This is a genomic window from Phormidium sp. FACHB-592 (assembly GCF_014695795.1).
In the GTDB taxonomy this organism is placed as follows: Bacteria; Cyanobacteriota; Cyanobacteriia; order Leptolyngbyales; family Leptolyngbyaceae; genus Stenomitos.
In genome coordinates this window covers 55198-112868 of the sequence record NZ_JACJOZ010000086.1, presented here as the reverse complement: position 1 = coordinate 112868, position 57671 = coordinate 55198, and the positions used below count along the sequence as shown (strand labels likewise).

The following is a 57671-nucleotide window of genomic DNA, read 5'->3' as shown; positions in this document are numbered from 1 at the left end:
CCGGTTGAGTTAACGGAAGCACTGCTGGAACGCCTACTCATTCCCAAAACCTGTTTTCCGGCACTGCTGACCTGCCGTACCTTCGATGACTTGTTAGAAGCCGATGTTGATGGTGCTGTTCGCGATCGCCTCTTCGATTGCATCACGGCTCCCAATTTTGATCAGGTTCTCAATCAACCCAGTTTTGTCACGGGTAGCCCCGACGCACTGCTGCGCTTCAAAGAAGGGAATTTGCTGGGCTTCCTGCTCAAGCTCAATCCCGAACAAGAGAAATTTGTCACCTGGGCCAGCAATGCTATGGGTCCGACACTGCTCAAAGGCGGTCCTGGTACCGGTAAAAGTACGGTGGCGCTTTACCGTACCCGCGAAATCCTGCAACAACTGCAAGCCAGTGGTGTCAGTCAGCCCCGCATTCTGTTCACTACCTACACAAATGCCCTTGTTACCTTCTCGGAACAACTGCTGCAAGAGCTTTTAGGGCAAGATGCTCAGTTTGTAGAGGTCAAGACAGCTGATACCTTGATTTACTCATTGGTCTGTCACGCCACAGGAGCACCGAACCTTGCTCCTACCAAAGACCTGCTGAAGTTAGTGCAAAAAGCTGTACCCCAAGCGATCGCGACCTTAGAGGGTAAGGCACTACAGCAACAGGCACAACGGCTAATTCTGGAACGACTGCAACCGGAATACCTGCTGGAAGAACTGACTGAGATGATTGATGCCAGAGGACTCGAAACGCTAGAAGCTTACCGCGCCACTCCTCGCACCGGACGCAACCTTCCACTCAACAAGGTGCAGCGGCAAGCTATCTGGCAACTACGACAGCACTGCGATCGCCTGCTGGCAGACCAGGGTATGGAAACTTGGGCACAACTGCGGAACCGTGCGTTAGCCCTACTGCAAGCTGCTCCAGAACCACTGTTGTACGATGCCGTCATCATCGACGAAGCTCAGGATCTGAGCCCGACCATGCTACGATTCCTGATTCAACTGTGTAAGGCACCCAAGCGTCTCTTCATTACTGCCGATGCCAATCAGTCCATCTACGGCAGCAGTTTCCGCTGGAGTGAAATCCATGAGTCACTCAAGTTCGTGGGGCGCACAGGCATCCTCAAAGTGAATCACCGCACCACCCAAGAAATTGGCGAAGCTGCCATTGCCTACCTGCAAGATGGCATGTTGGAAGACAATGACAAGGAGCGATCCTATATCCATACAGGACCACCGCCAGCGGTGCGTGCCATCCCCGATCGTGCCTCTGAAGGCAGTCTACTGGCTCAATTCTGCCGTACCGCCGCCCATGAATTTCGCTTAGGGCTAGGAGCCTGTGCGATCCTGGTGCCAACCGAAAAAGCTGGTAAAAACATCACAGGACAACTAAACTATCTGAGCCTCGACGCGCGGTTTATGACCAGCAAAGACCTGGATCTCAGCTACAAAGGGGTAAAGGTGTTACCACTCAAAGCGGCAAAGGGTTTGGAGTTCCCGATCGTGGCGATCGCTGGCTTTTTGGAAGGTGCCTATCCGACGATTGTCAGAGGTACTGCGCCAGAGGCAGTTACGGAAATTTTGACCCGTGAACGGCGCACGCTTTATGTGGCAATGACGAGAGCCATGCGTGCCCTGCTGGTGCTGGTACCGGCCAAGCAGCCACCGCTTCTGCTCCAAACGTTCGATCCTTGTCTCTGGAACCTTGGCAACGCATGAAAATTATTAAACTCCCAGCCATACTGCCGGGAACTTTAAATCTGGTGGCGGTCAACCAACAGTTACGCGAGCGTACGGCGCAACTGGACTGGAGTGCCGTCGTTTCTGCCTCTGAGCCGCAGCTTTCGGTGTTGCTGGCAGGGCTAGATCTGTCTGATGATGCCGATGTACTCGACTGCGAAGACAGCACCCTATCGGACACGATCGCCGAGAAAGTGGTGCAGGCGCTGCAAGCCGCACCCAAACGGATCAAGACGGTGAAAGCCGTAGCAACGCCTGCTAAGGTAGCGCCTACAGTTTGGCAGCAACCCAGTTTGGTCGAACCCCAATTTGTGGCAACGACCCAGGAGCAGGGCGAAGGACAAGGCAAATTGATCGAGATGCAATTTGTGCCGATGAAGACCCAGGAAGCCCAGCAGCCCGCTGCTGAGGCTGCTGCTAGCCAGGAGCAACCGCTCCCGTCTGATGCCCCACCCGTTTTGAAACCACCCTCTCACTATCAAATCCGAGCCGAGTTGGAACAGGCAGTACTGGCGGATTTGTTAGGTCCAGCAGGCGGGGCATACGAAGAAGTGGATGAGGCACGCGTCAGCGATCGCTACTTGGTCGGCTTATTGGCTCCCCTCCACCGACGGAACCGTTCGGCTCCAACCAATGATCAGGCAGAGCCAACAGACGAACTCGCTACCGCTAAAACTGGCACTGTAGATGAAGGCACCGAACAGCTGGATGAACTGGCTGTTGGTGGCACAGGGACGATTGACGATGGCACCACTGAAACGACTAATCCAGTCAGCGAAACCATGTTCCCGTCTTCGCTGGGCCTGAGCTTTTGTGTGAGCGGTACGGCTCAAGCCATCACCATCAAAGCGGGCTGGGGGCAGTACGAACGTGCCAAAAGTGAAGCGTTAGAAACACCCACTGGCGCGCCAAAAACAGTTTGGCGAAGATATCCTGTCGTGGGACAATCCCCACCGATACCGCTTCAAGCAGGTGGCCTTGAACCTTGGCGCATTGACCCAGACCGCGAGGTCTATGTGCGCGGGCAAATCCGTGCCTGTGATGATGACTGGATCATCAGTTTGTTCCTGGTTAACGAACAGCGAGAACCAGAGCGTTCCCCTGACCAGGCATGGCTGTTTCAGCCTGAATTGAGTGTAGAAGCCGCAGACCTACAGCAGCGCAATATTTTCATCCGCAAAGCGCAGCAACGCTTACTGGGTAAGCTCGACCCGGTGCAGTACGCCGAAGAACAGGCAATGGCCATGCTCTATCGGCATCAGGTTGAATTTGCCGTGGGACTTGGGACGGGTGTTCATGCAGAGTTAGCCGATGGCAGCACCGATCGCGCTGTGCGTCTATGCACAAGGGTTGTGCCCACCTACGAAGTTCCCAAAACGGATGCGCCCACACCCGACGAGATACCGGGACTAGCAGGACTCGTTTTGGACATGCAGGTGTTAGCCGAGGCTCCCCCGATCGCACTGCTGGAGCAACTGAAGCCCCTGGTCACGGCCTATGCCGCCTGGATTGTTGAGCAGGCGGCTCGTGTCGCGGATGCCAGTGCCCAACTGCAAGGCTATGAGACGATCGCCAACGATACGTTGGCAAACTGTACCCGTACGTTAGAGCGCATTCAGGCAGGGCTAGCGTTACTGCAAGCGGACCCACAAGCCCTCGAAGCGTTTCAGTTTGCTAACCGAGCCATGTGGCAGCAACGGGTACATTCACTCTTTGCTGAACAGAAACGACGCGGCGAGGCTGTTGAACTAAACACTGTTGATATGCCCAAAAATCGTTCCTGGCGACCGTTCCAGCTAGCCTTTATCCTGCTGAACTTACCCAGTATTAGTGACCTGCACCACCCGGATCGCAGCCACGAAACCGAAGCGATCGCTGACCTGCTGTGGTTCCCCACTGGGGGTGGTAAGACGGAAGCCTACTTAGGTTTGACTGCTTACACGATCGGGCTACGACGCTTACAAGGCACGATCGCCGGGCGGTCTGGAGAAGCCGGTGTGGCAGTGTTAATGCGTTACACCCTGCGCTTACTGACGCTGCAGCAATTCCAGCGGGCCACAGCCTTGATTTGTGCCTGCGAAGCGATCCGTCGAGAGGATACTGCTAAATGGGGCAATGAGCCCTTTCGGATTGGCTTATGGGTCGGTCAGAAAACAACTCCTAACCGCACAGAGCAAAGCGAAGAATTCCTCAAGCAAAAATTGGGACAATATCAACCGACCAGCAGTGGCTCTCCCCATCAATTAACGAATTGCCCCTGGTGCGGTACCACAATCGATCCCGGTAAGCAGCACATCAAAGTGGAGTCTTTTGCCAAAGGACAGGCACGTACCCTGATTTACTGTGGTGATGCCCTCGGTCGCTGTCTGTTTAGTCAGAAACAATCGCCAACCGAAGGCTTGCCCATTCTGGTGGTCGATGAAGAAATCTACCGTCGTCTACCGACATTGCTGATTGCCACCGTCGATAAGTTTGCCCAGATGCCATGGAATGGTGCTGTGCAAATGTTGTTTGGACAGGTAGACGGCTACTGTCAACGACATGGTTTTGTCTCGCCTGAAATCGAGGATTCGCTCAGCCATCCTGCCAAGTATGGTCAGCCACTGGCTAAAACTCTCCCTTCCAATCCCTTACGTCCCCCAGATTTAATCATTCAAGACGAGCTACACCTGATTAGTGGTCCCCTTGGGACACTGGTGGGTCTCTACGAAACGGCAGTAGACAAACTCTGTTCCTGGACAGTGGACGGTAAAACCGTTCGCCCTAAAGTGATCGCTTCCACAGCGACCATCCGGCAGGCGCGTGACCAGATTCATCATCTGTTCCTGCGTCAGGTACAGGTTTTCCCACCGCAAGGTTTGGATGTCACCGACAACTTCTTCTCCCTCCAACGCGAACCTGGTGAAGACTATCCGGGACGACGCTACTTAGGTATCTGCGCGACAGGGCGCAGGCTAAAGGCAGCCTTGATTCGGGTCTACACAGCCGTGCTAGCTGCCTCACAGGCACTTTACGACAAATATGGCGAAGCGGCTGACCCCTGGATGACGTTAGTGGGCTACTTCAACTCCATGCGAGAGCTCGGTGGTACAAGACGTCTGGTGGATGACGATATTCAGTCGCGCCTGGGCAAGATGGATCAACGCGGACTGGCAAAGCGATCACGCCTAGAGGTGAAAGAACTGACCTCCCGCATTGCTTCTACCGATATCCCCGTTGTGCTTGATGCGCTGGAAGTGCCCTTTAATCCACATCGCGAGAAGAAAATAGACACTCGTAAACCCATTGACGTGCTGCTGGCCACCAACATGATTTCAGTGGGTGTAGATGTACGACGCTTAGGCGCAATGGTGGTAACAGGGCAGCCGAAAACGACGGCAGAGTACATTCAGGCCACGTCTCGTGTCGGACGTGCTTTTCCAGGTCTTGTCTTCACCGTCTATAACTGGGCACGACCACGAGATTTGTCCCACTACGAGCAGTTTGAACACTATCACACGACCTTTTATAAGCATGTCGAAGCACTCTCGGTGACGCCTTTTGCGCCTCGCGCGATTGATCGCGGGTTAGCAGCTTTGTTTGTCTCCCTGGTACGGTTGCAGGGGATCGAACTCAACCAGAATGAAAAAGCGGGGCGGATTGATCGCAATCATCCGTACATCCAAGCCGCCATCGAAACGATCGTGACACGTGCGGCTAATGTCGATGGTCTGAAAACCCGGGATTTGGTCAGGCAAGAACTAGAAGCAAAACTCGATTACTGGCTAGAACAGTCAGACAACTTGCTTGGTGGAGCCGTGTTAGGCTACAAGCCCAAAAAGGACGGCATCACAACTGGTTTATTGACTCAACCGGGACAGGGAGACTGGCAACCTTTCACCTGCTTGAATTCACTGCGGAATGTGGAGCCGACAATTGGGCTGATTCTGGATGATCGCATTCCAGAGGATGATTTCCGCGCCCCCCAACCCATGCCCAGTTCACCCTGATTAAAAAGCTTTCATGGCACAAGCACAACCCCGCAGCAAAGTTGGTGAACTCCGTCCGAGCCAAATTCTCTTTTCGGCTGGCATTGGTGCCGTCATTGATTTGCCGAACCTCTCCACAATGGTGATGGGACTGGATGATTGGGAGCTGACCCATGCGGCTGAACTGGGAGAAGAACGCTTATTGGCAGTTGTACGGCGATCGCTCAGCTACTCGGTCAAGCGGTTACTCTCTCCGCCGGTGCCACCAGAAGCAGAGAGCCTGTCGCCCCTTTTAGACGAGAGCCAGCGTGTCGGCATCCCGGTCTCACCGTTCCCTACGTGGATGCTCTGTCCGCATTGCCGTCTCCTGGCTCCGCTCCAGTCTGGACTCTTTGACCTCAAGACCGATCGCTTTCGCTCGGATCAAAACCGCTACCGCCACACCAACTGTCCCAAAGGTAAACACCCACCCACCGTCATCCCTGCCCGTTTTCTCGTGGCTTGCAGACACGGGCATCTGGATGATTTTCCCTGGCGTTACTTCGTCCATCGCGGTGTCGATTGTCAAAGGGGCACCTTGCGGCTGCATGAGTATGGTGTCTCCGGCTCAGCGGCTGATATTGAGGTCAAATGCGATGGCTGTGGTGCTAATCGTCGCATGTCCGATGCCTTTGGGGAGCTGGGCAAAAAATATCTGCCTCAATGTCGCGGTCGCCATGTCCACCTACGAAATTTTGCTGAGGGCGGTTGTGATCAGCAAATGGTGGGCATTTCCTTGGGAGCCTCGAATAGCTGGTTTCCGATTACCCTCTCTGTCCTCTCCATCCCCACAACGGTCGATCGGCTGGCTCAACTGGTGGAGAAGCACTGGACAGTGCTGTCAAAAGCCGTCAGTCTGGAAGTGCTGGCTGCTTTCCGGCTGATTGGTCAACTGAAAGAGTTTGCGAAGTATACAGACGCCGAACTCTGGGTGCAGATGGAGCAGCGACGTTCGGCTACAGTGGACAACGCGGAGGATGAAGCTAAAGACATCAAAACACCCGAGTGGCAGGTTTTCTCCAAGGCAGATACCAGCCTCAATTCGGCTGATTTTTGGCTTTCGTCTGTGGCAGCGCCGAAAGGCTATGAAGCTTATTTCAACAAAGTAGTGTTAGTCGAACGCCTACGGGAAGTCCGCGCCCTAGTGGGTTTTACCCGCATTGAATCGCCCGGTGACTTTACGGAAACTGGAGAGATGCCGGAAGACTACTGGGCACCACTGAGCCGCCAAGAGCCAAAGTGGGTACCAGCAACCGAAGTGCGCGGCGAAGGTCTTTTTATGCAATTCAACGAACTGGCAATTGCTCAATGGGAGAGCTTACCACAACTGCAAGCCTATAAAAAACAGAGTGTCGCAGCACATCGACGCTGGCGCATCATGCGATCGCTGGATCCTGATGCCAATTACCCTGGCGTTCGCTACTTTCTACTACATTCGTTCGCGCATGCCTTAATGCGACAGTTAGCCATTGAATGTGGCTATAGCGCCGCTAGTTTAAGGGAGCGCATTTACTCCAGGTCTCCGGATGAGGCTAACGGACCCATGGCAGGCATTCTGCTTTATACAGCGGCACCCGATAGTGAAGGCACCTTGGGTGGCTTAGTGAGTTTAGGAGCACCAACGACACTCGGTCGTCATATTGGCCAAGCTTTAGAGCAGATGCGCTTATGTGCCTCGGACCCGCTGTGTGCAGAGCATAGCCCGCTCCAATCCCTGAACTCCTTACATTGGGCTGCCTGCCATGCCTGCCTCTTCAGCCCAGAGACCTCCTGCGAACGGGGCAACAAATACCTTGATCGGACACTCCTGATCCCAACGGTGAAAACTGAATTAGAGTCCCTTGCTTTCTTTAAGCCGGTGGGTTAACCGTGGCTATCCTCTCTGCCAAACTGCTGGAGCAGTTGCGACAGGTTGCTCAGGAAGTGCCAGATTCCACCCTGGACTCCCTACTGCGAGTGCTCATGACTATTGGCTTTAGTGAGTCGTCCACACTAAAGCACAAGCTTCTGCCCCTACTGCCGAGAGCTTCATGGCGACAGTTGCTTAGTGCTTTGATTGATGTGTGGCAGACCGAGGCGCTTCTGTTGGATGGCAACGCGATCGCGGTCGCCCTAGCAACCGCCGCACACTGCCGAAAGAGCCTCCAACATGAACTCGCGGCTGAACTGGTTTGGACCGGACCCAATCCAGAAGCACTACCTCTGCGACGCACCGATCAAGCCTTGTTGCAATTGATTCGTGCTGCACAGCAGGATCTCCTGATTGTCAGTTTTGCCATTTACAACATTCCTGAAATTGTTCAGGCACTCATTGTTGCGCTCGATCGTGGAGTTAACGTTCGCATCATCGCTGAAACCCCTGAAGCTAGCGACGGCAAAATCTCTTTTGGCATGGCAGCTACTTTTGGATCTGAGCTTTTAGAGCGTTCTCGAGTCTATGTTTGGCCTAAAGGGAAACGGCCTGTGGATGAGCAAGGACGCTTTGGCTCTCTGCATGCCAAATGTGCAGTCTGTGATCAGCAACATCTCTTCCTTTCCAGCGCTAATCTCACTGCCTATGCCATGTCACTCAATATCGAAATGGGTGTCCTGATTCATAATCGAAACCTCTCAGAACAGGTGATTCAGCAGATCAACAGCCTTATCTCATCTGGTGTCCTGACTCACTGAGAGCGCAATTCCACCTTCAACATTGCTGTTAGCAAAGGCAGACAACGTCTTAACGACTAGCTCTTTGACTCCATTCAGTGTGTTACTCGAAAGCGCTCCATTACCCTGTGGACGTCCAGCTTCTTTACGGTCGAAGTGTTGTCCCTCAAATTTGTCGTCTGTTGCTTGAGTTAACGTGAGTTCGGGATAAGGAATCGCTAGAAGCCCTGATTTTCCGCGGCTTGCACCACGCTCTCGGTCAAGTTCTTGTCAATAAGTCTCACAGTTGCAAATACTTGCAGTAGCAGGTCTTATTGAGAAAGGGTGACTGGCTGGCTACTTAACTCAAGCTATTCATAGTAGGGGTTTTAGCCTTCGGCTTAACCCGAACTCACGTTGAGTTAGGAAAGACCAAGCAGACTAGGGTGATCAAAAACGTGGCGAGGAGATGGTCGTAGCATTAGGATATGGGTCCTCGCTTGAACATAATTTCCCGCTCCATTTTTCCTGCTACTGACGAAGTATTACACTACTCCTACAAAGGTACTACAAGTATTTAGTGAGCAACGAAGCATTACACTCTTCAGCGGTTGTTACCCTTTTGTCACTCTGCTTGTAGCACACTTACCAATAGTTTCTCGCGCTCCTTACCCTAAGTAGCTGCAAGAAGTTGCGTTTAACCGATATTTCACTCGCCATATGAATAGGGTGTACCACGTTAACGAGAAAAGCTCGTTAACGTGGTACACCTCCAGCTAACAAACGGTTGCAGCCTCATTATTCAAGCGCTCCAATTCGAGAGACTGCTGACCAAGCCAGGCTTTTTCGACCTCACGTTGCTTCAAGGTTTTCTGATGGACCTGCTCCTGTTGCTCTAGCAAAGTTTCGTACATGGAAATTGCTCTTGCAACTACCGCATCCACTCGTTCAAGTCTTTCATGAAAGGCTATACCAATCATTTCACCAATGTTCTCAAACGTTTTACTCAAAGATTCATCAAACTGTTCAAAGCCGTTCTCAAAAACTTTGGCTCTAATATCGGCATCAATACCTAATACGCCACCGACACCAGTGCCGAACAAGCCACCAGCGACTAAGCTACCGACAGTGAGCAAGATGGGACCAGCGAGGATGATTGCTGGTACAAAAACGGCAACGCCTAAGCCAGCTAGTCCCAGGTTTCCAAGAAAACCAAAGTCACCCAAAGCAACATTATCATCCTTGTAAAACACCCAATTTGAAGACTGGGCTTTCTTCAAGACGTCAATGTCTTCAATGCCAGCCTGAATCGCGCTCAACTCTTTTTTGATTTCAGCATCAAGACCGACTAAGGAAGGTTGCAGGATAACTTGCTTCAGCTGCTTTTCGATCCACTCATTTAGTTCCGCTGAAAGGTCATTATTGAACTGCTTGGCATAGTCAGCAATCAACTGATCGCGGCTCCAGAGGGCTGAATGTTCAGAAGACCACTGCTCCGCTTTCTCAGCTAAGCGTTCGTCAAGCCCCTCAACCCATTGATCCCAAGACTCCTCAGTTTTTTCAATGACTGAATCGAATACCTGCTCCGACAAGAGTTGAAGCTTAACGTCCCTTCCACTGGCTTCGCCAATTTGCTCTAAAACTTTTTGACTTTCAGCTTTAGAGAGTGACACTTCACCATCTAAAAGCTTTTCAGCTTGTTGCAATTCGACCAAAATCAGCTCAACCAAATCTGTGATGCTATTGACAGACTGCTTGATTGTGATGGAGCCACGCTCAACCGTGAGAAAGTGCTCGATCGCCTGTGTAAACGCTCTAAAGGATTGTAGATACTCCTCTTGCCGTCTAAGCGCAGCTTTAGCGGAAATGTAGTGAATCCGATTCTTCTCAGGGACGAGCAGATTTTCTGCTGACACAAAGTCCTCAAGCCGTTGGGTCACGTCGTGACGATCGTCTTCGTTGTCCAGCAAGTCCATAAAGTTGACTAGCACAAACAAGTTTTCCGCCGGCAGCTTAGCGTTACCGGTCAACTGCATTCTTACATACTGAATTAATTCTTTTTCTTTCTCTGGCAGCAGGCGTGAAGCATTGGTCAGAAAAAGTGCCGCATCCGTATCTTTCAGCAGTCGTTCCGTGATTGCCGTTCGGTCAGGATGTTCATTCAAACCGGGAGAGTCAAGGATTTCAACCCCACTCTGGCACAAAGCTAAAGCGGGGTGCTCGAAGATGATTTCCTCAAGTTCCGTGGTTGCCAGTGCATCACCGTGATGGGCGACCGCAGCCGCTTTTGGGATAGAGGCTTTTTCCTTATACTGGTCAATCGAGATTTCTTCCTGTCGTCCATCTTTGTAGCGACAAAGCACCTGTTTGCGTTCACCATGCCGCAGGGTGGTAATCGTACCACTGCAAGGAATCGCTCTGACCGGCTGCACTTCTTCACCTAGCAACGCATTGAGTAACGTTGATTTGCCTTGACTGAATTCTCCGACAACGGCTAACCGAAAGCGCTGCGATTGTAGTTTACGCGAGATTTTAGCTACCGCTTCGACAAAATGGTTGGGTAAAAAACCACGCTCAGAACACGCTTGAATGGTGTTATAGAGCTGATTGCACAGGCTATCAAGATGCTTACGAGAAGTCTGGAATGCTTTGAGGCGCTCATAAGACGTCACGTGCGACAGCAGCATTGTCTGTGCTGGAACTGCGGGCAAGATTGAGCGTAACTCGCTTGCCGCCTTCACAAACAGCGTCTCCAATTCATGGAAGCGAGCGGGATCAAGCAGGGATTTAACCGCTGCTAAGGCTGCTAAATCCTGAACAGCTTGCTGTGTAAAGCCAGCCTCCAAAACCTCTACATAGCCAGGCTTTAGTCCCATCAAGAGCGCCACCTGACGCAAATACTGTTTCTCTGCTTCATCGATCGCTCCATCTGCTGCAGACATCTCATAGCCAAAGCCAATGAGCAGTAGCCTTTCAGACTCAGAAAACGAGCTCAGTAAGGTCAGGGTTTGCTCGGCATGCGCATAAACCTTTTGCTCTCGAATGCCTTTACTAAGCAACTGAGTCAGTTGACGTACTTGGCCCTCTGCTGGCATGAAACGAGTTAAAGTCTTTTGCCAGCGCTGCTTTTCCTCTTCAGTCACTCGCTGATCAGCAAACATTACACCCAAAAGCACCGTGATCAGAGCTGACAGGAAAAGCACTGGCGGTGTAACCTCCCGTGCCTCAAGTTTTTTTCCGGTGATCCTGGACAGTAGCTCAATAGCCTTGGGATCAACTGTTTCCAAAATCCCCATGGGTTTTCTAGCCTTAAGCGGTTACTTTCTTGAAATATGCCCAAGCTAGCCAGGGATAACTGTAAAGACCGAGAAAATTACGGATATCTTCACAAACTCCTTGCTTTAGGCTTAAAGCAACTCAGTAATCCCAGGTAATCACCATGCTGTTTGTTTTTCCTCCCCTGATACAAGCTGGACTGGCCTCAGGGCAGTACGAAGTCGTCAAAAATGCAGCGGGCGTAGCTTTGGGTCTTGCCAGAGATAAAGCAACAGGACACTTCGTTGGTCCCGCGATCAATATGGTGGGCCATGGCGGGATTCCTTTTAACCCTGTAGCCGTTCCGTTGCAATTTGCCCAGATGTACCAAACGCATCAAGGGTTTCAAGCGGTACAAGTAGGTCTTCAAGGTATTCAGGCAAGCTTAGGTGTTTTGCAAACCATGGCGGCTTTAACAGGGGTTGGCGTGGCAGCAAATGTGGCTATCTCGGCTGTTAGTCTCTGGCAAATTTTGAAACTGAGAGAAGAGGTTAAATTACAACGGCTGGAGCTACAGGAAGGCTTTCTTGACCTCAAACAGGTCTTAAGCGGTCAAGGCACAGCCATCATCGAGAAAATTGACGAAGCAGTTCAGGATCTAGAGTTTAGGCAGCACCGTCAGGCTCTAGCTCAAGCTTATGGAAGATTCCTGGAAGCAACTAGGCAGATGAAGATCACGATGTTATGTGAAGACTTGAACATTAGAAATGTTGGGTTGGCTAACATACGGCAAACGTTAACGCATGCCCTCGCTGACTACAAAAATCCGCACTTCCTACCAGAAACCAATGCGGTGACACAACTTCGTCGAGCGGAATGTGTTTGGGTGATCGAGCAGACAATCGCTGTTACTTACCAACTGCAAAATCAACCGGAAGCTCTGAGCAACTGTCTCGAACAGCTGCAAGATAGAATCTGTGAGGATCTGCTTGTGGTCGTCGAACTCTGTGATTCAGAAGAGGAGCTAGACATTATTTTCCCTGAAATCACACGTATTCATGAGCAAGACCTGGTTGTACTGCAGTGCTGGCAAGAGCAGGTTGATTGGCAACGATCGCTCTCCCCTTCTGAACAAAAGCTGTTACAAGCAGTTGCCAGCGGTCAGCCCAACGTCACTGAAGTTTCAGCCGCACCGGACCTAGCCATCCCTTCAGAGCAGTTGCTTTACGAGACCCTGAAGCAGAAGTCACACCTTTCAGCTTTATGTGATGCTCTTCTGCTGATGCTGCAGACTGAAATCCGTAGGGACTATGAAACCTACGTTAGTCAGCAAGCTGAGCAGGCAGGGCATAAAGCACTTGTAGGGGCGAATTTACAGCAAATGTCAAATTTGTCTGTGGCAAATCTCTACTGGTACTTTCAGGTCCGCGACGAGTCCGAACAAGAACCGACCGAAGAAAGCATAAGGTAAATATGAGCCACCCCTACTAAAACGTAGGCGCGGCGATCGCCCGTTCCACTTCGTCCTCTCCCACCTCGAGATACCGCTGCAGCGCAGGTCCATTGGTTGAGCGAAATGCATATCGGCTCGACTCAAACAGTGCGACTACCCATCACAACTTATTACGCTGATGCCGCTGCTGAGTGCGCGTTAGAAGGGTTGTTGCCCACCGGCGTACAAATCGCTCGCAGCCTACCCTTTCTCTAACTGGACGAGGAGCCCAACAAGCTTTAAGGGTGTGATTGCCCCTCAATGAATGCCTTCAGTCGCTTGGCTACAAGGCAATGGTAGAGAACATCAGGGGCGATCGCCTCCTGGCCTCTAGCCAGCATCTGTCAGCCTGACAATCTTCTGGCGCTCCTCAGGACTGAATTTACGTAACTCCTCCACAAGCGAAAGCGGCTGCATCCCTGCCTCCGTCATTTCTGGAGCTTCTTCCAAGCGATGAAAGAGGTGCCGATCAATCGCCTCATAGATGGGACGCACCTTTTCCTGCTCCGTACAACGCTCGTAAATGTCCTTCAGCGTTTGGACATTATGACCCATAGCAAAGGCGAGCGATGCCACTTCAGCTTCGGTCAGTTTGACCTGAAACGCCCACGTTGCCCAGAAATTGCGTACCGGTGCGGCGTAATGCGTTTCCCAAGTACTTGGGTTTGGACACATCCAAAACGAACACATCAATAAGCCCTCTGAGCGCTTGCGGTAGGTTTGCTTCAATGCTGATTCTAAGTTCCTGAGCACTTCCGATGCCGTGTCTTTTACGTCCAGCAACCTTCTCGTCTGCGCCAAACCAGACTGCGAGGAAAATGCCCTGTCGCTCTGCGTCTGGGTGAATAGAGTAGCGTTCATGCAGTTGAGCAGAAGCGGCAGTGTATAGCTCGTCATGCCACTGCCCTTTGACCTCTGTAACAAGCAATCGTCTTCTGCCGCTAATCATTTTGGTCGCCGTGAAATCACTCCGCTTTGCGCCCTTTAGCTGATGTTCTAGTGTCACAGAAATCCCTTGCGGCTCAAGCCTCAAATTGAGGCGCTCAGCAATAATTTCCGTAGACTGTACTTCGCCTAGCCGATCACCTTTCTCATAAAAGCGATCTGCAGAGTTAAACTCTCCACCATCAATAGCTTTCTGGAAGTCTTGAAGCTCTTGGATCACAAGTTGACGCAAACCTTCCACAGTAACGACTACGTCGCGGTCCAGTCGATTTACAATTTCCTGTGGTGTCGGCGGCTCGAAATCCCTGAGTGCGTTCTTTCGCACTTGACCGGCATGTATGCTCTTTAAGTCATTGTGGAGGTCAGCGAAACGCGAATCGACAAGAAGTCGTTCGAGGACAGGGATAGCGTCATCGGGATCATCTGAATCAATTGACCAAATCACGTCGGTCAAGAAGCGGTACGCATTCTCTTCTTTGGGACTTTCCGTCCCCCAGTGGCTCGGCAGGTCTACCTTAGGCCATTTTTCAATAAAGGCATCTAGAATGGCTTCTACCTTGCTTGATGTGAGCTTGGGCCAGTAGGAATGAGCACCAAGGTTTGTTCGCCCAGACCGCTCGTAAAGTACAAGCACAGTATCTTTATCTGCTTTGAGCCAAGCCCAGTATGTTTCAAGTGCATCGTCGAGAAAGTACCATGCGCGCACTAACCAGAAAGTGTGTTTTTGTTCGATATCTTCATTTTCAGGTCGGTTAGGCCAGCCAGACATAAACTCTGCACAACGCTCAGCAATGATTTCTTTCAAGTCATCCCGATTGCCACTCTGAGCAGCAATCTCGAAAAGTGTATTTAGGGGCCAAAGCTCCAATTCACGAAAACGTTGAAGCCATTCAATTGATAGGGTGGCACGCAAATGACTGAAGACCTTCTCGCTATCCAATAACCAAACTTCAGAATGAGCACATCCCGACTGTGCTAGTTGTGGCTCAACGTACTGCCGAAGAAAGTTCTCGGCACTTGTTTTATTAGAAAAGATCAGGCGGTCAACTTCGGTCTTCAGTGCATCGCGCTCTGCTTGTGAAACTGCATTGTAGTGCGTGCGAATGTTAGTTCGTAGCGCTTTCAAGAGCCGAAGATTAACGCCTTCCAAGTTGCCTTCAACACGCATGATCTCTAAGCATGCCGCATAGAGAATCATCTCCGAGTGATCATACTTCGAGGTACACTGTAGTTCCGCGAGTTTGAGTAGATCGGGAACGTGCGGAGCTATAAAGTCGAGACAGTTTCTGAGCGCAGTCCGAACAAGCTCTCTGTCGTTAACCTTGTGCTCAATTTTCTTTGGTTGCATTAGCACCAACTCGGCAAAGAGAACTAAACACTTCCAATCGCGGCCACCTTCGACAAGCCCTCGGTTGTCTTGAAAATACTTGATCCTCGTTGCACGGATTTCGTCTTGTTTCCTGCTGCGGCGCTTCATCTTTCGGGTATGGCTGACATGCCACACACGTTTGTCCCGTTTAAATTGTTGCGTTATAGCCCTCATAACCCTATTAGACTTAGCCCACACTCGCATGAATAAGGGTTTTTCCAGTGCTTGTTCACGCATGTGACGCCGCAAGTCGTTCGGGCCTTGCTCTTCTTGCTTTCGATAGTACTGATGCCCAGCCATGCAACTCACCCACAAAGCTGGGTTGTTGGTTGCAAACGCCAGATCGACTATGAATTTGTAGTCATCTCCTCGAAAATTAAGGCCAGTATGGGAATAGGAGAGCCGATCAAACTTATTAATCCGGGTCTCCAAAATCTCGTCTCGATCAGTCAGTTTTCCAAACACATGAGCAAGAATGCCTTGGCGCAGTTCATCATCTTTTTGAAGCACCTGAACCGCTTTGCTTTGGTCTGTGTCTTTTTGCTCGTGGAAGTTCAGGTTCCCGACCCATTGCCAAACCCGTAGTGGATTAAAGGGAGGCGTCGCCAATTCGAAGTAACGGTCCAACATTGACCCTACGATTTTGCTTATACCGTTTCGGCAGTCACATTCATAAGGCCTCTTTCCGCATATGCATGCGAGGTCTTTGGTTAAGTCATCTAAGAGCCATTCAATAGCCGCAAAGTTTAGCCCGTTGATGAACTTCTTCAGAAAATAGCGATCGCCTATTGCGCACTCATCTTGCTCTTGGTGGCCCAGATAAAGCTTTGAACAAATACGAAGAAATTCTGCAAGATAAGCCTGTTCGAATGTTTCCGGACCCAAGGTTTCGATGGTCTCAGCCACAATGCTGAGAGAAGTATTACTGGCCTCAGAAATAAGAATGTCCAAGTCAGAGGGATGGACATCACCGTCCATGTCGAGCAAGTACCTATGCGTCAACAAACGAGTGTTTTCGCTTTCAGTCGGCGTTAGAGTAAGTTGGCGTAACTCATCTCTCAACTGCTCGATTGCTGGTGAGCCTGCTAAAAGTTCAAGGATCAGATCACGCAAGTCCCCGTCACCTCCAGCTTTGAGAAGAGGTTTGAGTTCTTCCACAACATCGTGGGTGAAGAATCCTGCAACGCTGAACCGACGCCAGAAGTCCCCTCTTCGAAAGTAAGGATCTTGTGTCTCAATTTCTTTGAGCCGGTTCATAAGCAGGCGCTTTGAAGAAGGCTCAAGCTGGGAAGGATCGCCGTTCGCCAATACTGCGTAAGGATCAAGTTCAATTGCAGATTCCTCAATAGGCTTGTTGCCTATCGCTGCCATCCAACCCAGCAACCCTCGCAGTTCATCTCGCACTGTGGAGTTTGGAGCAATAATAGGTAGGCACTTGGACAGTGTCAGAGCATCCGCTGGGTCTGCTATCCGCTTGGTGAGATAGTCCGCTGCACAGTATTCAGCAACAATCCTGTGAACCGGGCGATGCTGGTCTACACTATCGCTCGATTTGAAAAGACGAGTTGCCAGGATACCGCTAGCCGCAGTATCGCCGTCAAATAGTGACGCAAGCAATGGATACATCCGATTTTCGGTGGCTTCGCTTGTGCAGACGCCTTCTGCACCGGAAAACAAGAGTTTGGTGAAAACTTCCGACGATATGTTAACTTTTTGAGCCGTCGAAAGCGTCGAATTGATGCTCGCTACATTGGGGTTTGCTTCCTTCGCCAGATGTTCAACCGCTTGTGCAAAGATTGCTCGTTTGTCGGTGAAGTGTCTTTCGCTCTCAATATAGGCGTCAGCAAACAGTTTCAAAAACTGAGGATTTGGAAGAAGCATTTCTAAATCAAATCGAGCAACCTCAGATCGAAACGCGATGAAATCCTCTCCTGGTACATGATGTTCAAAGATTGCCCACTGTTCCGCTTCATCAAACTCGCATAGCCTAACCACCAGAGGTGGGTGTCCGAAAAAGTCTTTGACTGCGTTCGTTGCAGCGTTATCCCACTCGCTGGAGCGGCTTGACAAGTAAACGTGGGTTGGGTTGGCCCCTTTAGCTTGGCCAAGAAGTCTATAGATGCCGGTGGTGTCCACTTTTGACAGCTCATCAAATGCATCAATCACCAGCGGAATACTGTTTTCCCTTACTCCCACGTATGCGAATTTGCTTGCTGTAACGGCTGTTGTGCCCAGTTGTTGGGCAAGACTTCCCATAAGCTCAGTTTTACCACCGCCGGGTTCAGCCAATACAACGACGTAATGAGAAGCGGCGAGCAACTCCGTTTCAGTGTATGTTTTGTCATTATCTGCAAGGCTGCGTGGAAGGTAAAAAGTTGTACTCATGCACGCGTAGTATTCATAAATGAGACCGACTTATCTTGTTTTAGCGGTATGAGCCGGAACACTAATTATATAAGTTTAAGTTACAGCATTGCTTTAGATCGATTCCGCAAGCTTCCTAACGTTCGTGATCAGCGGTTGCTATCAACCTGTGCAACGACCCATAACTGCAACAATGGCTCCTTGACGCCAAGGTACGTAAAGCGACATGACCTACCGAGAAAAGCTCTAAGACCAGCCATTTGCACGGGTTTCCTTTCCCCTTTCTGAGCTTGCGATTTCAAGATGTTTTTTGGGAGTGGGATGCCGACCGAATCCCAGCGCTTTTCAGCGGCTCAACTCCTACTCCCCGACTCGGTTGATAGGCTCTTATGAGATGACGGAACGGCTGGCGACGACCGCCCGGATCACCGCTCTGATCTCGTTGGTGAAGTCATAGTCGAGGCGATACTTAAGGACGCAGTGCACCACCCGCTTGTCGAGGATGTCATCGATCACCTCAGAGCCAGGAGGACAGTTCTATCAATATTTTCCGCTAGATCGTATCTGGGAAGGTCGGAATTAGGACTGAACGTCGGACCTAAGTTATATCGCTTTACGGACCTCTGCGTAAAAGAGCCCAAAGAAGATAAGAAATGGAGTCCCGCATGACAATTTTGAGTGTTTTGGCTAACCAGGGCTGACAATTTCGGCTGGACTGGTCCTATTTCTGTAACGTCCCTTATGTTTCTTGCGGACTTTGAGTATCAATAACATCAAAAGTTATTCCCTCAAGTTTCTGTTTCAAGGTTTCTATGAGCAAGTCTACCCGTTCCTCTACAAATATTTGAAGCGCATTATGCGGCATACTCCCCAACCTTGACCATTCGAGAATCTCGGTTGGAATGAGGTGAGTAGCTAAAACTTGCCCAAAATCATTAGTATCGTAGACCTTCAAATAATCTAAAGGATTACTATCGCTAATTTTCAAGTTCGTAATTTGAGTCAAATAAGCTATGTTCATTAGGCTGTTTGAGTGAACAGCGCTGGATACGCCTCCTTTCTCTACAAAGCTAAGGGGAAAGATATGATGAAGGTTTGGTTGATCAGTGAGGAAGTAATATATAGAGTCAATTACGGAACAATGGGGGGACGACCAGTCCTTCGGCTCTTGATTTGCGTAAAGGGAAAGAATTGCACGCGACAGACGACCTCTAGAACTATATGAGGAATTTCTGAGGCTATTCCTATCTATTAAGAACTTTGCGAATGAATCATCCTTTTGATCCTTTTGCTTCTTGAGAAAACCTATATGTTGCCAGAGATGAGTTGTATTACTAAGCAAGTCATTATTGTGAAAACTATAATACCAGAAGTACCTTTCTAAAAAAGAGTAATTTGGTTCGCTGTTCTGGTAAAAATATACAGCTAATGTGAGATAAAAATACCGATATGGTACAAGACTAGGGCCTCTGATTTTAAGAACTTTATCAAAGAAGTGGATAACCTTACTTATTGCTTTCTTCGCATCATGCCACACTTCCTCAATCTGCTCTGTTCTTATCTCGTTCAAATACCGATCTGTAATATTCTTAATTCCCGATTCTGAAATATTATTAGAAATAATCACAGCAAGTATCTCCAATAGAGCCATTTCACTCAAGTTAGCGAAATGGCTACCTGCTATGGATTTACGGTAATCATCAAAGAGATCACGTAGGTAAAACCCCTTAGGTTTTTCATCTTTACCTTCAGGTCTAAATGTCTTTGCCACAACAATATCAAAAATATTGAGAGGTTTACCCGCTTGATTAATCCTCTCGAATATTTGGCACACTTCTGCTACTTGAATGCCTTTAAGCTCGATAAAGGAAATTCTATAGTTATCAAGAACTTCCTTTATTTTTCTTAATTCAGCTCTATAGGGGTGATCAAAATCGACATAGCCAGCATTATTTAGTTTTCGTTCTAAACTGCCGAAGGACATCCGAATATCCTCGAGCTTGACAATAAGCCCTTCATCATATCTTTTCTTTTTCCCACTATTGGCTAGCAGTTGACCTTCTCTGTCATCGATTTCATCCCAAAATAAAAATCTTTTTTTATAACTTTCATTGTCTGTAATATCTTGATGTTCAATAGTCAGGTCAACATATACTGTAGGATCAAATTTTCCTTTACCTACAATCGTTCCTCCATATAAAGAACTTAAAAGCGATGTGGTTCTTTGCTGCCCATCAAGAATATATTGATATTCGTTACTGGTGTGATTCTCAGGTAATAACGTTCCACCAATTTCTCTATGGCTTTGTAGCTTTACATCTGTCTTCCAAACCAAAATACTTCCTAAAGGATAGAATTTGTAGATGCTATCCCACAGCTTTTTTACGTTTTCACGTTCCCATACAACATTTCTCTGAAACGTAGGGATCTGATATTTTTTGCTAAGGAGATTCTCCAGGTAAGTAGAAATCCCAGAGTGAGTTGGTTGAATTCGATCTGTATAAATCGACACTATATAGTCTCCTAGCCGATAACGTAGCGTATCTGTTGAGTCTCACCTATTAATCCCCTTGTTCCTCGCAGTCCAACATTTACTCAAGAGTGATTGTGAGACGAATTGTCAGAGCAATTAAAATTTGCCATCTAATCCCTAAAAGTATGAGTGGGAGAAAGTTTTGTAAAAATGTAGCCGTCATTAAATAAAACCTTTATGAGAGGAGTCTATATGATCAGGCGAAGAAGTTATGGCATGACTGAAGACTGGAGCTGGGGTTGAGACGACATATGACCCAAAAAGTGCAAGATGGGCTGAAGAACCTTATTTAGATTGAGTTTCAGAGATCTATCGAAGCGAGGCGCAGAAGTTCTGATTCTGCGCCTCAAGCGAAATTGTGCCGACCGGAGGAAGATTCGATGAGGCGATCGCGTTGGTTAGTTGCATCCCGGAGCAAACGTGCAAGTGTGCCAGCGGTCTGGTGAGTTGCTAAGACAGCAACTCACCAACAACAGCCAGCGGAGTCAAGGGATTCAGTGGCGCTGTTGCTGACTGTGATGGTACCGAGAGGCCAAACAGCGTGAACCAAGCTCGAAGGTGCTTGCAGGCTTCACATTGGTTTTGGTGCCATGGATACGGACATGCCAGGGATGGCAGTACACTACTGCTAGTCAAGTTCAGGACGCTGGTCTCTAGCAGTGGCACCGGTGCGGGCCACCTACGGGTCGGAGACCCATTCGTGCAATTTATTTCTATCTGATTTCAAGAGGCTCAAACCCGCATTCCTTCGTTCTGGAAGTACCACTCAATGCTGGAAAGTAGCCCCAAACAGGTGAATCCTGCCCCCCCTTCTAGAGAACCTTTAAAGCTTGTCGTGATACCAAATTGCACGAATGGGTCTCCGACCCGATGTGCGGGCGATCGCTCTCATGTCGGGGCGATCGCCCCACCTAACATCATTCCCGCGATTGCCTTTTCAAAAACATAAAAAAGCGATCGCACTTTGGGAATGAAAAAGTGAGATCGCTGATTACACAACTGGAATGGATAATGCTAGTTCAAAGGCTTGTTGATTCAAGCAAATTTGAACACACCATCTATCTCAAAAGGCTGGCTGATCCAAGTGTTACCTTTATCAACTTCAACATGAAGATGAGATCCCGTACTCCAGCCAGAATTACCTGATAGAGCAATCAATTGACCTGCCTGTACCGCTTGACCTACTACTAACCCAATGCTGGAGTTAAAGTTTTGCTGAAGATGCAAATAGCGCGAGTAATAACCATTGTCATGCTGAATGAGAACATAATTTGCTCGATTAATGTTAGCTTGTCCACCTCCCGTGTCTGGATATTGCTGTTCAATAGCAACAACTACACCAGCACGCATCGCGTAAACTGAGGTACCCTTCATAACATCAAAATCAATCGCATATTGGGTATTGCCATTATGCGAGGTTTGGCCACCTGGATATTGTGAAATTGAACCCGCTCCTTTTACTGGGTCTTGAAAACCTTTCAACGGATTAGACATTGTTGGATTGGAGAAGAGAGGAGGCACCACAAGTCCCTTTTCCCAGCTAAATTTGGCGATCGCATTTCCTACGTTCTCGAAGTACTCAACTCGAATGTTGTGAATGCCACGACCGGGATTGAAATCATATTGGAAGTCACTAGCAGGTTGATTGTTCCACTGATTAACCACCAGCTTATTATCTATCCACAAACGTACACCATCATCTGCACGAACTTTAAAACTGTACTTCCCTTCGTCAAAGTAGAACTTTCCTGACCACCGTGCGGAAAAGTTATCATTCCCAACACCTCCTTCAGGTCCACCAGATCCCCAGTCATAATCAATACGGCTTTCTACACGGCTAAATGTGGGCTGCCCTGCAAGAGAACGATTGTTGTAATACTCCGCCTTCCAAACATTAAGCCCAGATGTCTCTGTAGGCGTTAATCCTTGTCCATCCAACCAATTGCTCCAATGCACCCCATCAACCGACGAACGTGTATAAATCCTCAAATTCAACCCTTCATGAGCTTGATAAAGCTTACCGTTGAAAGTAGCTAATGATGGTGCATCTGGTGTGTCGCCAATTTTATCACTTGCCCAAGAGGTCCAACTAGAGCCATCTGGTGAAGAACGAGTGTACATCTTATTGTCCATTCCACGGATAGACTGAAATAACTTGCCATTCAGGGAAGTCATGGTAACAGCACTCAGTGTACTTTGGCTTTGGAAGGCTAGGTTAGGAAAGGTTAGACCAGAAGACCAGGAAGACCATTGGATGCCATCGAAGGAGGAGCGAGTATAAATTTTGTTGTCCGTTCCCTGATGAGCCTGAAATAGTTTGCCATTGAAACTCGCTAACGCAGGGGCGCTAAGAGTTTGACCACCTCCATTACTATTCCAGCGTGTCCAAGTTACACCATCCGTGGATGAACGGGTATAAATGTTGTTGTCTAGCCCCCGAATAGATTGGTAGAGCCTGTTGTTCTGCGTTGTTAAGGCAACGGCGCTAGGAGTATCACCTTCTCTATTACTTGCCCAGCCTGTCCAGTTCTGACCATCAGTGGATGAACGGGTGTAAATTCTGTTATCCATCCCCCGATGAGACTGGTAAAGCCTACCATTGAGTGCTGTCAAGCTAGGAGCATTCAGAGTTTCTCCACCTCCATTGTTGTTCCAGCCACTCCAATTGACCCCATCAGTAGATGAGCGGGTATAGATTTTGTTGTCCAGTCCTTGATGTGATTGGTAAAACCTTTCATTAAGACTAGCCATCGCAATCTGCGACATCTCAATTTCAGTGGATTTACCACCAATGCTTACCCAGGCACGATCATCTTCAACTTTTAATTCAGCTAATTCATTTGCACTGATTGCAACACCACGAACGAGGCGCGAGAAGATATCGCCTTCGTCACCGGGGGAGTCGGTGGCATTGAGGCGAGAATCAATAAAGTGTCCAATCTCCTCCAGAACAGCGCTGGTGATCGCATTTGGATGGTTGGCATTTTGGGTCAAAAAGCCGCTAGACAGATAAATCTTGTTCGTTTCAGCAGCGAAAGCTCCGTTGGCTCCGGAAATATCTGTGCTTAGGACAATTTCAATCTGGGGCAGTTGGCTGAAGTCTTGATTTACCCAGCTTTTAGCAAAGTCGATCGCCTTCTTGACATCCCAACTAGTGCCAAAGGCAAGGGTCATCTTGGCATTAAATTCTGGAGAACCACCAAACTCTTGAAGCTGATCTACAGCATGTTGCAGCGCAGGTCGCAGTGCTTCAAGGCTACTGTGTCCCCCTAGTTTGAAATAGGGTTGATTCGTTGTATCTAGGACTGTAGATATATTCTTTACAAACTCAAGAGATCTGGATAAATTCAGTTCGCGGCTCGTTTCAGGAGAAGCACTAAACCAATTGATTGACATTGCTTTCAGTTGCTAGAAGGTGTAAGAAGAACGTAAAGAGAAAGGGGATACTGATAACGAGGAAGTCAGCTGAAAGGGGGCATCGCTTGGCTTCCTTTTGGCTTCTGGAAATAAGACGCTGAACTGGAGGCAAGTTTAGAGGATGTTGCAGAGAGGAGGATCAGCAGGATAATCCAAATTTTCGGGCATTCACTCCTGAAACTGTCATAGCCCATGCTTGCTACAAATGCATACTAAAGATGCTCTTTCTACAAACAAAGTTTAAATCAGTCAGTATTTGGTATTTATACCAAGACATAAGTTTCTGATGTGTATAACCTTAGTGGTGCAGAAAACTCATAGCTGTCTCAACATCACCAACAGTGTCGTATGCTTTCTGAGACCGTCTTGGGTGGAAAGAGCACTGACGCAGTGAACACCGTGCAGATGGGGAGGATGCAGTAAATCGTCAGAAGCCTTGATATAAGAGCGGTTTAACAGCAATTAGCTTGTTAAAGATCACGCTAAGACTCAATTGTCTCAAAGTGGACTATACCTTTTTAAGGGTTGTGTAAAAAACCAGAATCTGCCCACAGTCAGCCTTCCAAGACTTTTCGCACCACTAAGCCTTAACGGGATTTCTTTTTCACACTGCTACTTTACCCCTCTTACTCAGGGATCAAAGCAAAGTCTGTCTGCCAACTATTATTATGAGGAACTATTTCAATTTTTATAGGCACTCCTCTAAATGGATTTTCACATCTAGGACTTTGATTAAATTGACTACTTCCAATTCCACAAATTCTACTTTGTACTCTAGTGATGCTCCCAGGAGCTTCACTAGGATTTTCATAGACCCAACTCACATCTGCACCGCTTCCTCCCCTATATTCAATAGCTCTAACGTTTGAATACGTGCCTACCTCGCTTGGATAATGGCAACCCACCCGAACGAATCCTCCTCTTCTAGTATTTGGGCCTGAAGAGCAAGTGCCAGTTGGTTCTCGATCAACATTAACCTGAGCAAAAACAGGAATACAAGCAAAAGTAATTGCAAACGATAAGCCAGGGAGAAGCCAATTCCTTATAAGAAGAATATTCACAGTATTGCTCCTCGATTGATTTAGAGTTCATCAAATGATTTTTTAGGGTTCTAAACTTCTGGCTCAATGAGAAATCTAGGGTTTCAGCCCATAACGAAACGGTAATTTATTGAAAAAGCCTGAGAGCTTTACCCGCCAAAGAATCCAATTATTTGAATGTTTTGAATTCTACAAAAAAGAGAGACTGAAATCCTTACAAGGCATAAGTTCAAGCCTTAACGTTGCTTTCTCTCGTTTGCTAAACATACCTCTGTATAGAGCAGCAACCTCTCCTTATACTTTCACCAGCAAAATTACGTTGAGTAATCCCACATCGGTGTTTGCCCAACAAGTCTACTGTGCAGGCAAAGACAAACTGGCCCAAAACTACTTGTCACGCTCTACTTGTTCCCATGTGGACTCACAGGCTTTATCTGCATCATAGTTTGTAGATTCATACACCTTGCCTGTCCATGTGTCTCTAACTGTATAGGTAGTGGCATTCATCTCACCACCAAACAATCCGGAGAGAGAGCCCAGAGGATTAGTATTGGCTACTTCAGTTTCAACTTCGTACTGACGATCATTGTTAGATTCAACCATGGCTTATCTCCTTAAATCTCATTCAACACACATAGCATCCGCTGCCACAAATCACTAGTTCTACTTACTGGAGCATCATGGGCTTGCCCCAGCTATCGGTCTCTTGCCTGAAATTGCCGTTATGAGCGTTGGACATAGTTAAACCTCCAAATCGATTTGAGTCAATCCAAGATGGATTTGAGGGAATCCTAGCTATTGACCCCTCGCAACATCATGTGAAGCTGCTTGCCTTGACATGAGACCAAAAATACGATAAGAACTATTAGATTTTGAAAGGTATGCCCAAGAAAGAGAGCCAACCAAGACCGCTGAGTTTCCGGCTTTCGCCAGAAGCAGCAGAGCGTATTAATAAGCGTATTAACCTTGGTGAACTAAACATTTTTCAAAATGTTTCCACTGATACAAGCAAGCTTGATCGTCTGTGGCGCATAGCAGACGAAGCAATGAGGATTTTGCAAGAAGATGGACAATCTATAGAAGGCTGCTCTAGTGACGAAGCTGTAAGATACTGGTTGGATAGAAGAACTAGCAAAGAGCTTTCAGTATTCAAAGCTCTGTGCCGAGCAGTAGATGAGAACTGGATTGAAGTTTTTGATCGTTGCTTATACGCAGAAATACTTATTGGTGAGCAGAAAAAAGCGCTTGAAAATTTCATTGGTAGTTTCTTCAACGCATTTATTTCATCACCTGATGAGAAGATGCTTATTCCACCCAAATATGATCAATTTGTAGAAAAAATACTTGGCTCTGATCAAATTGATTTAGATACATTAACATCACTAATTGACACTTTCATTAAAGAGTTTGCGCTTAATGGCAGAAAAATTAGATTTCAAGTAATATCCTCTTCTGAAGCCTGTTCTATCAGCTCTATAGAGATAAGAGGTAAGAACCAAAAGGACAAAATTGAAACATGGAACTTTAGATATACTGAACCTTTCCCAGAGCTTGTTGAAACAGAGGATTGGTGGTGGAAGGGAAATATCAGTATTCAATTTGAGGCTATCAATAAAGGGCATAAATTGAGTGAATCATGTGAGGTATTTATCTCTGAAAGAGGATATATCTGGGCAGAAATTCTATTTGATTTTGACCGCGGTATATGTACCGTAAAGTGAATATGGGATCGCAACAGGATATGTGAAAGATCCTGCAAGATGAGGTTAAAAGGGTGATTTAGAAGGGAGGTTTAAAGTTTTGAATTTCTGGTCTTTTCTTGAGTAAAACTAACAGCAGAATGAGGGTTTGAGACCGATTCTGCAGAATTTTTTATGTACCCTGTCGCAATCCCGAGCAAAGTTGTGCAAAGCGGCGGAAGGTTCAGATGGGGCGATCGCCTTGGCTCGTTGCAATAGGAGCAACGGTGCCACGGCAGCATCGGGGTTGCAGACGTTCAAAACAGGCAAAACCGCCTCTGTACTACCGCTGGCTGCGTCAAAAAAGTCCAAATCTAGGCCAAGCCACTAGTACACCCCTCAAAACCGCTTGCTGTGCGCCACTGATGGCACTGCTTTGACTCAGCGATCGCGGTCATGCTCCGTTAGTCAGTATAACTAATCACCTAGCATGATCAGAGTGTAGGTGCTTGGAGTGAAGCAGCAGCAGGCACAACAGGAGCAGAGCAAACCCCTGACTGGAGACACGTTACAACAGACACAAGTTATTTGATAGGGTGAACTGATGGGCGGAAGGCTATGAGAGGGGTGGGAGTTACAAGTACTTCAAGATAACTGCCAAAAGATTTCGATCAAAGAGATTGCTAAACTACTGCCGAGAAGGACTGAAAGGGGCGTTCACCTCAAGGCATTTAAGCTAGGGTTGCTGCCTGATAAAAATTTTTGGACGGAACAAGAAGACTGGGCTATTAAAGGTAATTATCCGCAGTTGACTGCTGGAGAGATTTCAAAACTGCTGCCCAGTCGAAGCAAAGCAGCAATTCAACAACGAATTTGCCAGCTCGGTGTTCAAGTTGAGCAGTGGGCTTGCAAGCATTCAGCGGATAAAGATTTTTTTACTCAACCCAACCGACTGAACTGTTATTGGGCTGGATTGATTGCAGCCGATGGGTGTGTAAAGCAGTCCCACAACAGCAAAACTAAAACACTGTCAATCAGCTTGATTGCGTCTGACGGGTATCTTCTTCAACAACTGACCTCCGATTGCGCATATACGGGGAGTGTCTCTATTCAAAATAGAGGAAGCAGAAAGCCAAGTAAGATTCTTGACAGAGAAATTAAATCAAGCAGTTCTGCTTCCTTGCAGATTAGCTGCTGCCAAGAGTGGTTTGAAGACTTGGAGAAGCACTGGAATATCATCCCAAGAAAAAGCCTAACCCTGAAACCACCAAGGAATCTAAACCTGGAATGTTCTCTCGCTTATATAAAAGGCTTTTTTGATGGAGATGGTTGTGCTCATCTAAGGAAAGATGGCAATCTCACATTTTTTTTTATGGCACCGCTGAATGCTTGCTCTGGATTAAGAATGTATGTGATGAAATAGCGCCTCAATATGCGAATGATTGGCGGCAGTCGCAAAGAGCTGTATCGGAACTCACTCAGGCCGGAAAGATTTATCACTACAATCTTTCGGGGTATCGCGCTGAACAGCTAGCAAAGCAAATCCTTCAATTTGACTTGCCAGCAATGAAGCGCAAATGGGACAAAATTGAAGCGTGGCTGCAAGCTAAAAAAGACAAAGCTGCTGCAATTAGTCAACCTGTGCAGGTCCATATCTTTGACGAGTCTAAAGTTTATTTAGGAAGACTTTGCAGAAGAGGGCATAGCTACCAAGGAACCGGGCAGAGTCTTAGACGGGTAGGGCATGGTAGTTGCGTTAAGTGCTCCCAAGAAAATTCAGGAGTCAAGCTCCCTATGGTGCCAACATCTTTTTATGTTGAAGAGACTAAAAAATTGGCTCCTGAACTGGAAGGAACCCCTAAACGCTTAGGGTTCTTATGCCCTAAGCACCCTTATCTAGATACTGGATACAGTCTTGTTTATAGAACAGGAAGGCAGTGTGCTAGCTGCCTTAGTGAGAAATCGACTGCAAGACGCAAGGCGATTAGGTTAAATCTGGCCGCAGGAACTTGAGCTATTCTATTAGGCGTTCCTACAGCTTAAAGCTACGGAAACGCCAATTAGCTTGAGCGGCAAACTCTTGCTCCACGACCAAACTGTTACCGATCTTCGTTAATAAATTGTTTAGAGCCACAAACTATGTCTGATAGCAACTATCCAAAAGCCTGGCAGCGGTTTACGGCTCAAAGTCGTCCAACAGACGGTGTAGTCCCTGAAACGCTAGGTGGAAAATTTGGGCCCTTAGCAAGGTGGTCAGCTCGCTTTAGACTGGCAAAAAGCTTCAAGGGGCTAGATTTAGGCGATGCCTACGCAGGTTCAGAGACCCCTCAACTGTATGCAGCAATCACTAGAATTTTCCTCGTTTATTCGGCCTTTGAGACGTACTGCGATATTGTCGGTCTGAAGCCCCATGAAGAAGACCAAGTAAAATCGCTGCAAGAGCCGCTCTCGCAACAGGCAACGCTTCAAACTATTCGTCAAATCGATCCGCAGTATGCCATTGCCAAGTTTCTCTTAGAGCATTTGAAAAATAAAAAACTGAAACAAACAATGGGTGCCTTTATTGACGAACAAGCGATTAATGTCAGTTGTTTCGCTGGAGGTATCCGTCACGTTTTCGCACACGGTATTTTAACCGCTAACGCATCAGGGTTGTCACCTCAACGTTTTGACCAAGTGTCCCAAATCGTCTCAGGTTTCCTATTGGATTGCATGGATCAAGACTTTGACGAGCGCGTACCCTAAAACCAAAAACACTCATGGATTAACTGCACAAAGTTGTTAGTTGAGTGAGCCGTAAAAGTACAGAAGTAGATGCAAGGGCTTGGTCTCCTCGGTCTACAGCAAAAGATCTCACTTTGCACAAAACAGCTGGCGTTGTTTCACTTGTCGTTAACGCTCCTTGCCGAGCACAACCTATGAGCTAAGCCGTAAGCGGGGTTGAGCCGGCATACGACCAAAACAGTACAGCTCAATCTGGGAAGCCTTATCCAGATTGGGGTTAACCTTTGAAACATCACCGATGTCTTTATAACGTCCGTTGCAGCGCAGTGTTAGACAGCACCCACTAATAAACTTTCAACACATCACAATATTTCAATCTTGGCAATGCCGCCCTTGGCGGATCTATTTCAATAATGCCCTTATGTATATTCAACTTACTTCGCTATGAGAAATTAGCTTCCTTTTAACAACTTAGGCAATAAGATATTTGGCTTTCTGCCTTTATCCAAGTTGAATTCTTGCAGTATATCTTTCACCAGTCTATATGCTTCAAAAAGACTAAGTTGACCATTTTCAACAAGCTGAATGAGATCGGATGCATCGTTAGAGCTTATAAGCCCGAGTTTTACAGGTTCTTCCAGGAACAAGATAAATTTAGTTTTATCTGTTTCTGTAGTTTGAGCTTTGGTCTCGTCATAACTCATGTCACGTAACATTTCAGTGAGTTGCTGGATTATCTGCTCACGTTTTCCATGTTGACGAGCTTTAAACCTAACTGCTTGTGTAATTCCATAAGTGGCTATCCCACCTGCCACTGCTACTCCAGCAACTAATCCAACGGGAGCTGCAACTGCTAGACCAAGACCTGTCAAAGTTGTGATGCCCCATCCGATGGGTGCAACGCTTGCTCCAGCAAGAGCAGCAACTGCTCCCGCTCCTGCCATGCCAGCTCCTGCAATACCTAAATCAGCTAGAATTTGATACTTAGCATCTGGGTCGCTCTTGAGCTTAGAAATCAGTTGAAGGATTTCCTCTTTGCTGAGTTTCTTACGGGGTAGCTCCATTGCATTCGCTCCAAAGTGTTTTATTTGTGAAGCCAGAAAGGATTTAAAGACCTATTTTGGTCTTGCTGTATAAGTTCTACAAAACCTCCACAGCTGAAGACATTTTCAGACTCATTAAGCAGAAATTTGGTTGGATTCACCAAATTCAAATTCATCCTTGATGGCATTTACAAGCTGAGCAAAAAGCTCAAAAAAGTCTTTTGCTATTTGCTGTATGCTTTCATTAACCTCCGGATACTTCTTATCAGAAATTTCACCAGCAATACCACCAATCACAGGTGCCAAAATCATTATAGGCACAAAAATTGTTTGACATAGATTGGCTATAAGTAACGCCAGTTTTGAAAGAAGTCCTCCTATCCATGTCCACTTAGCCAATGCTGGTACTAGAGCAAATAGTCCATGTAATGCTATGCCAAGAGCATATGTAGCACTAAGTCCCACTGCAAGACCTACAACTTGCAAAGGATGCTTTGAAACATATTCGAGCAATTTAATGACTATAACTTTCCCGATAACAATTACTTTACCTGCTACCTTAGATGTAACTTTTAAAATTCTATCTAGGATTTCGATAACTTCATCGGGTAGTTCCAAGTTTGTCATCTCAGAGTAAAGTTCGTAACTATTTTTTACCTCAGCATGCTTGTTGAGAATTGTAAGCTTCAATCTAGCTTGAGATGGTGAAAATTCTGAAATTTCCATATGTTTAAATTGGGAGTTTTTGAGAAGAAAGAGAAATGAATTAGTCTACTTACAGGATGCACACTCAGTTGACTGCTTGTATCCAGAATACCCAGGTTGTATCGCTGTCTAACTTTTCGTTAACCGGGCAGCAACGGTTGACGTTGGTTTGAAATTCCTCGTTGATTGCCGCTCCGGTTCAACACTTTGTTATGTTGCATTCGCTGGAGGAAAGGTCAAACCGGAAAATCATCATCTAAGCTTGGTTGTGTTGGTAGTCTCGCACCTTCGGGCAGCGGTAAGTTACTGGTGATGTAGAGATTCACTATGTCTTCACGATCCATGAACAGTATCTGGCTTCTCTTCGATACGTCAAGTTTTTCGCCCAACCAGTTCTTGGCCTGTTTGGTAATTTCGCTGCCTGCAACGATAAATGCATGGTCAACTAATACCCTTCTGTTGGTTTCGGGGTCAAATATCTCATGACCAAGCATCATGAGCAACTGATTATGAATCTCAGCAATATTTGCATTTGATCCCTTGCTGACGCCGCTGGCATCAAGCTTCCCCTTCTTGACTTGCACACCAAAGTACAAGACATGCTGGGTTGGAAGAATAAAACGCATCCAAATATCTTTGCCATATTCGAGAGCCTTGTCTTTGTGACCGGCGGCTGTGATTCGATGGTACCCAAGCTGCCTGAATAGGGGCAGCAAGACTTCTTCAATCAACTCATCTTCGGAACATTTTTCCAAGTATTCAATAAGATCTTGACGCCGTTCAATTTCCCCTGGAGTGAAGGGGCGGTGGGGATTGGCAGCAGCTGAAATTGTCTGAGTACCGTTGTGCCGAATGTAGAGCAGATTGTCGTCACCGTAGAATGCCTCGTATCCTTCGCGCAAAAGCGGTTTGTTGAGGGACTCAAGTGCAAGCTGACGGTCTGGATCATCTGGTTCGGCGTCAGACTTGTGCATTAGGACTCGCAGGACATGCACAAAGCGTTCGGGCAAGGCGTGTGCCACAGGCTGTGGTTCTTGTAGGAGTTCCTCCAAACGAGCAACGGTCCACGCCCACCTTGTGGAGCCGTCGTGAACAAAATCGAGATCGCATTCATCGAAGAATTGCGTGATGTAGCTGCTAGACCGATACGGAAAATGCTTCGTGTCACCGATTACCATTTCAGCAATATCACGTAGGTTCCGTTTCTTAAACCTCATTGTTGCGGAAAGCCTCGTGAATCACCTAATTGTCGTTGTTACGCGTCATTGATCTGCAACATAGCGGCTAAAGTAAGCGGCGGTAGATATGACATAAGCGGCTCATAAAGACTTTATCTTGTCCGCTCCACTGCGTTATATAGGTTGTGCTTGCTACTCCGTCTTCAAATGCCTAGCTGAGCGTATATTAGACTTGCTAGCGTATATTAAACTTTCCGTAGAGCATTTTCCTTAATTTATCACTACCTCGTTTCACAAATTCATCCTCGGATTCATCCTCTAGAGGTTCACCAATTTGATCACTAAATTCAGATAAAAATGTTTTATCTTGAACTAAGCTAGATACTTTTTCTGAAAACTTCTGTTGCTCACTGCTAGAGATAGAAAGTGGTGCTAAAAGCCCCTTAACGGTTGTTGTGAGAGCTAATTGAATTGTTGAAAGTGTTGTATTAGATGCTGGTAGGGCTTTGGTAGGTGATTCTTCCACTTCATCCATAAACTCTTCAAAGCTACTCATAACTTACCTCCTCTTTGCTGCCACCATTTATAAAAAGCACGAAGTATCTCCTGAAAAGCCTTGACAACCGATTCAATGATTAACTTTTTGGTCGGATCATCTATTTTGTCCCAAACCTTGAAGAACCACTGGCGCAGCAATCCAAGCAGTCCTCCACCAAGCCACCAAGGAAAGGCCATCTATATACTCCAGAATCTCGAGTGAGTAAATCACGATAATTTGAAACTCTGAACGCTGCTAAACAGCAGTCAGCGTACCTTGATTAATAAACTATAACTGCTGCATTAACAGCATCAAATTCAATAAATTTATCGTCCTTTAAAGCTAAATCGCCTTTGTATAGCAGAGGTAAAGATAGCGAAGACACTGACTTGTAAATCGCTTCGATTTACATTTGTGCTGGTGAGCGATCTCGATCATGAGGACTGTTGGCGAAACATTGCTTAATACTCTGCAAGTCCTGAAATCCCGTTGTCCTCTTGTTAAAGCTGCTGGGTACAGGGGCATCCTAACTGGAAGCCCAGCGGACTAGAGGAGTATCACTTGGATTTTATTGTCATTGATACAGAGGGAAGCCCCGCACTGCGTGAGCTGGCCGTGCTCGACAGCCAAGGGCAACTCCTCTACGAAGCTTTTGTGGCGGAGCATCCAGCCCATGCTCACAGCTACCGTCCCCTGAAACCGCTGCGAGCGATTGTGCAAGACATCACTCGCCTAGCACGAGACAAGTCGGTCGTTTGCCATTACGCCCAGCACGATCTAGAAGTCCTGCAGGGCAGTTTTCGCCAAGCTCACGTGCCTTGGACCGGATTTAAGACTCTCTGTACCTGGGCACTGGCCAAGCAACACTTGCCGCCCTTTGAGAGTTACTCGTTAGCCCACCTCAGTCAGTGCCTGCAGCTGCAAGTCAACGGCAAGCGCTTCAACGCCGAGCAAGCGCATACCGCTCACTACGATGCGGCCTTTACCCATCAGCTTTACTTAACCATCCTGGAGCACCAACAAAGGAGAGCCTTGCCCACGCCACCACCACACACACCAAACCCCTACAGCAGCAGCCGGGTGGATAACCCCTTTCAAGATCACCTGGACCTGCAGGCGGTGTATCGAGCTGAATTTGCGCTACTGAAAGCGGCCTTAGGTGATGTCAAGGCTGACCCCAATCAACAAAGCAAAGGCGCGGTGATACTGGGAGCCGCTGGCTCCGGTAAAACCCACCTGATCATGCGTCTGGCTAAAGAGCTGCTCCGCACCAATCGCCTGTTGTTTATCCGCCAACCTAACAACGAAACGGCAGTAATGCACCACACCTACTCACGCATCTTAGAGTCGTTAGCGGAACCTGTAGTCGGCAGTGATCGTACTCAATTGGAACTGCTCCTGGCCAACAGCTTCGTCAACATTCTCAGTTCACTGGAGCAAGTGATGGGGACACAGAAAGGGCGGGAAATTCTGGCCGCGTTTCAGGAGAATAGCTTGCAGCTCTACAGCCGCTCCGGCACGGAAGAGACGCAACGGCATCGGGCCCGGTGGGAGTATATTGAACGCCATATTACGGAGTGGTGGGGTCGACACTACACCGCTGCTGGCTATGCTGCCACGATTCTCAAAGGCATCATCAAGTTTTGCAGCTACAGCGACCCCCACAAAAAAGACTTGGTACGGCGCTGGTTAGCCGCTTCAGAACTAGAACCGGCGGCAGCAGAGAGTATTGGTTTAGAGAACTGGCAAGAAGACATGAGCCGGGAAGAGTTTGCCCTGGCTGCCATCACCGTGTTCGGTCGCCTATCCACCCTCGATGAACCGCTCATCATCGTGTTCGATCAGCTCGAGAGCTTGGGACTGCCACACAACGCCCCGATCCTAAGGAGCTTTGGTGCAGCAGTGAAAGAGCTGTTAACGCATGTGCCCCACAGCCTCATCATCCTGAACTTGTTTCCAGAACGGTGGGAGCAGTTCCAAAGCTACTTTGATGGCTCGGTCGTGCATCGCGTGTCCGACTACATTGTCCCACTAGAGCGTCCCAGTGCCGCCCAGCTCGAAGAACTGCTCAGCTTGAGAGCCCAAGCGGTCGGACTGGAGTGGCAGACCCTCTTCACGCCCTCGGCACGCGCCAGCATCCTGAGTCAGCCCTCCATCCGCGCGGTGCTGAAGCAAGCGGGTGCTTACTTCCACGCGCGCGTTCACAACACCCCACCACCGCGACCGACGGACGCAGCCACACCGCTGGCCGAGCGCTCGGTGACCGCACGGCTGCAACAACTGGAGCAAGTCATGGCTCAAATGGTAAGTCTCCTACAGCCCTACTGGAGCAGCCTACCGTCAGGCGAAAGGCCCTCTAGTCATGCAGTAGTGGCACCCCTCTCTCCAAGCTCGCCGGACGCTGAGGGCTTACCACCTGACCTGGACACTACCAGTGCCCCAGTGTCAGTTGCAGCCGTGGTCACGGACTATTTGAGCCAAAAGCGGCTCGTACTAGCGGCGGACTACACGCGACCCACGATCATTCAGGATGCGAATGAAATTGGTAAACTAGCGGCGATCGCCGCGGCGTTTCAGTTGCATCAAGCCTTAGAGTTCGAACCATTAAGTTTCGGCAGAAGCAGGCTACCCGAGCACTTACGGATTCGAACCGCACAACAGGAGTTTGTCATTGGCTTTCTGAACGCCAGTGGTAATACTTTCACGGCGAGAATCAAAAACTTTAACCAGCTTGTGGCGCTGCATCCAGAGATAAAGTTTACCTTGCTCCGGGATGGGCGCGAACCTCAACTTACGGGTGCTGTCGGTTTAGCGGAGATTGAGAAGCTGCAGCATAGTCCGAACGGTCAGTTTCAGGTGATGGCCCCAGACGACCGCATCAGTTTTGACCTCCTCTATAACTGTATTCTTGATATTCAAGAACGGGATTTAGAGGTGGAACTCACGCTGGCGCTGCCGCTCCTGCTAGACTCCTTGAGTGACTACTGGCTCATGGCGGCCTTGCGCGGTCAGCCCTTGCACGCATGAGGCAATACCAGCAGTCTGCCCCCTTTGTTCATCATTAGCTTTGCTGCTTAAAGCGGTTCAATCATGATCACAACACAGTGTTTGCCCTTGGTCTAGTAGGTTGGGTAGCGATCGCTGATTCGTGGTTGATGTTTAAAGATCAGGCAGAAATAATGCGGAGCACTCAGCGCAGCTTGTTTGGTGGCACCCTTCAAGAAAAGCCGGAAGCCCATATGGCCGCCTACCTATCACTTACGCGGAGCGAGCCCCTGACCCTTTGGTGATTCAGGGGTGCCATGACACGCGCTGCCCTGTCAGACAGATGCAGGTACGAGACAAAACTGTGATCCCTGGGCAATAACGAACAGAATCTTCATGATCAAGAAAATAAGCTCCGCTTTGTCTATCAGTTTTACAACGTTAGCCAAAGTAAGCTCGGTGGCTGAAGGGCTGGGAAGACCTACCTCTAGAACGTCAGAGCAATGAGGTTGCGTGTTAGAAGACTCAAACCTGTCTTGAGCACAGCTGCTATCGCCGCTTGTACATATCAATCATGGTGAAGTTTGAGACTTAGGGGAAGCAACTCTAACTGTATTTCAAACGATGAGAATTTAGAGAGAACATTAACCAAAATGAATCCTTGAATATTCCATCTGATAAGGCTTTCAGAAATTGTTCGACCGTTTTTCAAAGAAATTCTGCGTTTATTTGTCTATGTAACAGAAAATTGTTCGACCGTTATTTTATTCAACTGAAAAAGTGAACGCAATATCAGGTATTTCAGCCGTTGAAATTGTTCAACCGTTTTTCAAAACTCCAGCAGCGCGTGCAAATGACGGGTGCCCTTTATCTACCCCAACCGGCAACGAATCCGGGTGGCTTTGACTTTCAAGCCTATCTTAGGCAGGAGGGTTGCTTTGCAGGGATGCGGAGCAAGCAAGCTGAAGTGCTGGAAGATCAATCGCGCTGGGGCTGGTGGCAAATACGGCAACGGGTGGTGCGATCGCAAATGCTCTGGCTCGGTAGTCCTGCTGGAGCCTTGGTCAGCGCGATGGTCTTGGGTAGCCGAGGTGTTGATCTTCCGTTTGACTTGAAAGATCAATTTACTCAGGCAGGATTAGCTCATGCGCTAGCAGCATCCGGCTTCCAGTCTTCATTGATTCTGGGTGTTGTGTTGGCGTTAACCCGTCGCTTTTCGGCAAAGGTGCAGTTTGTTGCAGGCACAACAGCTCTATTGGTTTTCGTCGGACTCACTGGCATACAGCCTGCCGTGCTACGAGCCGCTGTTATGGGCTTTGGTGGGTTAGTGGCATTAGTGATGGAACGCAAAGTGAAGCCGCTGGGAGCGCTATTGGTGGCAGGCGTTCTCTTACTCCTGTTCAACCCCTTGTGGCTCTGGAATCTCGGCTTTCAGCTCAGTTTTTTGGCAACGATGGGGCTGATGGTAACGGTGCCACCGCTGACGAAACGATTGGATTGGATGCCCAGCGCGATCGCGCCCCTCTTTGCCGTTCCGATCGCCGCTTATCTATGGACGTTACCGCTGCAACTTGCTGCTTTTGGTGTTTTGTCGCCCTACAGCATTCTTGTCAACTTAATCACTACGCCGCTGATCTCGATTCTCAGCATTGGCGGCATGATTAGTGCTCTGGCAGCATTGATCTGGTCACCCGCCGGTAGCGCGTTGGCGTGGCTGTTGAAGTATCCAGCCCAAGCACTCATGCTTGTTGTCGATGGGTTCAGCCAGTTGCCAGGCAATACTTATGCGGTAGGCACCATTTCAGCGTTGGCGGCGATCGTACTTTACTGCTTGCTATCCCTGACCTGGCTTCAACCCTGGTGGCGCAGGCAATGGTGGGTGGCGCTACTGCTGGCGATCGGGCTGGTGGTGTTTCCGGCATGGCAGGCAAGTGCCGCAATGTTCCGCCTGACGCTGTTAGCCACTACGGGACAACCTGTGATGGTGCTGCAAGAAGCCGGACGCACGGCACTTATCAATAGTGGGGATGCGTCTACTGCTGGTTTTGCTGTGCTGCCATTTCTACAAAAAGCAGGGGTGAATGAGGTGACGTGGGCGATCGCTACCGATCACCCTTCAAAACGACCAGACGGCTGGGGCAAAGTGGCAGAACGTCTACCCATTAAGCAGTTGTACACCGTCAAGGAAAACCTCATTCAGGACACTGCACTGACGGTAAAACCCACTTTGCTAGCAGCAGGACAGACAGCGCGAATTGGCTCCAATCAGTTCAAACTATTGAGTACAGAGCCGCTGATTGCCTCACTACAACTGCGGCAGCAAACCTGGACACTGTTGGGAAGCCTATCGCCAGAGCAGCAGCAGACACTCCTTCAATCTGGTCGCTTGCCAAAGACGCAGGTGCTTTGGTGGTCTGGTCAACGGCTACAGCCAGACGTTGTGGCAGCACTACGACCACAAGTGGCGATCGCCACTACCCAGCTACACCCCCAAACTGAAGCTCAACTCCGCCAGCTTGGTACTCAGGTTTATGCGCTCGGACGCGATGGAGCACTTCAATGGACACCCATCGATGCCTTTAAGACAACTTTAGAATCGCAAGAAAACTCGCCCTCTGCCCTGTAGAATAGATTACTAGCCGTTAGTTTTTTGCTGTTGACTAACCAACAACCAAAAACTAAGCCCCTTATGGAGAGGTGGCAGAGTGGTCGAATGCGCCTGACTCGAAATCAGGTTTGGGGCAACCCAACGGGAGTTCGAATCTCCCCCTCTCCGTCCCGTCCTATCGACGTTTCAGTCGTTCAACTTGACTCACTCAAACAAGATTCTTTGGGTTGATTTCAGCTAAAAGAGCAGAAATTGGGGAAGTTTGGGGGAAACTGAAGATGCTATAGAGACCAAGATTCAGGCGATCAGTCGCAGGCTAGAGACAATCTCGCTTGGACGAAAGGGCGATAAGCTCTATGTGCTGGGATAAAGGTTCCTTCACGATCGTAAGAAATTACAGTGGTGGCGCGACCATCAGCCAGCCCCGTGCTTTCAAAAACTGCATCGTTGCCAGCCCTTGAGAACGCAGTGTGTCTTCGTCTGCATCCGGTTGCATCAACGAAGGAAACTGAGTGTAGGGCTGCCAGCGCAGGGACGATCGTGGCTTTAACCATAAAATCAGCGGCTCGTCTTGTGATGCATTAGGCGGCGGCATCCAGGTCATGTCACCACCTGCCGCAGCCGCAAGAAACTGTTGCATGATACCCTCGCAGAAATGTTTGGATTATAGCGGTTGACGGCAAGCATTCGACTCTGGCAACTTGCTGATTATTAAAGGAATGCAGTTCCGCCTGTGGTAAATGCTGAGCATTAAGGAGCAACTTTGGACAATTGTCGCCCAGTGCGAATGCTGAAACGCCGACACTATGTAGAATGGCTAAATTAAGCACTACTGAGAGACCGGGTTTCGACTGCGCTCAACCCGCTTACACATAAAACTGAGAGCATCTCGACTTCGCTCGATGCCTCTTGCAAATAACTATGCCCAACTCGTTACGACAAACAAAAAGTCACGTTACATTGGCAAATCAAACGTTCAGATCAACAATTTGAGCCTGAATTTCTGTGCCGTTAAGATGCAGATGAGCTAGTGTAACGGGAAGCTTAAATCTTCGCGGTCCTGCACTACCTGGATTAAGAAAGAGAACACCGTTGTGTTCTTCGACTAGCGGTTTATGGGAATGTCCGCTAATGACCACTTGGATTCCTGCAAGTTGTAAATCGATCGTCAAGTCTTTAAGGATGTGCAACAGGTAAAGTGAAACGCCTGCGATTTCAACAGTTTCATGCTCAGAAATTGCCTCTGCCCATGAACCTTTGTCATTATTGCCCCGTACTGCAATCACAGGTGCAATGGCTCTTAAACCATCCAGCACCTCTGGCTTGCCAATATCCCCTGCATGCAGAATCAGTTCAGAGTCTGCCAAGGCATCTACTGCCTCAGGGCGCAACAGTCCATGAGTATCGGAGATTACGCTAACTTGCATTTCATCTGGTTCAAAGAGGATTATTTGCGTTGGCTGCATGCCTGATGATGGCTAAAGCAGGCACTAATCAGTCATTGGGTCTTGAAGCCCAACACACAAAAAGGTTGGGTTGATTGTTCAACCCAACCTTTAAAGGCTGTACAGAAAATTCTAGCGTTGGTTCAAGACGCTGCTCAACAAAATTCTAGGAAGCCATTGCGACTTCAACCATTTCTTGCAGTTCGCCTTTTTGATAAAGTTCGATCAAAATGTCAGAGCCGCCAACAAACTGACCATCGACATAGACCTGAGGAATGGTGGGCCAGCTGGAGTATTCTTTAATGCCCTGACGAATCTCATCATCAGCCAGCACATCCACTGTCTCGAAAGGTACGCCAAGCGTGTTAAGAATTTGCACAACGTTGTTAGAAAAGCCGCACTGGGGCATTAGCTTATTGCCCTTCATGAAGACCATGATTTTGTTTTGCTTAATGAGCGTTTCGAGCCGCGCTTGAGTTTCGGGAGTCATAAGGTTTTAAGGGGTGAGGTGTGCAAGAGGACTGAAGCTTAAAAAGAGCCGATCGGTGACACAATTCAAACCGCTTGGCTGGCGATCGCCCAATCATGAGGGGTATAAGTCTTGATTGCCATGGCGTGAATTGCCCCGCTAAGTAGATGCTGCTGGACTGCCTTATTCACCAACTGATGCTGCTGTACCAGGCGTTTACCGTCAAATTGCGATGACACAACTGTCACTTCGTAATGTTCGCCATCGCTCGTCAACACCTGAACTTGGGCATCGGGTAGTACAGCTTTGATCATGGTTTCAACCTGATCGGGGCTAATCATTTGCTCTCCTTAACCAATACTGATATGCGTAACTCTAGTCTAACGTTCAGTGCCAAGCTAAGTCTTGTTGGGTTAATGACTCATGAGGTTGAAGACAGGCGCGATCGCAGGCACCCTATTCCACCAACGGTACTGCCAATCAATCTCTATTAACGTGGTGCTGCACTTGGTTGATCAGCACGAGGGCGAGGGAATGGAGCATCTACGAAACCTAGCTCAAGGAGTTGCTGGTAAGCTTTTTGCCCCAGACTGCGAGTAGGCTGTTGACTGCGAATAATTTGCACCAGCAGGGGAACCGCTAGTTCTGGCTGATTTTGCGCCCGATGCACCAGCGCAAGCTGATAGGTGGCTTGGTCACGCATTTCGGCAGATTCCAACGCTTTACGTCGCTGGGTATCGGCAATGCGATTATCAATGCCAGAAAAACTGCCTGCTAATTCCTGGTAGAAGTTAGACAACTGGTTGAAAACCTGACGCGCATCCTGAAGTTTTTTGATGGCAGTGGGATAATTCTGAGCAGAAACGGCTTTGTCGGCATCAGCCATCAGGCGCTTCCCACCCTGCTGACTAAGCAGACCCGCATCTTGATCCGTCGGACGCAGAATGCTTGGGTCGTTAGGGTCGATCGGCTGCGCCCGGTCGGGACTCGCTGGCAAAGCTTGAGCGAAACCGCTTGCAGGCTTTAGCAACACGGCAGCCGCCAAAAGAGAAAGGGAGATTACTCCCGCAGTGCGGAAAAAGCGAGTAGTTCCAAAGAATTCCATGGGCAGCTCTAAATCTAATTGCAGAAACAGAAGAAACACAACTGTATCAAAACTGTGAGTATATTACCATTGCAGGGTGACTCTGCGCCTATGTGGTCTTTTGAGTCATTCGTAGAGCTTTGTCTATGTTAAACAAAGCAGGGATTGCAGTGTGGGCTGTAGTGCAGCGTCGCTACACCCCATCGCCAATACCCTCTTGCAGCTTTTCAATGAGGTGTTTTAATGTCTGACCAAACGCCAGTCAATTCGCCAGGAAATCAGGGTGGAGGGATGCCCGAGTCAAGCTTCAGCCAAGTGTTGCAGCGTGGTGGCGAAGAACTGTTGCTAGAAAAAGTGAACGATCGCTTTACGGTGAATGCAGTAGACAAAGCTGCGATCGCGGGTCTCATCGAGCCGCTGCCTGCCGATGTTAGTCCCGAGCGTGCCCCCGCTAAACTGACAGAGATTCGGGTAGACCCGGCACAGCGCGATGCGGTGATGCAGCAGGTGCGTGATGCCGATGTAGTGAACTATGCTAGCCATGTTTATCAGTTAAAAGATGATCCAGGCTCGCGGCTTTATTTAACCGATCAGATCACGATTCAGTTTGCTGCCTCCGTAACGGCAGAAGCGATCGCGCAAATCACTACAGCGATCGGGTTGCAGCAGGTGAAACCGATCGCGGGTGTGCCGAATACCTTCTTGTTTGAGACGACGGCTAGCGCGCAGGAAAACCCCCTGAAAATTGCCAATCGTTTGATGCAGCGATCGGAGGTGCTGACGGCAGAACCAAATATTGTCGTGCGAACGCAAGCTCTCTATCGTCCTCGTGACCCCATCTATGCTAAACAGTGGCACCTCAACCACAATGGCGGCGCTGATCTGGCACCCAATTCTCACGTTTCGGCTGAACAAGCTTGGGATCTAACGCGAGGCATTCGATCAGTGACGATCGCGATTATGGATGATGCGGTAGATGTATCACATCCAGACTTTCAGGGCATTGGCAAAATTGTAGCTCCCCGCGACTTTAAGGAAAATGACTTTTTGCCGCTGCCCGGTGATCCTGACGACAATCACGGTACTGCTTGTGCTGGTGTTGCCACGGCTGAGGAAAATGGGGTGGGTTCCGTTGGTGTTGCGCCTGGCTGCGCGCTCATGCCCATTCGCACCACCGGCTTTTTGGATGATCAGACGATCGAAGAGATGTTCGGCTGGGCAGTGACCAAAGGCGCATCGGTCATCTCCTGTAGCTGGGGTCCGGCATCCGTCTACTTTCCGCTCTCGCTGCGGCAACGCGCTGCTCTGACTCAGGCTGCCACGACTGGACGCAACGGTAAAGGTTGCGTGATTGTCTTCGCAGCCGGGAACGCTAACCGTCCGACCAATGGCAGTGTTGATGAAAGTGGCTGGCCCAATAATGCGCTGAGTGGTCCAACGTCCTGGCTAGGCGGCTTTACCGTGCATCCAGATGTAATCACGGTTGCTGCTTCGACGAGCCTCAACCGGAAAGCTGCGTATAGCAACTGGGGTGCAGAAGTGTCTGTCTGTGCGCCTAGCAACAACGCACCGCCTGGCGTAGGGCTGCAAGAAACGGGTTACGTCTTCACACCACCGCAGATTAGAGGGGCATTGCCCGGATTGGGCATTGTAACGACCGATCGCGTTGGTGCAACAGGTTATTCCGCTAACGAAAATGCGATCGATTTTGGTGGCACCTCCAGCGCTTGTCCATTGGTAGCAGGAGTGGCAGCGCTAGTGCTGTCAGCAAACCCCGATTTAACAGCCGCAGAGGTCAGGCAGTTACTGCAACAAACAGCAGACAAAATTGTAGACCCCAATCCCGATCCTCAGTTTGGCTTTCGCAAGGGCACCTATGAGGCAAGCGGACGCTGCGACTGGTTTGGTTATGGCAAAGTAAATGCTGCCAAAGCGGTGCAGGCAGCTGTGCAGCGGCAGGCAGCGGCAGCGATCGCGTCCTCTCGCCAAATCCAACAGCAAAATACTACCAGCGTCGCTATTCCCGATAACAATCCTCAGGGACTTACCAGCACAATTCAGATTGCAGAGACTGGCACCGTGCGATCAATTCAAATTAGCGTGGCGATCGACCATACCTTTCTAGGCGATTTACAAATCAGCCTGATCTCACCTGCCAATCAAACCGTTTTACTGCAAAGCCGCAGCCTCGGACGCAGCACTCGCCTCCAAAGCACCTACACGCTGCAAACCACCCCTTTGCTAAGACGTTTCCTCAACCAATCCGCTCAAGGGCGTTGGCAACTGCGCGTTGTCGATGCGGCAGAAAGCGACACAGGCACACTAAATAATTGGACCTTGACATTGGGAGTGTGAGGGCGAGGAGGAGCAGAGGGAGGAGGCGGCGCAGAGGAACGAAGGAGCAAGAGAAGTAAGAGGAGCAGAGAAAGTAAGAGAAGACATTTGAGTTTTGTAGGGCTTTACCCTCTCGAAGAGTCTTTCAATTACTGCCCCTTGCTTCCCTCGCTCCCCCTGCCGCCCCCGCTCTCTATGCTTCCCCTACTCCCTTCCGGCTCGCACTACTCCACCAAACGGTTATCCATCGCAAAGCGGACAAGCTCAGCACGATTGCTGGTATCCGTTTTGCGGAGTAAGCTGCTGACGTATTTTTCGACTGTACGCGGACTCAAGTGCAGATGTTCGCCAATTTGCATATTTGAGTGCCCGTCTGACAAGATTTTCAGCACGTCATGTTCGCGCTGCGTCAGGTTTAGTGCGGCAACAGCGATCGAGAGTGCTGCTACACGTGTTGCCTCTTCTCGATCAGTATGTGACTTGAGCGACGACGAAAAGCGTGCTTCGCTTGCGGCTTCAGTCTCACGGCTTTGTGCAGCATCGCCTCTAGTAAAGCGCCAATCTCGCTCAATCATTTGCAGGCGCTCTAGCAAGTTTCGCACCACTGCACCTAACTCTTGCAGTTCAAAGGGTTTGGAGAGGTAGACATCGCAGCCTGCCTGATAGCCGCGAATACGCTCCTGCGTGTCATTACGCGCTGTTAGAAACACTACGGGCAAAAGTCGCGAAGTTGGACGCTGACGGATACGGCTGACTAACTCGTAGCCGTCCATCTGCGGCATAGTGATATCGGTGACAACGAGGTGCGGCTGGTATTCCTCAACCAGCTTGAGCGCTTCCTGACCATTCTCAGCCGAAACAACCAGGTAACCGATCGTTTGCAGGTAATCACCGATCGATAGCCGCGTCCCTAAGTCATCATCCGCAACCAGGATTGTGAGAGGCATACAAAAGCTGCTGTTAGCGTGTCCAAACCTTGATTACATTTTTAGAAAAGCGCTATAAAACTAAAATATATCGGTTTTAGCTTTATCTGTGGGGCGTAAATAAGCGATCGCGAACAAGAATTTTACAATCACCTGCCTGCGATCGCCTATCCTGCCACGGTTAGAGCTGCTTCAGCTTAAGCTTGCCTTTAAGCTCGACAGATCACTTGGGTTGCCTTCCAGTACAACACCCTGTTGATTAGCAGCCAGGTGGCGCACAATCTTGTAAATTGTCTCAGTTTTGTCAGTAGCACCGAGAACTGTTGCTAAGGCAGGTAGTGACAGTGGCGCACCTTCCTGCTCTAGCGCTTCTACCACTTCCATTTGCAGTTCCAGGATGGCTGCTGCTGCCTTCTTCCCCGCCTCTACCCCTGGCTGGTGGTACGCGTTGATGTTGACAAGAAAGCCGTACAAGCCCACAGCTCTTTCATACAGCGCAATTAAGGCACCAATCGATCGAGGGGACACGTCAGGCAGGGTAACCGTGATGGAATCGCGCTGATTTTCGTAGAGCGCTTGCCGCGTACCTTGCAGTAGCCCAGAGAGATAGTCGCCGGCAGTAACACCAGGTTCCACCTCTACAGACGGTTTCTCGCGGTCTTTCAGCACTTCGATAAAGGTCAGAAAGAAGTTTGGTACGCCTTCACGTAACTGCTGCACGTAGGCGTGTTGGTCGGTCGAGCCTTTATTACCGTAAACGGCGATCCCCTGATATACCGTCTTGCCATCCAGATCTTTTTCTTTGCCAAGCGATTCCATTACCAACTGCTGGAGGTAGCGGCTAAACAGCAACAGGCTGTCTTTGTAAGGCAACACAACCATATCTTTTTCACCCTTGCCGTTGCCTGCAAAGTACCAGGCAATCGCCAACAATGCTGCCGGATTTGCTTTGAGGTCGGGCACACGAGTAGCAGCATCCATCTCTTTTGCGCCTGCTAACATACTGCGAATATCAATGCCTTGCAGTGCCGCGTCAAGCAACCCAACGGCAGAAAGTTCTGATGTGCGTCCTCCTACCCAGTCAAACATGGGGAAGGTTGCCAACCACCCTTCCGATCGCGCCAAGTCATCCATTTTGCTGCCGGGCATCGTAATAGCAACGGCTTGTCTAGCAAAATCCAAGCCCTTGTCGGCAAAGGCTTGCTTCGCTTCCACCATGCCGTTGCGGGTTTCAGGGGTGCCACCTGATTTAGTAATGACAATGACAAGCGTACTATTCAGACGATCGCCCAGCCGCTCAAACACGCGATCGAAGCCAGCGGGATCGGTATTGTCAAAAAAGTGAATTGCCAGCGGCGGCGCTTCGGGTGCTAGTGCAGCAGCAACAAATTCGGGTCCCAGAGCTGATCCACCAATGCCGATCGAGAGAATATCGGTAAATTTAGCTGCCTGCGGTGGACGAATCTCACCGGCGTGAACTTTGTTGGCAAAGGCTTCCAGTTGGTCAAGCGCTTCGGTAATTTCTTGCTTGAGCGCTGGCGTGGGAGCTAGGTCAGGGTCGCGTAGCCAGTAATGACCGACCATGCGATTTTCATCAGAGTTGGCGATCGCGCCACCTTCTAATGCCGCCATATCCTTAAACGCCTGCTCGCATTTTGGCTGCATCGTCGCCACAAATGCATCGTCAAACCGCATCCGGCTGATATCTAAATACAGTCCCAAACCTTCGTGATAATAGAGCCAGTCTTGGTAGCGTTGCCAGAGTGCAGCAGCATCCATAGCGGGGTTCACGCCTCTTAACGTTCATCACTGTTCAGTGTATCGGGGTGTGGGGCTAGGAGCGTGAGGTTTTGGAAAGAAATAAGAAAGGGAGGGAGGAGACAGGAAGGATAAAAGATGAGGGATGAAAGTTTGGGTTGATTCGCTACTAGCAGTCAGCGGTCAGCAGTTAGCTTTTTAGCCTTCTGCCCTTTGCCTTCTGCCTTCTGCCTTTTTCCTCAAGGCTCTGGTTTTGGCAATAGCCGCAAGAATTTGACAACCTGTCCAGTGATTTCGAGGCTGACGAGGTAGTGGTCGAGCGTGAAGCGGTAGAATATTTTGCTGCTGCCAAGGGCACGAAAACCCGGTAGCGAGTGCACTTGTTGAATGCTGGTGAAATCTTTGAATACAAACTGCTGCATTCTTTTCTGGGCAGCAGTCTCCAGGCTTGTTAAATCGAGCAGAAACGATCGCTCATAGCGGATTTCTAACCCTTTAAAGCTGGACATTCTTTGGGATAAAGCTGGTTGGGCAGGCACTTGATTAACGTTCATAAGGGCGATCGCAACACATTACAGCAGTGATAGAAAACGGAGCGCTTCTTCACGAGTGAGCGTATCTCCTGGCTTCAGGGTTTCCTTCGAGGCTTGCGTTGCCCTGAGCATATAACAGTCGCAGTAGAACTCAGACAGCCCAGCCCAGACCTCTAGCAGTTCATCGTCTGCTAACTGCTCAACAAGGCGATGTAATCGATCTTTGAGAAGGCTCATGATGACCCTGACCAATAAGTTCAAACCAGATAGCGATCGTATAAGCTCAGAATGCCCAAACAACGGGCTAGGATCGCAGTTCACTATAGCGGTTGAATCCAGGTAAGCTCCGTATAGAATCGATCGCTACTGGTTCTACTTGCCTGGTAGGATACGATTCAATCGCCCTTTGCTAACATGGCTCATGCTCGATTTCAGTGGCATTCTGCTGTTCTTTACACCCAGTTATCTTGTCTCGTTGATGATCTTCACTGCTACCTTTGCCCTGTTTAGCCTGGGCTTAAATTTGCAGTGGGGCTTTACGGGGCTGATTAATTTTGGTCACATTGCTTTTATGACCGTTGGCGCTTATACCACTGTGTTGTTGAGCATGAAGGGCGTACCGCTTCTTTTGGCAGTGCTGATTGGAGCAGGACTGTCAGCGTTGCTGGGTTTGCTGATTGGGCTGTCTACACTGCGCTTGCGGGAAGATTATCTGGCGATCGTCACGATCGGTGTGTCTGAAGTCATTCGCCTTATTGCGCTGAACGAAGAATGGCTGACGCAAGGCTCACGCGGCGTTTATAGCTATCCCCTACCACTAGAAGCGCTGACCAGACCTACTTTCATTAGCAAGCTTGGCATGATTGGTCTCTGGACGGTCATTTTTGGGCTGGCTGGCTGGCAACTGTGGCACTGGACGTGGCGACGGCTTGATCGCCTGGGGCAAAAAGACACCCGCAATGGCAAACAACCAGGGCGCATCGGCAAACTAACGCTGGGCATCTCTACCGCGCTTCTGGGCTTGATACTGTACTGGGCAGGTGCCGTTTCGCTCTACAACTATTCTTACAAAGCAGGGCTGATGCTGGTACTGGTAAGTGTGCTAGCGCTAGTATATTGGCGGCTAGAAGCGCTGGTGCGATCGCCCTGGGGTCGCGTGCTTAAAGCCATTCGTGAAGATGAGGACGTTGCGAAAGCATTGGGCAAGAATGTGTTTTGGTACAAACTGCAAGCACTGATGCTGGGTGGCGCGATCGCGGGCATTGCCGGAGCCTTTTACGCATGGCAGTTGAACTTCATTAATCCCGATGGCTTTATCCCACTCATTACCTTTCAGGCATGGACGATCGTTGTGCTGGGTGGGGCTGGCAACAATGCTGGCACACTGCTGGGAGCCGCTATCTTTTGGGCATATAACTCAGTGACGCGGTTTCTGCTGCCTGCGATCGCCCCTGCACTCCACGCGATCATTCCCGCCATTCCACCCCAGCTTGATGAAGGCAGAGCCGGAGCCTTCCGAATTATGGTCATTGGCTTGCTGCTCATTGTGCTCATGATGGCGCGACCACAAGGCATTTTAGGCAAAAAGGAGGAACTGTCACTTGGTCGATAAAAACCCCAATGCCGTTGATCCTGCAGAACATTTGAGTCATCCTGACAGTGAAGACCTGGCAGACATTTTGGCAGATGTGGAACCGATTGAGCAATCCGCTAAACTGCAACTGCCGCTTCTGGCAGCAAGTGGGCTAATCAAAAGCTTTGGTGGGCTGGTAGCAGTCGATCAGGTTGCGATCGAAGTGTCCAAAGGCAGCATTACCGGACTGATCGGTCCCAACGGCGCTGGCAAAACAACCCTCTTCAATTTGCTCTCAAATTTCATTCATCCTGACAAAGGGCGCGTGCTCTTTGATGGCGAACCGATTCACCACCTTCAGTCACATCAAATTGCCCAACGCGGCATGATCCGCACCTTTCAGGTTGCACGGGTACTATCACGCCTTTCTGTACTAGAAAATATGCTGCTGGCAGCTCAACACCAAACAGGCGAGAATTTCTGGTTCACCTGGTTTAAACAAAAGCAAATTGCAGCCGAATTACGCCAGCAGCGCGAACAGGCAATGACGATTTTGGACTCGATCGGCCTTGCACATATGGCGCATGAATACGCGGGATCGTTGTCGGGTGGTCAACGCAAGCTGCTAGAAATGGGACGAGCGCTGATGAGCCAACCCAAACTAATCTTGTTAGACGAACCTGCCGCTGGCGTGAACCCAACGCTGATCAACCAAATTTGCGATCGTATCCTCACCTGGAACCGCGACGGGCTGACCTTCCTGATCATTGAACACAATATGGATGTGATTATGTCCCTGTGCGATCGGGTCTGGGTACTTGCTGAAGGACGTAATCTCGCCGTTGGCACTCCTACCGAAATTCAAACCAACGCCCAAGTGCTAGAAGCTTACCTGGGGCAGTAAAGCAATTAGGTCAGCACTTCGTTATACAACTCTATCTGCAATGACCACTCGAAAAATGTCTTTAGGAGACCACGCTACAGGAGCAGGGTAAACGCCTCCAGCTTGGTCTTAAATAGGGCTATGCCTTCATCAATGCATATTAATCAATGACTCACTTCATTAGAACTTGCTGTACCAAACTCTCAATTTGATCCGTACAGGGTGTCTTTTAAATACAAACCTTTCATATAAACCCCTAAAGCATAGCGTTTGTTGAAAGCGACTCCGGTTTGCGTGCCTTCTTATTCTCACCTGGGTAAAGCTAGAGAAAGAATCGATCGCCTGCAACCTTTATGATGTTCTTAGATATTTCCGCATTAGAGCCAGATTGGAGCCGTGAACAATGCCTACGCTGGTGGTCTCCAGGGCAACAGCTCCTCAAGTCAATTCGTCGCTACCAATATTGGCAGAAGCATGGCGGCATTGTGGGTCGCTTATGCACAAAGTGGCATGTCCTAGAGCATCGGTTCTGGAGTGTGGTTACAGCAGCAGATATTCCCCTAAATTGTCAGATTCAAGGAGGACTGTTGCTCCCACATCCAAACGGGATTGTGATTCATCCAGATGCAGTGATTGGTCCAAATTGTCTGATTCTTCAGCAAGTAACCATTGTGAGTGGTGTGACGATCGGTGGACACGTGGATCTTGGTGCTGGCGCTAAAATCATCCGTCCAGTAGCGATCGGCAATCATGCAAAAATTGGCGCTAATGCTGTCCTCTTACGTGATGTGCCAGCGTACTCGGTGGCAGTAGGTGTTCCTGCACAAATCGTCGTCCGTAGAGAATCGTCCAATATCTTGCCGAAACTACATAGTGATGCTGCCTAAGGCGCTTGTGTGAAAGGAGGGGGCAGGTATAAATCCCTATCCCCTAAATCCATGCTGTAGTAGACACTCTGTGGCTTAGAGGATGTTGTAGAAGTCTAGATGTTTGTAGCTTTGGCGACTAAACTTTATGCTTAATGAACGTTTGTCGCTTTCAACATATGGTAAGCAATTAGTAGCTGTGTAAGGGCGAGAGGGTAGCTTCGTAGCGTTTCTCCTGTAGTGCCTGTCACTGTACCCAGTTCAGAATGGATATCACGATTGCAGGCATCAATTAAGTTTGGGATGTCGCTACAGATAAAGCGCTCCAGCTTCGTTACTTGATCACTGGTAGCGTGACCGTCAATTTCTAGCACATCAACGGGTTTGCCCATATCGCGATCGAGTCCCAACCGGATGGCAGAGTCAGAGTGAACAGCATCGGTGCTTACGACCTGAGTTAAGTCGGGGTGTGGGATGTTGGGTCTAAGTACCAGACGAACATTGAGGTGCCCATTGCTACCATCAATCACCTCAGTCGAGGGATAAAAGCTGACCACCAGATCTGCCCATTGTCGTTGGGGACGAATATATGCTTCGGAGTCAGGTTCGCGCTTGACTATTTCTGCCCGCACCTGCTCTTCAGAGTAACCCCGCTTTTGGGTGTCTCGCTTGATCTTCCACTGTATCCGCAGGTCTTCGGGTGGGGCAAGGTAAACCTTGACGTCATAGGCTCCGCGAGTACCCCGCGTCGAGTAGCCTAGCAAGCCTTCTGCCACCACAAATTTATTGGGCTTAATGTATTCTGGTGGGTCAAACGTTCCGGTCTTGTGGTTATAAATAGGTTTGAGAATTGGCTGCCCGGTGCGGAGTTGAGATAGATGCTGCTGCATGATATCCAGATAGTTGCAGTCTGGATGCAAGGCAGTAATGCCAAGTTCAGCACGCTGTTTGCGATCGTAGCGGTGATAATCATCCGTACAAATGACGGTCACATTTTCAGGACCGAGGAATTGAGCAATCCCTTTAGTCAATGTCGTCTTACCAGCAGCACTATCGCCAACGATGCCGAGAATAATGGGGCGATCTGTCATAGTTCCTCCGGAGCGAGCCGTTTGATTACGGTTGTTTACAAATTTGGCTTATTTTAAGGTATGAACTGGGAAGAGACGCGAACACAGCAGCCAAGAGGAGCCAGCGCATTTGCTCGATGGTCAAGCACTCTGTGCAAAGACGTTTGCTTATGGCTGGAGCTGCAAAAAACTTGGCGGTTGCAATGAAAGTACCATCTACGACTAAAAAGACGGGTAGCATTGGTTGCTCTTTGCTTGATCATCAATGCCAGAGGCACAAAACTCAGAACTGCCTGTGTCCCGAACTGCCAATATGAGAACCAAAAACGTAAGTGTCTAAGCTTTCATTTATTATCAGTAAGGCTAAACTTCTAAAGCTTTATTAAGAATTACTCTATTCTTCTTGGCTGCGCCTCTTTCACCTGTTATTCCTTTTCACTTTACGGAACCCTCATGAAACTGTTTGTTTTCCATACGCCTGAGTTAACGCCGACTGCAACAATCGCCGATTGTGCTATCGCAGTTGATGTCTTGCGAGCTACCAGCACGATCGCAACGGCGTTGGGGTCTGGCGCAGAGGCAGTTCAGGCATTCAGCGATTTAGACAAGTTGCTGGCTGTCAGCGAGACATGGGCACCCGACAAACGGATTCGTGCTGGCGAACGGGGCGGCTCACAAGTAGAAGGCTTTGACTTTGGCAATTCACCCCTTGACTGTACACCAGAGCGAGTGAGTGGTCGTCGTCTGTTTATCAGTACCACAAACGGCACACGGGCACTTCAACGTATTGAAGCAGCTCCTACCGTTCTGGCAGCCGCGTTAATCAACCGTCGTGCTGTGGTGCAGCACCTCGTTCAACAGCAGCCCGATGTTGTCTGGATTGTTGGGTCTGGATGGGAAGGCAGCTATTCGCTAGAAGATACAGTATGTGCAGGCGCGATCGCCCATAGCCTGCAAGCCGAACTTGGTATTGCCCTTGAGCAGATTGCTGGGAACGATGAGACGATCGCGGCTGTCAGCCTTTACCGCCAATGGCAAGACAATCTACTGGGACTTTTCCATCACTCAACCCACGGCAAACGGCTCCTAAAGCTGGGCATTACCGAAGACCTAACCTATTGCTCGCAGCAAGACACATTAGACGTACTGCCAATACAACGTGAACTCGGCGTGCTGGTGAAGCAGTAGGCGGCTTGGACTTCACCTTATACCTGTCTTGATGAATGAGCCTTGACATAGTATTGCAGGTAAAGCTCTGGTGCCCTCCTGACCTAGAGTGGTCAGAAGCCAGAGTCTAATCACTCTTTGGACGATCGCTGTCAATATAAATCACCACCTTAACGGGACCATAGCGATCGCGAATCGCCCGCTCTACTCGTTCGGCAATGCTACGAGCAATGCTTAGGCACTCTGGGTGCAGAATCAGCCGCATTTCTACAAAGACCTGACGACCTACTACGCCGCGAGACTGGATACCATAGCAGTGCGTGATCCCTTCTACCTGATGGATGGTTTGGGCTAAAGCTTCGGGAGCGATCGCGATTTGCCGCATGACCGATGGCAACTGCCAATTAAACACGCGCCAACAGTTACAGATTGCCGCCAGCACCAGCAGCATTGCCAGTACTGGGTCAAGCCAAAGGTAGCCACGCGCAACACCGACTAAACCAGCCAGCACTGGCAGCATTAACCACGTATCTTGAAACAGATGACCCGCACTAAAACGTAGGGCGCTGTTCTCCAAAAGCCCCGCTTCGTAGCGCTGAAAACAGGCAAGGCAAAAGTTTGTCGCTATGACCACACCCAAAAGCTGAAGCAACGGCGAGTTTACCCGCACAGGCAACCAGCTAGCTTCCTGCGCGATCGCCTCCAATTGCTGCGCCGATACCACCAGCAAACTCAGACAGGCAAACCCCATCAATGCAGCCAGCAACAGCGCCAGCACCGACTCTACCTTGCCGTGCCCTCCAACCTCTCGACTGGCAGGATAGCGCGACGTGATCGCGATCGTGCTCAGAAGGATACTAAACCCATTCACCAACGTTTGTAGCGATTCAGCCAGCAAGCTCAATGATTGCGTTGCCCAACCAATCCACACCTTTACAACTAAAATCAGTAGCGCCAGCCAAAGCGACGCTAATAAGACCTGACGACTTGCCCGACGACGACCCTGTGCCTCAGCCATAGCTTACAAGCTACTATGAGATTTGCTTTCACATTATCAGCGGTTAATCTGGTAATGAACGAAAACTAACAGGTTAACGCTGGAAAAACTTACTAACTGAGGCAGAAGGCTAAAAGAACTTTTTACTCCTTCACCTCTTTACCCCTCCCGCCCCTTCACCTCTTTACCCCTCCCGCCCCTTCATGCAAAATCGATCGCTCCCCGCAGACATCAAACTTCTTGTGCTGGATATTGATGGCACGATCGCGGGTGTTGAAAACGAGATTCGTCAGCCCGTGATACAAGCAATCCGGGCAGCACAGGCAAAGGGGATCAAAGTGGCGATCGCCACGGGACGTATGTATTGCGCGGCGCTACGCTTCTATGAAGCAGTTGGTTCAACTCTGCCGCTGATGGCATATCAAGGCGCATGGATTCAAGAGCCAGCAACGCAAACGATCCATCGTCACTGGACAGTGCCGAAGTCACTAGTGCTACAGCTTTTAGATTACTTTGAGCAGCCAGAATTACGATCGTTGCTTTCAGTGCATTTCTACATCAACGACCAACTCTACGTGCGCGAACTTACCTCAGAGACAAAGGAGTATGCCAAACGCTCTGGCGTACAGCCAATTCCTGTTGGTGATTTACGCACAGCACTGACAGCCGAGCCAACAAAAGTTTTGGCGCTAAGCGACGACACAGCTTTAATTACTACTCTGTTGGGCAGTTTGCAAAGCCGCTACACACCCGCCGAACTCTATCTAACAAAATCTGTAGCAACGTTCTTTGAAGCAACTAACCCGTTGGTCAGCAAAGGTACGGCGGTTCGCTACCTTGCAGAAGAGTATTTAGGGCTGAAGGCAGAAAATGTGATGGCGATCGGCGACAATTTCAATGATGTGGAGATGATTGAATATGCTGGCATTGGCGTCGCCATGGGTAATGCGCCAGATGCCGTAAAAGCCTTAGCGAACTGGGTTGCCCCTGATGTTGAGAAGGATGGCTCTGCTGCGGCTATTGAGGAATTTCTACTCTAAGGAAACGCTGGAGCGATAACTTTCAAAATGCTGCCGTAGCGATCGTGCAAGCTCTAAATACTGGTGGTTGGACACTGATAGCTAAGAATCGCATTCAAAGCTAACTAGCTTTAAAATCAGAAAGAGCACCGACGACTTGCCGTGTTTCGTCTCGGTGCTCTTGCTGGTTCGCTCCTCACACACTCAAGAATATAGCTGACTGCAACAGGTTTGTCTATTAAAAAGGTAATCAGAAAAACCTATGTCAAATTTGCTCAGTATCGAAATTTTCTGATAACCCGCGCCCAGTCTGCCTTTAGAGCTCTACTACAGGCTGAAGATTTAGCCCGTCTGCTAAGAGTACATACAGAATGCGTTGGGTTGCCAGTAGTAATCCTAGCTGTGACACCACTAAGTTTGGCTCTGTTCCAGTTTTACGCCATAGTGGATGCACACGATGGAATGCCTGCATGGCTTGCGCGATCGCCTGCGCTGATCGCAAGCTTTGTTGCACACGATGCGGCGATTCGTTAGACAAGCAATCCAGTGCCTCCACTAAATAGCCAAGCAGCCTACGATCGACAGGATGGTTCAGGCAAAGTTGGGCAGTAGAGGTCAGCCAAGGTACAGACGGTGGGTTCACAACGCGCCAGGCGAGTGGAGCTACATCAAGCCTGTCCAGCGTGATTAAGCCCTCACTATGAGCAAGCCGCAAGAGTGAGCAGCAACGGGCATAAGCATATTGCACTTCAAAGATTGCCGCTGTTGGCAACAACATCTGCCGCTCTGTTGAAGTAAGACGCACCCATGACTGTTGGGGCAGCGCTTTAGTAAGGAGACGGTCAAGCCACGACGCGATCGCTCGATCACTCAGCTCAAATTGCAGCAAGCCTATAGCGGTAGGTTGCACCACAATGCCTGATAAAGAGTCTTCCTCCGGTATGGGAAGCGGCTGCAACAACGCATCAACTAACTGGGCAGCAATCAGTGCTGCGGGCTGAGACGGAGTAGCCAAACGATGGGCGATCGCACAGACATAAACAAACGGTATTGATTTGCTGGCACGCTTAAACGGTATCGCTCGTACAATTTGATCAAGGCTTGATCGCTCTTCCTGCTCTGTTGTGACGCGATCCACGATTGTTGTTGCTACATCACTTTGGCAATCGCGAAGGTGTTGAGCGACCGCCTGGCGCAGTCTCATTCGTAACAGTGATAACATAGCAGGAAGCTAACGCAATCTTGTGCTAGATGTCTCTCGCTTAACCGTTACTTCGCGTCATTTGTTACGCTGCTTCCGGTCTGAGACAAATATGCTTTGGCAAACACAGTAGGGATAGATTCCGCAGACGTTTTGTTTAAGAATCCTGAGCAGTATCCGAGATCGCTACCTTCCATCTGTATCGGATGTAGCACTATTAGTTTAACTAATAGAACTACTGTGTTGACATAGACTTGTAAGTGAAATGTGAAGGTAGATTGATGATACCTTTTTGTTGCAATGCCCTGAACTCGGCTTTAGTCGTAGAGTCTAGTGTCCTGGTCGTAGGAATGAATCTTACATCTTTCCTACTGCCCTTAGAAAGTCCCACAGCCTCCATAGCCTATGTACTCACTAACATCTAATTCTGAGGCAGCGCGTCCGTTTCTTACCTGGCAACGGATTATTGATTGGTCTCAAGAGCATTACCGCATTCGCACCTTTGCCAAAGATGAGAAGCTGCCAACTAGACCCGGACTTGTCTACTTAGTGCAGCGAGGCGCGGTCCGGTTGGTTGGTAGCGCTCAGGTGAATGCTACTGGCAACAATGCCTCACGCCTGCCGCGGATTAGTCCAGAAGAAGCTTTTTTGGGCTTTGTTGGAGCAGGACAACCCTTTGAAATCGTCGCTCAGTCACCGTTTACGCTGCAAAGCTATGCCCATGTTGACCAGACATCGGTGCTGTGGATGTACTGGCATGATCTAGATAACTGGCCCCACTTTCGTCGTGAAGTGCTGGATGCGTTTCGCTATCAGCATCAACGTAAGCTCCTCTGGCTCAGTACGTTGGGGCAGCGTCGCACAATCGACCGCCTGCTTGGTTTTCTGACCTTGCTGATTGAAGAATATGGTGAACCGAGCGAACAAGGTTACTGCTTGCCGTTTCCGTTAACTCATGCTCAGATTGGTAGCGCGATCGGCTCAACTCGCGTCACTGTTACTCGTCTAATGGGCAAACTTCGCCAACGCGGCATGATCAGTACGCAAGGAGATAACTTGCTCTGCATTCCTACAGATTCAACACTGACTCGTACCTGATCTTTACACTGTTCCTTCTGTATCCATCGCTGCTAGAATTGCCTGCTGACTTGCTGCCTGATACACAGTTTTCAAATAGTCCATTGCTGCTGGTGCCTCTGATGGTGCGATCGCACCTTCTGAAGCCACTTCCGCTTTGAACGGTATGGGACCCAACACATCCAACACTGTCTCGCTCGTTGGTGGTGGCGCAATGACAACCAATGATGACTCTAGCTGCTCTGTGTAATGCCAGAACTGCTCGATCGCCAAGGGTACACCCAGCGCCGTTGTTGGCTCTGCTATGCTGCTATCTGGTGAGTCTTCAGATGTTTCTGCAATTCCATTAGCAGTACTGCCTGCACTCCGAATTTGCCGTAATGCTTCAATAATTTGCTCTTTAGTACGACCGCGTAGCTGAAATAAGACGAACGGATCTTCGCTAAAGCGATCGCCCAGTAAGTAATACACAGCCCCAATGTGCTTACACGGGTTAGCTGGATCAGGGCAGGAGCATTTGCTATGAATATCAAATTTGGTGAACGGAAACAGGCTTAACCCATTAGCTGTAAACACTTCCTCAATGTTTTGCGGCATTTCTCCTGCCAGCAATTTGGCAGAAAAAATTGCTCGTTGTGCCATGGACTCAATAACATACCCCCATTGATCATCCTCAAAGGGATCAAGTGACAGAGATACCTTATAGGGATCGGGTGCTGTGCCCTGGACCCTAGCAGCTACTTTTGATCCCTTAAAGTCGATACTGAGGACGTTGCCCTCACGAGCGTAGGTGCGTGCCCGTGCTAAGCGTCGTACCCAGCCGAAGGACTCCAGCACATCAATCCAGCGCTGTGCCCACCATTCACGGTTTGCTTGAGAGTAAGGATCGGACATGGGAAAGAGGGATAAGGGATAAAGGCTAAGACGAGCAGGCGATCACAATGTCTTTAGAGACTCTCTGGATCGACATTGAGTTCGCGCAGTTTGGCGGCTAGGCGATCAGCACGTTGCTGTGATGCTAAGGCGGCCTC

Annotated in this window: 47 protein-coding genes and 1 tRNA gene (2 of these 48 only partly in view); 21 read left to right on the top strand and 27 right to left on the bottom strand. The window is 49.0% G+C overall.

Annotated features, from left to right (window positions below; all coding sequences use genetic code 11):
- The 4 genes in view from H6F86_RS24490 to drmC are tightly spaced (at most 13 nt apart) and all read left to right on the top strand, a layout consistent with a single transcriptional unit that may run on beyond the window.
- Window positions 1–1707: the 3' portion of a UvrD-helicase domain-containing protein gene (locus H6F86_RS24490; RefSeq protein ID WP_190452183.1), read on the top strand. Its footprint begins 384 nt before the window's first position; 1707 of the gene's 2091 nt are visible here — the last part of the coding sequence; the start codon falls outside the window, past its left edge; its stop codon occupies window positions 1705–1707.
- Window positions 1704–5717, top strand: coding sequence for a DISARM system helicase DrmA (drmA, locus tag H6F86_RS24485; RefSeq protein WP_190452182.1), 4014 nt, complete (start codon window positions 1704–1706; stop codon window positions 5715–5717). The genes H6F86_RS24490 and drmA overlap by 4 nt, the downstream gene beginning before the upstream one ends.
- A gap of 13 nt (window positions 5718–5730) precedes the next feature.
- Window positions 5731–7602 (top strand): DUF1998 domain-containing protein, encoded by a 1872-nt coding sequence (locus tag H6F86_RS24480; RefSeq protein WP_190452181.1) that lies wholly within the window; start codon window positions 5731–5733, stop codon window positions 7600–7602.
- Between the two features lie 2 nt (window positions 7603–7604).
- On the top strand, window positions 7605–8405 hold the full coding sequence (drmC, locus tag H6F86_RS24475) for a DISARM system phospholipase D-like protein DrmC (RefSeq protein ID WP_190452180.1): 801 nt from the start codon (window positions 7605–7607) through the stop codon (window positions 8403–8405).
- Between the two features lie 734 nt (window positions 8406–9139).
- Here drmC and H6F86_RS24470 read toward each other — a convergent pair.
- A complete protein-coding gene (locus H6F86_RS24470; RefSeq protein WP_190452179.1) occupies window positions 9140–11659 on the bottom strand; it encodes a dynamin family protein in 2520 nt (839 codons plus the stop codon).
- A 143-nt stretch (window positions 11660–11802) separates the two neighbouring features.
- Between H6F86_RS24470 and H6F86_RS24465 the strand changes: the two genes are divergently transcribed.
- Both H6F86_RS24465 and H6F86_RS24460 read left to right on the top strand, forming a co-directional pair.
- Window positions 11803–13089 (top strand): hypothetical protein, encoded by a 1287-nt coding sequence (locus tag H6F86_RS24465; RefSeq protein ID WP_190452178.1) that lies wholly within the window; start codon window positions 11803–11805, stop codon window positions 13087–13089.
- A 96-nt stretch (window positions 13090–13185) separates the two neighbouring features.
- A complete protein-coding gene (locus H6F86_RS24460) occupies window positions 13186–13326 on the top strand; it encodes a hypothetical protein (protein WP_190452177.1) in 141 nt (46 codons plus the stop codon).
- Between the two features lie 114 nt (window positions 13327–13440).
- Here H6F86_RS24460 and H6F86_RS24455 read toward each other — a convergent pair whose 3' ends face one another.
- From H6F86_RS24455 to H6F86_RS24430, 7 genes are all read right to left on the bottom strand, one after another.
- The gene (locus H6F86_RS24455; protein WP_190452176.1) at window positions 13441–13665 is read right to left on the bottom strand and encodes a hypothetical protein; all 225 of its coding nucleotides are present in this window, start codon (window positions 13663–13665) and stop codon (window positions 13441–13443) included.
- Window positions 13666–13687: 22 nt separating this feature from the next.
- Window positions 13688–17809, bottom strand: coding sequence for a hypothetical protein (locus tag H6F86_RS24450; protein ID WP_199305475.1), 4122 nt, complete (start codon window positions 17807–17809; stop codon window positions 13688–13690).
- Between the two features lie 366 nt (window positions 17810–18175).
- Window positions 18176–18304, bottom strand: coding sequence for a hypothetical protein (locus tag H6F86_RS32965; protein ID WP_277881709.1), 129 nt, complete (start codon window positions 18302–18304; stop codon window positions 18176–18178).
- A gap of 223 nt (window positions 18305–18527) precedes the next feature.
- Window positions 18528–20300 (bottom strand): DUF262 domain-containing protein, encoded by a 1773-nt coding sequence (locus H6F86_RS24445; protein ID WP_199305474.1) that lies wholly within the window; start codon window positions 20298–20300, stop codon window positions 18528–18530.
- Between the two features lie 1056 nt (window positions 20301–21356).
- Window positions 21357–23717, bottom strand: coding sequence for a PA14 domain-containing protein (locus H6F86_RS32960; RefSeq protein WP_190452175.1), 2361 nt, complete (start codon window positions 23715–23717; stop codon window positions 21357–21359).
- Between the two features lie 647 nt (window positions 23718–24364).
- Window positions 24365–24799, bottom strand: a complete 435-nt coding sequence (locus H6F86_RS24435; protein ID WP_190452172.1) for a hypothetical protein — start codon at window positions 24797–24799, stop codon at window positions 24365–24367.
- Window positions 24800–25165: 366 nt separating this feature from the next.
- On the bottom strand, window positions 25166–25381 hold the full coding sequence (locus H6F86_RS24430) for a hypothetical protein (protein WP_190452170.1): 216 nt from the start codon (window positions 25379–25381) through the stop codon (window positions 25166–25168).
- A 278-nt stretch (window positions 25382–25659) separates the two neighbouring features.
- Between H6F86_RS24430 and H6F86_RS24425 the strand changes: the two genes are divergently transcribed.
- The 4 genes from H6F86_RS24425 (at window position 25660) to H6F86_RS24410 (ending at window position 29202) form a co-directional block, all read left to right on the top strand.
- Window positions 25660–26499 (top strand): hypothetical protein, encoded by an 840-nt coding sequence (locus H6F86_RS24425; RefSeq protein ID WP_190452168.1) that lies wholly within the window; start codon window positions 25660–25662, stop codon window positions 26497–26499.
- 700 nt (window positions 26500–27199) lie between these two features.
- Entirely contained in the window at window positions 27200–27880 is a 681-nt protein-coding gene (locus tag H6F86_RS24420) for a hypothetical protein (protein WP_190452166.1), read from the top strand.
- Entirely contained in the window at window positions 27847–28470 is a 624-nt protein-coding gene (locus tag H6F86_RS24415; RefSeq protein WP_190452164.1) for a hypothetical protein, read from the top strand. Before H6F86_RS24420 ends, H6F86_RS24415 begins: the two co-directional genes overlap by 34 nt.
- A 126-nt stretch (window positions 28471–28596) precedes the next feature.
- On the top strand, window positions 28597–29202 hold the full coding sequence (locus tag H6F86_RS24410; RefSeq protein ID WP_190452162.1) for a hypothetical protein: 606 nt from the start codon (window positions 28597–28599) through the stop codon (window positions 29200–29202).
- A 431-nt stretch (window positions 29203–29633) separates the two neighbouring features.
- Here the strand turns inward: H6F86_RS24410 and H6F86_RS24405 are convergent, their stop codons facing one another.
- From H6F86_RS24405 to H6F86_RS24385, 5 genes are all read right to left on the bottom strand, one after another.
- A complete protein-coding gene (locus H6F86_RS24405) occupies window positions 29634–30245 on the bottom strand; it encodes a hypothetical protein (protein ID WP_190452160.1) in 612 nt (203 codons plus the stop codon).
- Window positions 30246–30359: 114 nt separating this feature from the next.
- Complete coding sequence (locus H6F86_RS24400) at window positions 30360–30950, bottom strand: hypothetical protein (protein WP_190452158.1); 591 nt, start codon at window positions 30948–30950, stop codon at window positions 30360–30362.
- A 215-nt stretch (window positions 30951–31165) separates the two neighbouring features.
- Complete coding sequence (locus H6F86_RS24395; RefSeq protein WP_199305473.1) at window positions 31166–32107, bottom strand: hypothetical protein; 942 nt, start codon at window positions 32105–32107, stop codon at window positions 31166–31168.
- 235 nt (window positions 32108–32342) lie between these two features.
- Window positions 32343–32663, bottom strand: coding sequence for a hypothetical protein (locus tag H6F86_RS24390; protein WP_190452154.1), 321 nt, complete (start codon window positions 32661–32663; stop codon window positions 32343–32345).
- Window positions 32660–32842 carry a hypothetical protein gene (locus H6F86_RS24385; RefSeq protein ID WP_190452151.1) on the bottom strand — a complete coding sequence of 61 codons (183 nt, stop codon included), beginning with the start codon at window positions 32840–32842 and terminating at the stop codon, window positions 32660–32662. The genes H6F86_RS24390 and H6F86_RS24385 overlap by 4 nt, the downstream gene beginning before the upstream one ends.
- 364 nt (window positions 32843–33206) lie before the next feature.
- Here H6F86_RS24385 and H6F86_RS24380 point away from each other — a divergent pair, with 364 nt between their 5' ends.
- From H6F86_RS24380 to H6F86_RS24370, 3 genes are all read left to right on the top strand, one after another.
- Window positions 33207–35672: an AAA family ATPase gene (locus H6F86_RS24380; RefSeq protein WP_190452149.1), complete on the top strand. Its 2466-nt coding sequence runs from the start codon at window positions 33207–33209 to the stop codon at window positions 35670–35672.
- Between the two features lie 772 nt (window positions 35673–36444).
- Entirely contained in the window at window positions 36445–38256 is a 1812-nt protein-coding gene (locus tag H6F86_RS24375; RefSeq protein ID WP_206756090.1) for a ComEC/Rec2 family competence protein, read from the top strand.
- Between the two features lie 65 nt (window positions 38257–38321).
- Window positions 38322–38406: transfer RNA gene (locus H6F86_RS24370), tRNA-Ser, on the top strand.
- A gap of 226 nt (window positions 38407–38632) precedes the next feature.
- Here the strand turns inward: H6F86_RS24370 and H6F86_RS24365 are convergent.
- The 4 genes from H6F86_RS24365 to H6F86_RS24350 form a co-directional block, all read right to left on the bottom strand.
- Window positions 38633–38878, bottom strand: a complete 246-nt coding sequence (locus H6F86_RS24365; protein WP_190452144.1) for a hypothetical protein — start codon at window positions 38876–38878, stop codon at window positions 38633–38635.
- Between the two features lie 328 nt (window positions 38879–39206).
- Window positions 39207–39704 carry a metallophosphoesterase family protein gene (locus H6F86_RS24360; RefSeq protein WP_199305472.1) on the bottom strand — a complete coding sequence of 166 codons (498 nt, stop codon included), beginning with the start codon at window positions 39702–39704 and terminating at the stop codon, window positions 39207–39209.
- A gap of 145 nt (window positions 39705–39849) precedes the next feature.
- Window positions 39850–40173, bottom strand: a complete 324-nt coding sequence (grxD, locus tag H6F86_RS24355) for a Grx4 family monothiol glutaredoxin (RefSeq protein ID WP_190452142.1) — start codon at window positions 40171–40173, stop codon at window positions 39850–39852.
- Window positions 40174–40238: 65 nt separating this feature from the next.
- Entirely contained in the window at window positions 40239–40493 is a 255-nt protein-coding gene (locus tag H6F86_RS24350; RefSeq protein ID WP_190452140.1) for a BolA/IbaG family iron-sulfur metabolism protein, read from the bottom strand.
- Between the two features lie 24 nt (window positions 40494–40517).
- Between H6F86_RS24350 and H6F86_RS32955 the strand changes: the two genes are divergently transcribed.
- Window positions 40518–40646 carry a hypothetical protein gene (locus H6F86_RS32955; RefSeq protein WP_277881708.1) on the top strand — a complete coding sequence of 43 codons (129 nt, stop codon included), beginning with the start codon at window positions 40518–40520 and terminating at the stop codon, window positions 40644–40646.
- Here H6F86_RS32955 and H6F86_RS24345 read toward each other — a convergent pair.
- Window positions 40643–41257: a hypothetical protein gene (locus tag H6F86_RS24345; RefSeq protein ID WP_190452138.1), complete on the bottom strand. Its 615-nt coding sequence runs from the start codon at window positions 41255–41257 to the stop codon at window positions 40643–40645. The genes H6F86_RS32955 and H6F86_RS24345 overlap by 4 nt on opposite strands.
- Before the next feature lie 222 nt (window positions 41258–41479).
- Here H6F86_RS24345 and H6F86_RS24340 point away from each other — a divergent pair, with 222 nt between their 5' ends.
- Window positions 41480–43591: a S8 family serine peptidase gene (locus H6F86_RS24340; protein ID WP_190452136.1), complete on the top strand. Its 2112-nt coding sequence runs from the start codon at window positions 41480–41482 to the stop codon at window positions 43589–43591.
- A gap of 203 nt (window positions 43592–43794) precedes the next feature.
- On the opposite strand, the gene H6F86_RS24335 is transcribed toward H6F86_RS24340, so the two are convergent.
- The 4 genes from H6F86_RS24335 to H6F86_RS24320 all read right to left on the bottom strand — a co-directional run bounded on the left by H6F86_RS24335 (window position 43795) and on the right by H6F86_RS24320 (window position 47024).
- A complete protein-coding gene (locus H6F86_RS24335) occupies window positions 43795–44517 on the bottom strand; it encodes a DNA-binding response regulator (protein ID WP_190452135.1) in 723 nt (240 codons plus the stop codon).
- 171 nt (window positions 44518–44688) lie between these two features.
- A complete protein-coding gene (locus tag H6F86_RS24330) occupies window positions 44689–46275 on the bottom strand; it encodes a glucose-6-phosphate isomerase (protein WP_190452297.1) in 1587 nt (528 codons plus the stop codon).
- A gap of 218 nt (window positions 46276–46493) precedes the next feature.
- Complete coding sequence (locus H6F86_RS24325; protein WP_242033673.1) at window positions 46494–46808, bottom strand: cytotoxic translational repressor of toxin-antitoxin stability system; 315 nt, start codon at window positions 46806–46808, stop codon at window positions 46494–46496.
- An 18-nt stretch (window positions 46809–46826) separates the two neighbouring features.
- Window positions 46827–47024, bottom strand: a complete 198-nt coding sequence (locus tag H6F86_RS24320) for a hypothetical protein (protein WP_190452133.1) — start codon at window positions 47022–47024, stop codon at window positions 46827–46829.
- Window positions 47025–47208: 184 nt separating this feature from the next.
- Here H6F86_RS24320 and H6F86_RS24315 point away from each other — a divergent pair, with 184 nt between their 5' ends.
- The 3 genes from H6F86_RS24315 to H6F86_RS24305 all read left to right on the top strand — a co-directional run bounded on the left by H6F86_RS24315 (window position 47209) and on the right by H6F86_RS24305 (window position 50130).
- Entirely contained in the window at window positions 47209–48399 is a 1191-nt protein-coding gene (locus H6F86_RS24315; RefSeq protein WP_190452131.1) for a branched-chain amino acid ABC transporter permease, read from the top strand.
- The gene (locus tag H6F86_RS24310; RefSeq protein ID WP_190452129.1) at window positions 48389–49264 is read left to right on the top strand and encodes an ABC transporter ATP-binding protein; all 876 of its coding nucleotides are present in this window, start codon (window positions 48389–48391) and stop codon (window positions 49262–49264) included. Before H6F86_RS24315 ends, H6F86_RS24310 begins: the two co-directional genes overlap by 11 nt.
- A gap of 332 nt (window positions 49265–49596) precedes the next feature.
- On the top strand, window positions 49597–50130 hold the full coding sequence (locus H6F86_RS24305; protein ID WP_199305471.1) for a serine acetyltransferase: 534 nt from the start codon (window positions 49597–49599) through the stop codon (window positions 50128–50130).
- A 131-nt stretch (window positions 50131–50261) separates the two neighbouring features.
- Here the strand turns inward: H6F86_RS24305 and H6F86_RS24300 are convergent, their stop codons facing one another.
- Entirely contained in the window at window positions 50262–51200 is a 939-nt protein-coding gene (locus tag H6F86_RS24300) for a phosphoribulokinase (RefSeq protein ID WP_190452127.1), read from the bottom strand.
- A gap of 432 nt (window positions 51201–51632) precedes the next feature.
- Here H6F86_RS24300 and H6F86_RS24295 point away from each other — a divergent pair, with 432 nt between their 5' ends.
- On the top strand, window positions 51633–52367 hold the full coding sequence (locus H6F86_RS24295) for a 2-phosphosulfolactate phosphatase family protein (RefSeq protein WP_190452125.1): 735 nt from the start codon (window positions 51633–51635) through the stop codon (window positions 52365–52367).
- 106 nt (window positions 52368–52473) lie between these two features.
- Here H6F86_RS24295 and H6F86_RS24290 read toward each other — a convergent pair whose 3' ends face one another.
- Window positions 52474–53364, bottom strand: a complete 891-nt coding sequence (locus H6F86_RS24290; RefSeq protein ID WP_190452123.1) for a cation diffusion facilitator family transporter — start codon at window positions 53362–53364, stop codon at window positions 52474–52476.
- A gap of 182 nt (window positions 53365–53546) precedes the next feature.
- On the opposite strand from H6F86_RS24290, the gene H6F86_RS24285 reads away from it, so the two are divergent.
- On the top strand, window positions 53547–54383 hold the full coding sequence (locus tag H6F86_RS24285; protein ID WP_190452121.1) for a Cof-type HAD-IIB family hydrolase: 837 nt from the start codon (window positions 53547–53549) through the stop codon (window positions 54381–54383).
- A 295-nt stretch (window positions 54384–54678) separates the two neighbouring features.
- Here the strand turns inward: H6F86_RS24285 and H6F86_RS24280 are convergent, their stop codons facing one another.
- Window positions 54679–55566, bottom strand: coding sequence for a hypothetical protein (locus H6F86_RS24280; RefSeq protein ID WP_190452119.1), 888 nt, complete (start codon window positions 55564–55566; stop codon window positions 54679–54681).
- A 402-nt stretch (window positions 55567–55968) separates the two neighbouring features.
- On the opposite strand from H6F86_RS24280, the gene H6F86_RS24275 reads away from it, so the two are divergent.
- Window positions 55969–56661 (top strand): Crp/Fnr family transcriptional regulator, encoded by a 693-nt coding sequence (locus tag H6F86_RS24275; protein ID WP_190452118.1) that lies wholly within the window; start codon window positions 55969–55971, stop codon window positions 56659–56661.
- Between the two features lie 3 nt (window positions 56662–56664).
- Here the strand turns inward: H6F86_RS24275 and H6F86_RS24270 are convergent, their stop codons facing one another.
- Together H6F86_RS24270 and H6F86_RS24265 are read right to left on the bottom strand one after the other, a co-directional pair.
- Window positions 56665–57534, bottom strand: coding sequence for an SWIM zinc finger family protein (locus H6F86_RS24270; protein ID WP_190452117.1), 870 nt, complete (start codon window positions 57532–57534; stop codon window positions 56665–56667).
- Window positions 57535–57587: 53 nt separating this feature from the next.
- Window positions 57588–57671, bottom strand: partial view of a Uma2 family endonuclease gene (locus H6F86_RS24265; RefSeq protein WP_190452116.1) — the 3' end only. 609 nt of this gene lie beyond the right edge of the window; only the last 84 of its 693 coding nucleotides appear in the window; its start codon lies beyond the right edge, outside the window; the stop codon is at window positions 57588–57590.

What these genes read in the sequence shown, in the direction of transcription:
- drmA (WP_190452182.1), top strand. Translation starts at nt 1,704, where the DNA reads ATGAAAATTATTAAACTCCCAGCCATACTGCCGGGAACTTTAAATCTG.
- H6F86_RS24480 (WP_190452181.1), top strand. Translation starts at nt 5,731, where the DNA reads ATGGCACAAGCACAACCCCGCAGCAAAGTTGGTGAACTCCGTCCGAGC.
- H6F86_RS24470 (WP_190452179.1), bottom strand. Translation starts at nt 11,659, where the DNA reads ATGGGGATTTTGGAAACAGTTGATCCCAAGGCTATTGAGCTACTGTCC.
- H6F86_RS24465 (WP_190452178.1), top strand. Translation starts at nt 11,803, where the DNA reads ATGCTGTTTGTTTTTCCTCCCCTGATACAAGCTGGACTGGCCTCAGGG.
- H6F86_RS24455 (WP_190452176.1), bottom strand. Translation starts at nt 13,665, where the DNA reads ATGGGTCATAATGTCCAAACGCTGAAGGACATTTACGAGCGTTGTACG.
- H6F86_RS24450 (WP_199305475.1), bottom strand. Translation starts at nt 17,809, where the DNA reads ATGAGTACAACTTTTTACCTTCCACGCAGCCTTGCAGATAATGACAAA.
- H6F86_RS32960 (WP_190452175.1), bottom strand. Translation starts at nt 23,717, where the DNA reads ATGTCAATCAATTGGTTTAGTGCTTCTCCTGAAACGAGCCGCGAACTG.
- H6F86_RS24430 (WP_190452170.1), bottom strand. Translation starts at nt 25,381, where the DNA reads ATGGTTGAATCTAACAATGATCGTCAGTACGAAGTTGAAACTGAAGTA.
- H6F86_RS24425 (WP_190452168.1), top strand. Translation starts at nt 25,660, where the DNA reads ATGCCCAAGAAAGAGAGCCAACCAAGACCGCTGAGTTTCCGGCTTTCG.
- H6F86_RS24410 (WP_190452162.1), top strand. Translation starts at nt 28,597, where the DNA reads ATGTCTGATAGCAACTATCCAAAAGCCTGGCAGCGGTTTACGGCTCAA.
- H6F86_RS24405 (WP_190452160.1), bottom strand. Translation starts at nt 30,245, where the DNA reads ATGGAGCTACCCCGTAAGAAACTCAGCAAAGAGGAAATCCTTCAACTG.
- H6F86_RS24400 (WP_190452158.1), bottom strand. Translation starts at nt 30,950, where the DNA reads ATGGAAATTTCAGAATTTTCACCATCTCAAGCTAGATTGAAGCTTACA.
- H6F86_RS24395 (WP_199305473.1), bottom strand. Translation starts at nt 32,107, where the DNA reads ATGGTAATCGGTGACACGAAGCATTTTCCGTATCGGTCTAGCAGCTAC.
- H6F86_RS24390 (WP_190452154.1), bottom strand. Translation starts at nt 32,663, where the DNA reads ATGAGTAGCTTTGAAGAGTTTATGGATGAAGTGGAAGAATCACCTACC.
- H6F86_RS24385 (WP_190452151.1), bottom strand. Translation starts at nt 32,842, where the DNA reads ATGGCCTTTCCTTGGTGGCTTGGTGGAGGACTGCTTGGATTGCTGCGC.
- H6F86_RS24365 (WP_190452144.1), bottom strand. Translation starts at nt 38,878, where the DNA reads ATGCAACAGTTTCTTGCGGCTGCGGCAGGTGGTGACATGACCTGGATG.
- H6F86_RS24360 (WP_199305472.1), bottom strand. Translation starts at nt 39,704, where the DNA reads ATGCAGCCAACGCAAATAATCCTCTTTGAACCAGATGAAATGCAAGTT.
- grxD (WP_190452142.1), bottom strand. Translation starts at nt 40,173, where the DNA reads ATGACTCCCGAAACTCAAGCGCGGCTCGAAACGCTCATTAAGCAAAAC.
- H6F86_RS24350 (WP_190452140.1), bottom strand. Translation starts at nt 40,493, where the DNA reads ATGATTAGCCCCGATCAGGTTGAAACCATGATCAAAGCTGTACTACCC.
- H6F86_RS32955 (WP_277881708.1), top strand. Translation starts at nt 40,518, where the DNA reads ATGCGTAACTCTAGTCTAACGTTCAGTGCCAAGCTAAGTCTTGTTGGG.
- H6F86_RS24345 (WP_190452138.1), bottom strand. Translation starts at nt 41,257, where the DNA reads ATGGAATTCTTTGGAACTACTCGCTTTTTCCGCACTGCGGGAGTAATC.
- H6F86_RS24340 (WP_190452136.1), top strand. Translation starts at nt 41,480, where the DNA reads ATGTCTGACCAAACGCCAGTCAATTCGCCAGGAAATCAGGGTGGAGGG.
- H6F86_RS24335 (WP_190452135.1), bottom strand. Translation starts at nt 44,517, where the DNA reads ATGCCTCTCACAATCCTGGTTGCGGATGATGACTTAGGGACGCGGCTA.
- H6F86_RS24330 (WP_190452297.1), bottom strand. Translation starts at nt 46,275, where the DNA reads ATGGATGCTGCTGCACTCTGGCAACGCTACCAAGACTGGCTCTATTAT.
- H6F86_RS24325 (WP_242033673.1), bottom strand. Translation starts at nt 46,808, where the DNA reads ATGAACGTTAATCAAGTGCCTGCCCAACCAGCTTTATCCCAAAGAATG.
- H6F86_RS24320 (WP_190452133.1), bottom strand. Translation starts at nt 47,024, where the DNA reads ATGAGCCTTCTCAAAGATCGATTACATCGCCTTGTTGAGCAGTTAGCA.
- H6F86_RS24315 (WP_190452131.1), top strand. Translation starts at nt 47,209, where the DNA reads ATGCTCGATTTCAGTGGCATTCTGCTGTTCTTTACACCCAGTTATCTT.
- H6F86_RS24305 (WP_199305471.1), top strand. Translation starts at nt 49,597, where the DNA reads ATGATGTTCTTAGATATTTCCGCATTAGAGCCAGATTGGAGCCGTGAA.
- H6F86_RS24300 (WP_190452127.1), bottom strand. Translation starts at nt 51,200, where the DNA reads ATGACAGATCGCCCCATTATTCTCGGCATCGTTGGCGATAGTGCTGCT.
- H6F86_RS24295 (WP_190452125.1), top strand. Translation starts at nt 51,633, where the DNA reads ATGAAACTGTTTGTTTTCCATACGCCTGAGTTAACGCCGACTGCAACA.
- H6F86_RS24290 (WP_190452123.1), bottom strand. Translation starts at nt 53,364, where the DNA reads ATGGCTGAGGCACAGGGTCGTCGTCGGGCAAGTCGTCAGGTCTTATTA.
- H6F86_RS24285 (WP_190452121.1), top strand. Translation starts at nt 53,547, where the DNA reads ATGCAAAATCGATCGCTCCCCGCAGACATCAAACTTCTTGTGCTGGAT.
- H6F86_RS24280 (WP_190452119.1), bottom strand. Translation starts at nt 55,566, where the DNA reads ATGAGACTGCGCCAGGCGGTCGCTCAACACCTTCGCGATTGCCAAAGT.
- H6F86_RS24275 (WP_190452118.1), top strand. Translation starts at nt 55,969, where the DNA reads ATGTACTCACTAACATCTAATTCTGAGGCAGCGCGTCCGTTTCTTACC.
- H6F86_RS24270 (WP_190452117.1), bottom strand. Translation starts at nt 57,534, where the DNA reads ATGTCCGATCCTTACTCTCAAGCAAACCGTGAATGGTGGGCACAGCGC.